The sequence below is a fragment of the Rhizobium sp. 1399 genome, from assembly GCF_031455475.1.
Lineage (GTDB): Bacteria > Pseudomonadota > Alphaproteobacteria > Rhizobiales > Rhizobiaceae > Rhizobium.
Genome location: NZ_JAVDSU010000023.1, coordinates 1 through 56,295, shown reverse-complemented (window position 1 = coordinate 56,295; position 56,295 = coordinate 1). Strand labels below are relative to the sequence as shown.

54 protein-coding genes, 1 tRNA gene and 1 pseudogene (1 of these 56 only partly in view) are annotated in these 56,295 nt (G+C 59.2%); 26 read left to right on the top strand and 30 right to left on the bottom strand.

The window, feature by feature from the left end:
- The 12 genes from J2X71_RS36955 to ccoN form a co-directional block, all read right to left on the bottom strand.
- Positions 1-194 carry the start of a response regulator gene (locus tag J2X71_RS36955; protein WP_310390379.1) on the bottom strand. 535 nt of this gene lie to the left of the window's left edge, so the window shows 194 of its 729 coding nt (coding positions 1-194); the start codon lies at positions 192-194; the stop codon falls past the left edge of the window.
- A gap of 8 nt (positions 195-202) precedes the next feature.
- A complete protein-coding gene (locus tag J2X71_RS36950) occupies positions 203-328 on the bottom strand; it encodes a hypothetical protein (protein ID WP_310390378.1) in 126 nt (41 codons plus the stop codon).
- A 44-nt stretch (positions 329-372) separates the two neighbouring features.
- Positions 373-1,038, bottom strand: a complete 666-nt coding sequence (locus tag J2X71_RS36945; RefSeq protein WP_310390377.1) for a Crp/Fnr family transcriptional regulator — start codon at positions 1,036-1,038, stop codon at positions 373-375.
- A 23-nt stretch (positions 1,039-1,061) separates the two neighbouring features.
- Positions 1,062-1,220 (bottom strand): cbb3-type cytochrome oxidase assembly protein CcoS, encoded by a 159-nt coding sequence (ccoS, locus tag J2X71_RS36940; protein ID WP_007823792.1) that lies wholly within the window; start codon positions 1,218-1,220, stop codon positions 1,062-1,064.
- Positions 1,217-3,499: a cation-translocating P-type ATPase gene (locus tag J2X71_RS36935; protein WP_310390376.1), complete on the bottom strand. Its 2,283-nt coding sequence runs from the start codon at positions 3,497-3,499 to the stop codon at positions 1,217-1,219. Before J2X71_RS36935 ends, ccoS begins: the two co-directional genes overlap by 4 nt.
- Positions 3,496-3,981, bottom strand: a complete 486-nt coding sequence (locus tag J2X71_RS36930; protein ID WP_310390375.1) for a FixH family protein — start codon at positions 3,979-3,981, stop codon at positions 3,496-3,498. Before J2X71_RS36930 ends, J2X71_RS36935 begins: the two co-directional genes overlap by 4 nt.
- Positions 3,978-5,546: a cytochrome c oxidase accessory protein CcoG gene (ccoG, locus tag J2X71_RS36925; protein WP_310390374.1), complete on the bottom strand. Its 1,569-nt coding sequence runs from the start codon at positions 5,544-5,546 to the stop codon at positions 3,978-3,980. Before ccoG ends, J2X71_RS36930 begins: the two co-directional genes overlap by 4 nt.
- A gap of 260 nt (positions 5,547-5,806) precedes the next feature.
- Positions 5,807-5,992, bottom strand: a complete 186-nt coding sequence (locus tag J2X71_RS36920; RefSeq protein ID WP_310390373.1) for a hypothetical protein — start codon at positions 5,990-5,992, stop codon at positions 5,807-5,809.
- A 12-nt stretch (positions 5,993-6,004) separates the two neighbouring features.
- Positions 6,005-6,868 (bottom strand): cytochrome-c oxidase, cbb3-type subunit III, encoded by an 864-nt coding sequence (ccoP, locus tag J2X71_RS36915; protein WP_310390372.1) that lies wholly within the window; start codon positions 6,866-6,868, stop codon positions 6,005-6,007.
- A 1-nt stretch (position 6,869) separates the two neighbouring features.
- On the bottom strand, positions 6,870-7,022 hold the full coding sequence (locus J2X71_RS36910; protein WP_007823787.1) for a CcoQ/FixQ family Cbb3-type cytochrome c oxidase assembly chaperone: 153 nt from the start codon (positions 7,020-7,022) through the stop codon (positions 6,870-6,872).
- An 8-nt stretch (positions 7,023-7,030) separates the two neighbouring features.
- Positions 7,031-7,765 (bottom strand): cytochrome-c oxidase, cbb3-type subunit II, encoded by a 735-nt coding sequence (gene ccoO / locus J2X71_RS36905; protein ID WP_310390371.1) that lies wholly within the window; start codon positions 7,763-7,765, stop codon positions 7,031-7,033.
- A gap of 8 nt (positions 7,766-7,773) precedes the next feature.
- Entirely contained in the window at positions 7,774-9,396 is a 1,623-nt protein-coding gene (gene ccoN, locus J2X71_RS36900) for a cytochrome-c oxidase, cbb3-type subunit I (protein ID WP_310390370.1), read from the bottom strand.
- Positions 9,397-9,629: 233 nt separating this feature from the next.
- Here ccoN and J2X71_RS36895 point away from each other — a divergent pair, with 233 nt between their 5' ends.
- From J2X71_RS36895 to J2X71_RS36885, 3 genes are all read left to right on the top strand, one after another.
- Positions 9,630-10,358, top strand: coding sequence for a helix-turn-helix domain-containing protein (locus J2X71_RS36895; protein WP_310390369.1), 729 nt, complete (start codon positions 9,630-9,632; stop codon positions 10,356-10,358).
- A gap of 17 nt (positions 10,359-10,375) precedes the next feature.
- On the top strand, positions 10,376-12,301 hold the full coding sequence (locus J2X71_RS36890; protein WP_310390368.1) for a PAS domain S-box protein: 1,926 nt from the start codon (positions 10,376-10,378) through the stop codon (positions 12,299-12,301).
- A gap of 294 nt (positions 12,302-12,595) precedes the next feature.
- A complete protein-coding gene (locus J2X71_RS36885) occupies positions 12,596-13,048 on the top strand; it encodes a pseudoazurin (protein ID WP_037109974.1) in 453 nt (150 codons plus the stop codon).
- Positions 13,049-13,364: 316 nt separating this feature from the next.
- Here J2X71_RS36885 and hemN read toward each other — a convergent pair whose 3' ends face one another.
- Positions 13,365-14,717, bottom strand: a complete 1,353-nt coding sequence (hemN, locus tag J2X71_RS36880; RefSeq protein WP_310390367.1) for an oxygen-independent coproporphyrinogen III oxidase — start codon at positions 14,715-14,717, stop codon at positions 13,365-13,367.
- Positions 14,718-14,775: 58 nt separating this feature from the next.
- Here hemN and J2X71_RS36875 point away from each other — a divergent pair, with 58 nt between their 5' ends.
- From J2X71_RS36875 to J2X71_RS36855, 5 genes are all read left to right on the top strand, one after another.
- Complete coding sequence (locus J2X71_RS36875; RefSeq protein ID WP_310390366.1) at positions 14,776-15,021, top strand: hypothetical protein; 246 nt, start codon at positions 14,776-14,778, stop codon at positions 15,019-15,021.
- A 127-nt stretch (positions 15,022-15,148) separates the two neighbouring features.
- Positions 15,149-15,331 (top strand): twin-arginine translocase TatA/TatE family subunit, encoded by a 183-nt coding sequence (locus tag J2X71_RS36870; protein ID WP_310390365.1) that lies wholly within the window; start codon positions 15,149-15,151, stop codon positions 15,329-15,331.
- Entirely contained in the window at positions 15,315-15,779 is a 465-nt protein-coding gene (locus J2X71_RS36865; protein WP_310390364.1) for a hypothetical protein, read from the top strand. Before J2X71_RS36870 ends, J2X71_RS36865 begins: the two co-directional genes overlap by 17 nt.
- A 429-nt stretch (positions 15,780-16,208) precedes the next feature.
- Positions 16,209-16,772 (top strand): threonine transporter RhtB, encoded by a 564-nt coding sequence (locus J2X71_RS36860; RefSeq protein WP_310390363.1) that lies wholly within the window; start codon positions 16,209-16,211, stop codon positions 16,770-16,772.
- A 267-nt stretch (positions 16,773-17,039) separates the two neighbouring features.
- Complete coding sequence (locus tag J2X71_RS36855; RefSeq protein WP_310390362.1) at positions 17,040-17,501, top strand: universal stress protein; 462 nt, start codon at positions 17,040-17,042, stop codon at positions 17,499-17,501.
- 125 nt (positions 17,502-17,626) lie between these two features.
- Here the strand turns inward: J2X71_RS36855 and J2X71_RS36850 are convergent, their stop codons facing one another.
- Genes J2X71_RS36850 through J2X71_RS36840 form a run of 3 tightly spaced genes read right to left on the bottom strand, consistent with a single transcriptional unit; the run spans position 17,627 to position 22,495 of the window.
- Positions 17,627-18,748, bottom strand: coding sequence for an ABC transporter permease (locus J2X71_RS36850; RefSeq protein WP_310390361.1), 1,122 nt, complete (start codon positions 18,746-18,748; stop codon positions 17,627-17,629).
- A gap of 1 nt (position 18,749) precedes the next feature.
- The gene (gene rbbA, locus J2X71_RS36845) at positions 18,750-21,470 is read right to left on the bottom strand and encodes a ribosome-associated ATPase/putative transporter RbbA (protein WP_310390360.1); all 2,721 of its coding nucleotides are present in this window, start codon (positions 21,468-21,470) and stop codon (positions 18,750-18,752) included.
- The gene (locus J2X71_RS36840) at positions 21,467-22,495 is read right to left on the bottom strand and encodes an HlyD family efflux transporter periplasmic adaptor subunit (RefSeq protein ID WP_310390359.1); all 1,029 of its coding nucleotides are present in this window, start codon (positions 22,493-22,495) and stop codon (positions 21,467-21,469) included. Before J2X71_RS36840 ends, rbbA begins: the two co-directional genes overlap by 4 nt.
- Before the next feature lie 305 nt (positions 22,496-22,800).
- On the opposite strand from J2X71_RS36840, the gene adhP reads away from it, so the two are divergent.
- From adhP to J2X71_RS36820, 4 genes and pseudogenes are all read left to right on the top strand, one after another.
- Positions 22,801-23,853 carry an alcohol dehydrogenase AdhP gene (gene adhP, locus J2X71_RS36835; protein WP_310390382.1) on the top strand — a complete coding sequence of 351 codons (1,053 nt, stop codon included), beginning with the start codon at positions 22,801-22,803 and terminating at the stop codon, positions 23,851-23,853.
- 322 nt (positions 23,854-24,175) lie between these two features.
- On the top strand, positions 24,176-25,102 hold the full coding sequence (locus J2X71_RS36830; protein ID WP_310390358.1) for a DnaJ C-terminal domain-containing protein: 927 nt from the start codon (positions 24,176-24,178) through the stop codon (positions 25,100-25,102).
- Between the two features lie 2 nt (positions 25,103-25,104).
- A complete protein-coding gene (locus J2X71_RS36825) occupies positions 25,105-25,434 on the top strand; it encodes a chaperone modulator CbpM (protein ID WP_310390357.1) in 330 nt (109 codons plus the stop codon).
- 356 nt (positions 25,435-25,790) lie between these two features.
- Positions 25,791-26,749 (top strand): annotated as a pseudogene (locus J2X71_RS36820) (ABC transporter ATP-binding protein).
- Between the two features lie 137 nt (positions 26,750-26,886).
- Here the strand turns inward: J2X71_RS36820 and J2X71_RS36815 are convergent.
- From J2X71_RS36815 to J2X71_RS36800, 4 genes are all read right to left on the bottom strand, one after another.
- A complete protein-coding gene (locus J2X71_RS36815) occupies positions 26,887-28,377 on the bottom strand; it encodes an acetyl-CoA hydrolase/transferase family protein (protein WP_310390356.1) in 1,491 nt (496 codons plus the stop codon).
- Between the two features lie 13 nt (positions 28,378-28,390).
- Positions 28,391-29,215 carry a universal stress protein gene (locus J2X71_RS36810; RefSeq protein ID WP_310390355.1) on the bottom strand — a complete coding sequence of 275 codons (825 nt, stop codon included), beginning with the start codon at positions 29,213-29,215 and terminating at the stop codon, positions 28,391-28,393.
- 113 nt (positions 29,216-29,328) lie between these two features.
- Positions 29,329-30,591, bottom strand: coding sequence for a DUF4010 domain-containing protein (locus J2X71_RS36805; RefSeq protein WP_310390354.1), 1,263 nt, complete (start codon positions 30,589-30,591; stop codon positions 29,329-29,331).
- 30 nt (positions 30,592-30,621) lie between these two features.
- On the bottom strand, positions 30,622-30,978 hold the full coding sequence (locus tag J2X71_RS36800; RefSeq protein WP_310390353.1) for an SPW repeat protein: 357 nt from the start codon (positions 30,976-30,978) through the stop codon (positions 30,622-30,624).
- A 188-nt stretch (positions 30,979-31,166) separates the two neighbouring features.
- Between J2X71_RS36800 and J2X71_RS36795 the strand changes: the two genes are divergently transcribed.
- Entirely contained in the window at positions 31,167-32,150 is a 984-nt protein-coding gene (locus J2X71_RS36795) for a zinc-dependent alcohol dehydrogenase family protein (protein ID WP_310390352.1), read from the top strand.
- A gap of 255 nt (positions 32,151-32,405) precedes the next feature.
- On the opposite strand, the gene J2X71_RS36790 is transcribed toward J2X71_RS36795, so the two are convergent.
- Together J2X71_RS36790 and J2X71_RS36785 are read right to left on the bottom strand one after the other, a co-directional pair.
- Entirely contained in the window at positions 32,406-33,788 is a 1,383-nt protein-coding gene (locus tag J2X71_RS36790; protein WP_310390351.1) for an MFS transporter, read from the bottom strand.
- Between the two features lie 229 nt (positions 33,789-34,017).
- Positions 34,018-34,965 (bottom strand): dihydrodipicolinate synthase family protein, encoded by a 948-nt coding sequence (locus J2X71_RS36785; protein WP_310390350.1) that lies wholly within the window; start codon positions 34,963-34,965, stop codon positions 34,018-34,020.
- 165 nt (positions 34,966-35,130) lie between these two features.
- On the opposite strand from J2X71_RS36785, the gene J2X71_RS36780 reads away from it, so the two are divergent.
- The 4 genes from J2X71_RS36780 to J2X71_RS36765 all read left to right on the top strand — a co-directional run bounded on the left by J2X71_RS36780 (position 35,131) and on the right by J2X71_RS36765 (position 39,213).
- Positions 35,131-36,177: a LacI family DNA-binding transcriptional regulator gene (locus J2X71_RS36780; protein ID WP_310390349.1), complete on the top strand. Its 1,047-nt coding sequence runs from the start codon at positions 35,131-35,133 to the stop codon at positions 36,175-36,177.
- A gap of 218 nt (positions 36,178-36,395) precedes the next feature.
- Positions 36,396-37,418 (top strand): ABC transporter substrate-binding protein, encoded by a 1,023-nt coding sequence (locus J2X71_RS36775; RefSeq protein ID WP_310390348.1) that lies wholly within the window; start codon positions 36,396-36,398, stop codon positions 37,416-37,418.
- On the top strand, positions 37,415-38,455 hold the full coding sequence (locus J2X71_RS36770) for an iron ABC transporter permease (protein WP_310390347.1): 1,041 nt from the start codon (positions 37,415-37,417) through the stop codon (positions 38,453-38,455). Before J2X71_RS36775 ends, J2X71_RS36770 begins: the two co-directional genes overlap by 4 nt.
- Complete coding sequence (locus tag J2X71_RS36765) at positions 38,452-39,213, top strand: ABC transporter ATP-binding protein (protein WP_310390346.1); 762 nt, start codon at positions 38,452-38,454, stop codon at positions 39,211-39,213. Before J2X71_RS36770 ends, J2X71_RS36765 begins: the two co-directional genes overlap by 4 nt.
- Positions 39,214-39,283: 70 nt before the next feature.
- Here the strand turns inward: J2X71_RS36765 and J2X71_RS36760 are convergent, their stop codons facing one another.
- Together J2X71_RS36760 and J2X71_RS36755 are read right to left on the bottom strand one after the other, a co-directional pair.
- Positions 39,284-39,862: a hypothetical protein gene (locus J2X71_RS36760; RefSeq protein ID WP_310390345.1), complete on the bottom strand. Its 579-nt coding sequence runs from the start codon at positions 39,860-39,862 to the stop codon at positions 39,284-39,286.
- Positions 39,863-40,176: 314 nt separating this feature from the next.
- Complete coding sequence (locus J2X71_RS36755) at positions 40,177-41,070, bottom strand: DUF3313 domain-containing protein (protein ID WP_310390344.1); 894 nt, start codon at positions 41,068-41,070, stop codon at positions 40,177-40,179.
- Between the two features lie 321 nt (positions 41,071-41,391).
- On the opposite strand from J2X71_RS36755, the gene J2X71_RS36750 reads away from it, so the two are divergent.
- From J2X71_RS36750 to J2X71_RS36735, 4 genes are all read left to right on the top strand, one after another.
- On the top strand, positions 41,392-41,631 hold the full coding sequence (locus tag J2X71_RS36750) for a hypothetical protein (protein ID WP_310390343.1): 240 nt from the start codon (positions 41,392-41,394) through the stop codon (positions 41,629-41,631).
- Positions 41,628-41,750 carry a hypothetical protein gene (locus J2X71_RS36745; protein WP_310390342.1) on the top strand — a complete coding sequence of 41 codons (123 nt, stop codon included), beginning with the start codon at positions 41,628-41,630 and terminating at the stop codon, positions 41,748-41,750. The genes J2X71_RS36750 and J2X71_RS36745 overlap by 4 nt, the downstream gene beginning before the upstream one ends.
- A gap of 73 nt (positions 41,751-41,823) precedes the next feature.
- Positions 41,824-42,408: a hypothetical protein gene (locus tag J2X71_RS36740; RefSeq protein ID WP_310390341.1), complete on the top strand. Its 585-nt coding sequence runs from the start codon at positions 41,824-41,826 to the stop codon at positions 42,406-42,408.
- Between the two features lie 446 nt (positions 42,409-42,854).
- Entirely contained in the window at positions 42,855-43,880 is a 1,026-nt protein-coding gene (locus J2X71_RS36735) for an NAD-dependent epimerase/dehydratase family protein (protein WP_310390340.1), read from the top strand.
- An 11-nt stretch (positions 43,881-43,891) separates the two neighbouring features.
- On the opposite strand, the gene J2X71_RS36730 is transcribed toward J2X71_RS36735, so the two are convergent.
- The gene (locus J2X71_RS36730) at positions 43,892-44,509 is read right to left on the bottom strand and encodes a class I SAM-dependent methyltransferase (RefSeq protein WP_310390339.1); all 618 of its coding nucleotides are present in this window, start codon (positions 44,507-44,509) and stop codon (positions 43,892-43,894) included.
- A 160-nt stretch (positions 44,510-44,669) separates the two neighbouring features.
- Here J2X71_RS36730 and J2X71_RS36725 point away from each other — a divergent pair.
- Both J2X71_RS36725 and J2X71_RS36720 read left to right on the top strand, forming a co-directional pair.
- A tRNA-Val gene (locus tag J2X71_RS36725) sits at positions 44,670-44,745 on the top strand.
- A 66-nt stretch (positions 44,746-44,811) separates the two neighbouring features.
- Complete coding sequence (locus J2X71_RS36720) at positions 44,812-46,476, top strand: site-specific integrase (RefSeq protein WP_310390338.1); 1,665 nt, start codon at positions 44,812-44,814, stop codon at positions 46,474-46,476.
- A gap of 112 nt (positions 46,477-46,588) precedes the next feature.
- Here the strand turns inward: J2X71_RS36720 and J2X71_RS36715 are convergent, their stop codons facing one another.
- The 3 genes from J2X71_RS36715 to J2X71_RS36705 all read right to left on the bottom strand — a co-directional run bounded on the left by J2X71_RS36715 (position 46,589) and on the right by J2X71_RS36705 (position 49,439).
- Entirely contained in the window at positions 46,589-46,813 is a 225-nt protein-coding gene (locus tag J2X71_RS36715; RefSeq protein ID WP_310390337.1) for a hypothetical protein, read from the bottom strand.
- A 20-nt stretch (positions 46,814-46,833) separates the two neighbouring features.
- A complete protein-coding gene (locus J2X71_RS36710; RefSeq protein ID WP_310390336.1) occupies positions 46,834-47,367 on the bottom strand; it encodes a hypothetical protein in 534 nt (177 codons plus the stop codon).
- 1,436 nt (positions 47,368-48,803) lie between these two features.
- The gene (locus tag J2X71_RS36705; protein WP_310390335.1) at positions 48,804-49,439 is read right to left on the bottom strand and encodes a recombinase family protein; all 636 of its coding nucleotides are present in this window, start codon (positions 49,437-49,439) and stop codon (positions 48,804-48,806) included.
- Between the two features lie 439 nt (positions 49,440-49,878).
- Here J2X71_RS36705 and J2X71_RS36700 point away from each other — a divergent pair, with 439 nt between their 5' ends.
- Positions 49,879-51,378 carry an AAA family ATPase gene (locus J2X71_RS36700; RefSeq protein WP_310390334.1) on the top strand — a complete coding sequence of 500 codons (1,500 nt, stop codon included), beginning with the start codon at positions 49,879-49,881 and terminating at the stop codon, positions 51,376-51,378.
- A gap of 96 nt (positions 51,379-51,474) precedes the next feature.
- A complete protein-coding gene (locus tag J2X71_RS36695) occupies positions 51,475-51,948 on the top strand; it encodes a very short patch repair endonuclease (RefSeq protein WP_310390333.1) in 474 nt (157 codons plus the stop codon).
- Here J2X71_RS36695 and J2X71_RS36690 read toward each other — a convergent pair.
- Positions 51,913-52,782, bottom strand: a complete 870-nt coding sequence (locus J2X71_RS36690; protein ID WP_310390332.1) for an HNH endonuclease — start codon at positions 52,780-52,782, stop codon at positions 51,913-51,915. The two genes, J2X71_RS36695 and J2X71_RS36690, sit on opposite strands and share 36 nt — an antisense overlap.
- A 139-nt stretch (positions 52,783-52,921) precedes the next feature.
- Positions 52,922-54,022: a DNA cytosine methyltransferase gene (locus tag J2X71_RS36685; protein WP_310390331.1), complete on the bottom strand. Its 1,101-nt coding sequence runs from the start codon at positions 54,020-54,022 to the stop codon at positions 52,922-52,924.
- A 1,509-nt stretch (positions 54,023-55,531) separates the two neighbouring features.
- Here J2X71_RS36685 and J2X71_RS36680 point away from each other — a divergent pair.
- Positions 55,532-55,762, top strand: coding sequence for a hypothetical protein (locus tag J2X71_RS36680; protein ID WP_310390330.1), 231 nt, complete (start codon positions 55,532-55,534; stop codon positions 55,760-55,762).
- Positions 55,763-56,295 lie beyond the last annotated feature (533 nt).

Sequence of the window (56,295 nt, the reverse complement as noted above, 5' to 3'; positions counted from 1 at the left end):
TCGAGACCATTCTCACCGTTCGGGAGCACCAGATCGAGAAAAATTGCCGCGTAAGAGCCCTTGGCGAGTTCGGAACGCATCGCTGCACCGTTTGCGACCGCGTTCACCTTAAATCCGTTGTCTTCGAAGTAACGCACCAGCATCTGCCTGATCCGCGCGTCATCATCGACCACCAGAATACGGTCCGGTTCCATTGTCCTCGTTAAGCTCGTTTCGACTTGCCAATCAGATAGCGCAGGAATTCCGCCAGCGCCACCGCTCCCGGCGCGGTATGCGACGGTTCCCAAAGAAACTTGGTGATGACTGCCTCGGCTGGCGGCTCTGTCACGATAGTGTCCGACGGAATCGCCTCGAAAGCTGGCGCGATCGTAGCTAACAGACCTGACGGAGCAGGACGACGTTTTCGATACGGACCGTTCGACCCTTCACATCGACGCCGCACTGTGCGAGAGCGGCAAACGCCCGGGACAGGGCCTCCGGTCCAAGCCCGAGTTTTCCAGCCAGAATCTGCTTCTTGTATGGGAGGTGGAATGTCGCCTGGAGAGCTGTTTCCGGGCATTGGCGCAACAGGAAATTCGCCACGCGCTGGGCTGCCATGTGCAAACGATCGCCGGCTATGCAATCGAAGGCTTCAAGAAGATGGCGGGCTGATATCTTCAGCAGGTTGCGCTCGAGTTGAGGGCATTTATCGGCAAGTGTCCGAAGCGCCGCAGCCTCAAAGAGCGCGAGCGCGCTCAAGGCGCCGGCACACGCGCCATGCGCATAATTGCCGCCGAGCGCAATTACATATTCGGCAATGAAATCGCCTGGCTCGCAGACGCGGATATCGGCATCACGCCCGCTCGATTCCGTTCGTGTCAGCCTCACGACGCCGCTTGCGACGTAAACCACGTGGGTGCCGGGCTCGCCTTCCGCGAATATCTCTTCTTCGGGCATGCATACGCGCCGGCGCGCGAGGGTCGCAAGTCGTCTTGCGGTATCGTTGCTCAGCCCGTCAAAGAGGTCCGACTGTAAAAGCTGTTCGCTGTTGAAGAGCATCGGTCTTTTTCCGGCTGACGCGATCACGTAGCGGTCGGATCGGAATCATCGTCGGCAATCACCCGCCAGGAAGCGCCCTCCAGATCGTCATACTGACCGCTTTTCAGGGACCAGAGGAACGCCGCCAGCCCGAGGCCGCCCATGAAAAGTGCGATCGGGATCAGATAGATGAGCATGTTCATGCGGCTTCGACCTCCTGATCGTGGATCGGTCTCTGCAAAGCCGGCAGAAGAGCGCTTCGCGTCGTAAAGGCGTTGAGACGCAGGGCATTGGTGACAACGATGATCGAGGAGGTAGACATCGCCACGGCCGCGATCAGCGGCGTCGCAAAGCCGGCGATCGCAATCGGCACGGCAAGGATGTTGTAGCCGATCGCAAGGGCGAAATTCTGCCGGATGAGCGCGGCCGAGAGCCTGGCGATCCGGATCGCATCGGGTACTGCATCGAGCCTCTCGTTGAAGAACACGAGGTCGGCCGCCTGGCGTCCGATGTCGGAAGCGGTGGACGGCGCCATCGAGACATGGGCTGCGGCTAGCGCAGGCGCGTCATTGATGCCGTCGCCGACCATCAGAACGCGGCGCCCCTCCTCTCGCAGGGCCTCGCAGGCTTCCACTTTCTGCTTCGGGGTCAATGCGCCAAGGGCGCGGTCGACGCCGAGGCTGCGTGCGGTGCTTTCGACGACTGACTGGCGGTCCCCCGAAAAAATCAGCGTCTGGAAACCAGCCGATTCCAGATCGGCGACCGCCTCGCTTGCTCCCGGACGAAGCGTGTCATCGAAGAAGAAGCGTGCCAGCGCCATCCCGTTTGCCGAAAGAACGACTTCGGAAAGCGGACTGTCTGATGTCGCGATCTCGGCCTCGCCGCAGGCGAAGGACGCGTTTCCGAGCCTATAGACGACATTCCCACGCGAGGTTTCGAGACCGCCGCCTGCAACCTCCACCACACGATCGAATTGATCGGCCACGACCGTCTGACGGGAAAGCGACTGTGAGAGCGGATGCCTGGAATGCTGAGCAAGTCCCGCTGCGATCGCGATACTCCCGATATTGTCGGCCTCCGTCCGCACAAGCCTCGGTCGCCCGAGCGTCAGCGTACCGGTCTTGTCGAAGGCAACGGCATCGACCTCGGCGAGCCGCTCGAGCGCCGAACCGTCCTTGACCATGACGCCCCTGCGAAAAAGCTCGCCGGCTGCAACGACTTGCACAACCGGAACGGCCAGTCCGAGGGCGCATGGGCAGGTGATGATGAGCACGGCGACACCGACGAGCATCGCCTGCTTCCAGTCTCCGCCGATGATCCCCCAGCCCAGAAACGACACCAGCGCAAGCAGGTGCACGGCAGGGGAATAGAGTACCGCAGCCCTGTCGGCGATCCGCCGATAGCGCGCCCGTCCGCCTTCTGCAGCCTCCATGAGGCCGATGATCTCGGCAAGCAGCGAGTTGCGCGCGAGCTTGGTTGCACGCACGATGAGCGAGCCTGTCAGGTTCATGGCCCCGGAATGGATTTCCGCGCCGGGTTTGACGGCAACCGGGCTGCTCTCGCCGGTTACGATCGACAGGTCGAGATCGCTCTCGCCGCTGGCGACGATGCCGTCGACCGGGATGCGGTCGCCGGCCGCCACGGCTATCTCGTCGCCGACAGCGATCTCCTCGACCGCCACGTAGCGTCTCGAACCATCGGCGGCCAGCACCAGCGCCCCACGCGGGGCAAGCCGCGCCAGCCCGTTGATCGCTGCGCGCGCCTTCTCGCGCATGACGTGGTCGAGGGTCCGGCCGATCAGCAGGAAGAATAGCAGCGACACGGTCGCATCGAACCAGGCATGCTCGCCATGATGCATCGTCTCCCAGAGCGAAACCGCATAGGAAAGCGTCACGGCAAGTGAGATAGGCACATCCATGTTCGTGCGCCCGCGCTTCAATGCGTTCCAGGCCGATCGAAAGAAGAACCGGCCGGAATAAACGAGTGCAGGAGCTGCGATCATCGCCGATATCCAATGGAACATGTCGCGCGTCGCGGCATCCGCGCCGGACCAGACGGATACCGACAGCAGCATTATGTTTGCCGCGGCAAAACCGGCCTCCCCGACAGCAAGAAGAAGCTGGTTCCGTGTCTTGTCGCTTTCCGGCGCAAGCGGTGCGAAGAGATGGACCCTGTATCCGGTCGCACTGATCGCGGCAGTGATGCCGGTCGGATCAACCGCTTTGTTGTCCATCTCCTCGGCATAGACGCAGCTCACGCGCCTTGAGGAGAGGTTCACCCTGGCTTTTCGCACATAGGGCAGGCCCGACAAAGCCCGCTCGATGGTCGATATGCAGGCGCCGCAATGGACGTCAGGCACGCTGAGATCGAGTTGACGAAGGCCGCCCCCGAGCGCGTGGCTCGCAAGCCCGATCTCCTCAGCGCTGAAGGAGGTCGTGCTCATCGCCAGGACGCCGTCCGCATTCATTGCGCAGCAGGTCATTGGCCGAACTCCGCAGTGTCGATGCGCACGGCCTCGTGCATGACGATCTCGCCGCCACGGCGCGAGGTCAACTCGACGATCCAGTCGCCTGCCGCGATCGCGTGATCCGCCTTAAACCGCCCTTCCGAGAGCTTGGTCAGGGCAACGCGAAAGTCCTCATGATCGCCGACCGGCCGCTTGAAGTTGGCCACGACGTCGTCGACAACAGCCGGCGAGCCGTCCTTGTTGCTGATATCATAATGGATTTCGTCGCTCTTCAGCGACAGCTTGCCCGCGATCCCAGAGGCAGCCATTGCCTTCATGGCGGCCGCCTTCTCATTGAATTCCTGGCTGGCGACATAGGTGTTTTCGACCACGAGCCCGCTCCAGCTCGACGAAGCGTACCAGGCCATCGTAAAGTTGACGGCTATGATCACGCCGAAGAAGGCGCAGGTCGTCAGCAACATATGCGTGCCGGTGAATCCTTGCGTGCGGGTGCTCATCTGACGTCTCCTGGGGCGTTGAATGCGGCGCGATAGGTCGCGCGGTCGGCGTGACCGGCATCCTCGATCGAAAAGAGGAATTCGTTGACGGCGTCGCCAGTCGGCTTGCGGGTGACGAACACCTTGAGCGTCGTCGCTGCGTCGGGGGCGGCATCGATCGTGAACCGACGTCCCTCCTCCTTGCCGAGCTCGGGGATCCGCATCGTCGCACCATCGATGCCCGACAGGGTCAGCTCGATCGTGCGCGGCTTGGGAACCATGTTGAGCACACGCAGCGTGTATCCGTTGCGGATCGATCCGTCGCTTTCCAGCACAAATTGGGGGTTGCGGTCATGGACGACATTGAGCTCCAGCCGTTCGCGCATCGACAGATGCACGAGCATGGCAATGCCGATACAGGTCCATACGCTCGCGTAAAAGACGACGCGTGGCCGAAAGATGATGCGCCAGTTGAAGTGGCGAATGCCGTCGACAAAGGAACCGTCCGGATTTCTGACGCGCCCCGCCTGGACGGGTGTCCTGCCCCCGTCGGTGGCAATGTTCATGTTGCTCGCATATTCGCTGAGCGTCGCATAGGCGATCAGGCCGCGCGGTTTGCCGATCTTGTCCATGACATTGTCGCAGGCGTCGATGCAGAGCGCACAGGTGATGCATTCCATCTGCTGTCCGTCGCGGATATCGATACCCATGGGACAGACGGCAACGCAGGCATTGCAGTCGACACAGTCGCCGACGGCCTGCCCCTCTGCTTCTGCCTTCTTGGCATGGCGCGAGCGTTGCTCCCCGCGCCAGTCATTGTAGGTCACGACCAGCGAGTTCTCGTCGAGCATGGCGCCCTGGATGCGCGGCCAGGGGCACATATAGGTGCAGACCTGTTCGCGCAGCAGCCCGCCGAAGACGTAGGTGGTCGATGTCAGAATGGCGACGGTGGCGTAGGCGACGGCTGGAGCCTGCCCGGTGAAGAGGCCTTTGACGAGGGTTGGCGCGTCGGCGAAATAGAATACCCATGCACCGCCGGTGAGAACGCCGATGACGAGCCAGGTCGCATGCTTGAGCAGGCGCTTGCGAAGTTTGTCGAGCGTCCACGGCGAGGCGTCGAGCTTCATTCTGGCATTGCGGTCGCCTTCGATAGCGCGCTCGACAACGAGAAAGAGGTCGACCCAGACTGTCTGCGGACAGGCATAACCGCACCAGGCGCGGCCGACGGCCGAGGTGACCAGAAAGAGCCCGAACCCGGCCATGACCAGCAATCCGGCGACATAATAGAATTCCTGCGGCCAGATCTCGATGAAGAAGAAAAAGAAGCGGCGCGACGCCAGGTCGATAAGGATCGCCTGGTCGGGCGCGTAAGGCCCGCGATCCCAGCGGATCCAGGGTGCAAGATAATAGATCGCCAGCGTGATCAGCATCACGATCCACTTGAACCGGCGAAAATGCCCTTGGACCCTCTTGGGGAAGACCTTCTTGCGCGCTGCATAAAGTGGCTGACGGTTGCGGCGGGCGTTGACCGGCTCGGCGTTGACACGTTCCACTGATTTGGGATCGGGTGCTGTGTAGAGGTTCATGGGCCTGTTCCGATTTGTGACTGCCCTTCTCCTCCGTTTCCAGCTGACGATCCTTGATTCATATCAAGAACATGGTTTGCACGAAGAAGCCCCTGGCAGGGCAGGATGCAGCCCTGAAGGAGCCGGGCAATCGACAGGCATAGGCAGTTGCGTCGGATCGTTCTTTGCGCTTGATCAAAGAGAAAGGGCCGCGCCCAGAGAGGAAGGCACGGCCTGGAGGACAACGGGGAGAAGCCGCTGGGACGTCCTCGCTTGCAGATTTAGCGGCTGGTCGGGTTGTGATCCTTGAGGCAGATCAAACTTACGATCGAACTGCCGATCTTTGCAGGATCTTCCTGTTCGCAGGCCGGTGGAGCGGACCTTGCGCGCATCGACACACGCGAGCGGATCGCCGCACGCGGAGTGCCATAGAGTGCAAGGAGCGCGTTGTGATCATGGTTCGTCATTCTGTTGGCCTCTCATTGGCCGCCGCCGAGCGAGTGGACGAAGACGGTGAGTTCCTTGATGGTCGTGTCTCCGAGGCGCGCGGACCAGGCCGGCATGACACCATGCTTGGGAACCGCAACCTGGCGCATGATGGCGTCCTCACCTCTACCCTTCAGCCAGATGGCATCAGCAAGGTTCGGCGCGCCCATCTCCGGCTTGCCCTTGGCATCCTCGCCGTGACAGGCCGCGCAATTGTCGAGAAACACCTGCTTGCCGGGTTCAACGAGGGCTTCGTCCGATGGCCTGTTCGTCAGGCTCCAGATATAGGCTGCAACCTGCCGCATCTGATCCTTGTCGAGCATGTCGGCAAAGGCCGGCATTTCGGAGACATGCGTATCTGTGTCGCCGTCGAAGCGGATGCCGTGGGCGATTGTCGTGTGGATGGAATCAAGGTCGCCGCCCCAGAGCCAGTCGTCGTCGTTGAGATTGGGGAAGCCCGGTCCGCCACTCGCGCCGGAACCGTGGCATGGAGCGCAGTTGACCTTGAAGGCGGAGGCCCCGCCGGCGATCGCGAATTCGCGAAGGGCGGGATCGGCGTCAATTTCCTGCACGCTCTTGGCGGCGATCATGTCGTGGAACTTCGTCTGCGACGCCTTGGCCAGATCGAGGTCCTGCTGCAGCTCGGCACGGCTGGAAAAGCCCAAATAGCCTTTCGTAGCCGAGGTGATCATCGGTATGGCCGGATAGGCGATGGCATAGGCGATTGCCCACAGGATCGTCGCGTAGAAGGTCCAGACCCACCACCGGGGCATTGGATTGTTCAGTTCACGAATGCCGTCCCATTCATGGCCGGTCGTCTCGACGCCGCTGACTTCATCGATATGTTTTTCCGACATCTCAATCGTCCTTCAGAGGAATGTTGGCGGCGTCCTTCGCGGCCTGCTTGCCGCCGGGCCGGAGCGTGAAAATGATCGCTCCGATGAAGAAGGCCGTCATAGCCAGGAGGCCCCAACTGTCGGCGAAGTGCCGCATTGCGGTGTAGGTTTCCATGTTTCACCTCATCGGTAGCCGGTGGCGTCGTCATAGGTCGAGAAGTCGACGAGCGTGCCGAGCATCTGCAGATAGGCCACAAGGGCGTCCATCTCGGTGAGCTTCGAAGGGTCGCCGTCGAAGTCGCCGACCTTGGCCTTGGGATATCGCTCAAGAAGCACGGTCGTATCCGCATTCGGATCAGTCTGGCTCTTCATGTCCGCCTCCGCATTGGCGATCATGTCGCCGCTATAGGGCACGCCGACATCCACATTCGCCTTGAGGTCCATGCCGACGTCCTTGACGGTGACTTCATGCTCCCTGAGGAAGGCGTAGCTCGGCATGATTGATTCCGGCACGACGGCTCTGGGGTTCGACAGGTGCTGGACATGCCACTCGTTGGAGTAACGGCCGCCCACGCGCGCGAGATCCGGGCCCGTGCGCTTCGAGCCCCATTGGAAGGGATGGTCATACATGGATTCGGCGGCCAGCGAGTAATGGCCGTAGCGCTCCACCTCGTCTCGGAACGGCCTGATCATCTGGCTATGGCAGAGATAGCAGCCCTCGCGGATGTAGATGTTGCGGCCAGCCAGCTCGAGCGGCGTATAGGGACGCATTCCCTCCACCTTCTCGATCGTGTTCTGCAGGTAAAACAGCGGTGCGATTTCGACGATACCGCCGATGCTGACCACGAGCAGCGAGCCGACCAGAAGAAGGGTCGCGTTTTTCTCGAGGATCTGATGTTTGTCCAGGATTGATGCCATGTGTCACCTCACTCGGCAGCCTGTGCCTGCGGCACAAAGGCGGAAGGAATTTCGACTTCGTCGCGCATATGGCCACGGATGGTCATGAAGACGTTCCAGGCCATCACGATGCCGCCGGCAAGATAGAGACCACCCCCGATCGTGCGCAGTACGTAATAGGGGAACATGGCCGCCACGGTTTCGGCGAAGGAGTAGACGAGGAAGCCCTGGGAATTATATTCGCGCCACATCAGGCCCTGCTGGATGCCGGCGACCCAAAGGACTGCCGCATAGACGACGATGCCGAGCGTTGCGAGCCAGAAGTGCCAGTTGACCATGCGCAGGCTGTAGAGACGTTCGCGGCCCCACAGCTTCGGCGTCATGTAGTAGATCGCACCGAAGGTGATCATGCCGACCCAACCGAGCGCGCCGGAATGTACGTGACCGATGGTCCATTCGGTGTAGTGGCTGAGCGAGTTTACCGTCTTGACCGACATCATCGGGCCTTCGAAGGTCGACATGCCGTAAAAGGCGATGGCGACAATCATCATGCGGATGATGGGATCGGTGCGGATCTTGTCCCAGGCGCCCGACAGCGTCATCAGGCCATTGATCATGCCGCCCCAGGAGGGCATCCAGAGCATGACGGAGAAGACCATGCCGAGGGTCTGCGCCCAGTCCGGAAGCGCGGTATAGTGCAGGTGATGCGGCCCGGCCCAGATATACATGAAGATCAGCGCCCAGAAATGGATGATCGACAGCCGATAGGAATAGACGGGACGGTTAGCCTGCTTGGGCACGAAATAATACATCATCCCGAGGAAGCCGGCGGTCAGGAAGAAACCGACGGCATTGTGGCCGTACCACCACTGCGTCAGGGCGTCCTGAACACCCGAAAACAGCGAGTAGCTCTTCGAGCCGAGGAAGGAGACCGGCACTGCGAGATTGTTGACGACGTGCAGCATCGCGATCGTCACGATGAAGCCAAGATAGAACCAGTTCGCCACATAGATATGCGGCTCCTTGCGCTTCAGGATGGTGCCGAGGAAGACGACCAGGTAGGCAACCCAGACGATCGTCAGCCACAGGTCGACGTACCATTCAGGCTCGGCATATTCGCGCGCCTGGTTGATGCCGAGGACATAGCCGGTCGCCGCCATGATGATGAAGAGCTGATAGCCCCAGAAGACGAACCAGGCGAGGCTGCCGCCGAAGAGGCGCGCATGACAGGTGCGCTGGACGACGTAGAAGGACGTCATGATCAGCGCATTGCCGCCGAAGGCGAAAATCACCGCTGAAGTGTGGACAGGCCGGAGCCTGCCGAAATTCAGATAGGGAGCGAGATTGAGATCCGGGAACGCCAATTGCGCCGCAATGACAACGCCGACGAGGAAGCCGACGACGCCCCAGAATACGGTGGCGATCAAACCGTAGCGGATCACCTCGTCGAAATAGCCAGACGGATCGGCTTTCGGAAGCCGGCCCGCCGGTGAGAAATCCACCTTTCTGACGAGAAGCAGCGTTCCCGCAAAAAGGCAGAAGCTCAATATCCCCATGTGGATTGAAAATAGATGGTCGTGGGCGAAAGCAGCGCCAAGCAATGCCAGGAATGCTCCCACGGCGACCACCATGGTTTCCGTAGTATAGTTCATGATGACGTCCCCAGTGCGCAGACGACCACAGCGCGGTCGCCTTTCTCGTACTTTGAGGAACGACTGTCACGGAGACCCCTCCTGTTCCTTGATCCAGGTCAACGAAGGTGTGGCTTTGGCCGTTGTTACAGACTGTTACAGAACCTTACCCATTGGCACCGTCCGCTCATTCCGCTGTGACCGAACGCCTTTCTATTGGCCTCACATTCAATCAGGGCACGGGGATCATTGAGATGTTGATGCAGGGCCAACAGGCATTCGAGAACGTCGATCTTGGCGCAAAAGCGGTTCAGGACAATTCGTTGTCGTCGCTTTTCCAGATATCGGCAACCGAAACGGTCGGGGCAGGAAAGGCGATCTGTTGGGAGGGGGATGCCGCACGGCATCTGTTCCAGATCACCGAAGGCGTCGTACGTCTTCATCGCATCATCGGCGACGGGCGCCGGGTCATAACCGCCTTTCACTTCGCCGGCGATGTCGTCGGCTCTTTCCTGCAGGGCGATTTCCTGTTTACCGCCGAAGCCGTGACGGATTGCAAGATTCGCCGCCTCTCGCGCAAACAGTTCCAGGAAGAGATTGAGCGTTCCGAATTTCTGCGGCCGGCCTATATCAGCCTGCTCTGCAGGGAAACCGCGTCGGCTCACGACCAGCTCGTGCTCCTGTCCAGGAAAAATGCCGAGGAACGCCTCTGCACCTTTCTCATGAAGCTTGCGACCCGTGACGGCGAATCGCTCCACCAGGGGCTGCTCGAGGTGCCGATGAGCCGGCAGGACATCGCCGATTATCTCGGCCTGACCATCGAGACCGTCTCGCGCTCAATCAGCAAGCTCGCCCAGAGGAAGATCGTTATTCCGGACGGACGGCATAATCTGCGCATCGTCAATCTAGCCCGCCTCGCACAGTTGTCAGGCAACGTGGATGATTTTTCGGACAGAACCTGCCATAGGGGTAGCGTCCACTGACTACGGAACGAATGTCTATGCCCCACCGTCTGATCTCGCCGCGCATCGCATCGCCCCAGGAACTGGACGCGCTCGTGCATGTTCTCGACGGGGCCGACATCATCGTGCACCGGCTCGAAGGCACGATCACCCATTGGTCGATCGGCAGCGAGAACATGTACGGCTGGACCCGTGAAGAAGCCGTGGGCGAGACCGTCTACTCTTTGCTCGATACGCGCTTCCCTGAGCCGATGGACGCCATACGCGCGCATCTGACGACGCGGGGCTTCTGGCAGGGCGAGGTCGTTCAACGTCACAAGAACGGTCGCGACATGTATGTGACGACCCGCTGCGTTCTCGTCAATCTTCCAGACGGCGATCCCGTCGTCATCGAGGCAAACAGCGATGTCAGCGCCCTGCGCAGGGCGGAAGAGGCTGTGCGGACGCGCGAGGCACACCTGTCATCGATCCTCGACACAGTGCCCGACGCGATGGTCGTCATCGACCAGAACGGCAATGTCATGTCGTTCAGCAAGGCGGCCGAGGCGCTCTTCGGCTGCAGCTCCGAGGAAGTTTGCGGCCAGAACGTCAAGAAGCTGATGCCCGAACCTTATCGCGCGGCCCATGACGGATATATCGACCATTACATGCAGACGGGCGAGAAGCGGATCATCGGTTACGGTCGTGTCGTGACCGGCCAGCGCGCTGACGGTAGCCAGTTCCCGATGGAGCTTCATGTCGGCGAGGCAACGGCAAATGGCGAACGAATCTTCACCGGCTTCGTTCGCGATCTGACCAGCAGGTTCAAGATCGAGGAGGACCTTCGCCAGGCCCAGAAGATGGAAGCCGTGGGTCAGTTGACCGGCGGGCTGGCGCACGACTTCAACAATCTGCTGACCGTGATCAGCGGCAATCTGGAGATGATCGAGGACAAGCTCCCGTCAGGCCCGCTGCGCGACATGCTGCAGGAGGCGCAGGATGCCGCGGCCGACGGCGCAAAGCTCACCGGACAGCTGTTGGCATTCGGAAGACGTCAACCGTTGAACCCGAAGCAAGCCGATCTCGGCCGGCTCGTCACCGGCTTTTCGGACCTGTTGCGAAGGACGCTCGGAGAAAACATCAAATTGTCGACGGTCCTTTCAGGATCCGATTTCAACGTGCTGGTCGACAGTTCCCAGCTGCAGAACGCGATCCTCAACATCGCTCTGAACGCGCGCGACGCCATGCCGAAAGGCGGCACTCTGACCACTGAGGTCTCACGTGTGCAGCTCGATGCGGACTACGCGAAAATGTATCCGGAAGTTCGCAGCGGCAACTTCGTCCTCGTCTCCATGAGCGATACCGGTGACGGCATGACCGAAGAGGTCAAGAAGCGTGCGATCGAGCCCTTCTTCACCACCAAGGAAGTGGGATCCGGAACCGGACTGGGCCTCAGCATGGTCTACGGCTTCGTCAAGCAATCCGGCGGCCACCTGCAGATCTATAGCGAGGTCGGTCGCGGCTCGACGATCCGCATCTACCTGCCCGCTCTTTCAAGCGCCAGCGCTAGGGACGAAGCGACGGCGGGCGGCAAGGTCGAAGCAGCACTGCCGGGTGGCGACGAACGCGTTCTTGTGGTTGAGGACGACGCGCGCGTGCGCAGGGTTGCCGTCGCCAGGCTTGCTGGAATGGGATATGCAGTGCTCGAGGCCGACAATGGCCGCCGGGCACTGGAATTGCTCAAGGGTCAGCCCGACGTCGCGCTTTTGTTCACCGACATCGTCATGCCCGGAGGCATGACCGGCGACGAGTTGGCAAGGGCCGCCCGCGTGGAACGGCCTGACCTCGCCGTGCTCTTCACCTCAGGATATTCCGAGCCCGCACTGGCGGCAAACGAGGTCATCGCCGGCGCGCAATGGCTTCGAAAGCCTTACACTGCGCGCGACCTTGCCCTGAAAGTGCGTGAGCTCATCGACGCCCGGTGAGGCGGGGTGCGTAAACCCTATCAAAAAAACCAGCAATCCGATTGTCCGCCGGAGCCTTTGACGGTTCCGCAGGTGCAAACCTGCATCCATGCCTGCCTCGACGTGGATGCTGTCATCACCGTGATTCCGGCGCGCTCTCCCGTTTCCCTGCGTGTCATCGAAACAGGACACAGAGAGCCACCTGTCGCCTGAATTGGCACCACCAATTTGACGGGCGTCAAAGAGTGACACGCTCGCATGTCCTAGAACCGCAGCCGAGGCCAAGATCGGCCCCGAACTATAGGAGAAAATGCAATGCGTCTGAAATTTGGACTGATCGCTGCCGGAGCGGTTCTGATGGCATCGGCAGCGCCGCTCATGGCCGCCGACCATCAGATCCAGATGCTCAACAAGGGCGCTGACGGCGCGATGGTCTTCGAGCCGGGATTTGTCAAGATCGCGCCCGGCGACACCGTTACCTTCGTGCCCACCGACAAGAGCCACAATGCCGAGACCTACAAGGGTCTTATTCCGGATGGGGCTGCCGAGTTCAAATCCAAGCCCAGCGAGCAGTATCAGGCCAAATTCGACGTGCCCGGCGCCTATGTCATCAAGTGCACGCCGCACGCAGGCATGGGCATGGTGGCGCTGATCCAGGTCGGCGACAACCCCGCCAACCTCGAAGTCATCAAGACCGCCAAGCTTCCGAACATGGTGCGCAAGCGCCTCGATGCCGATCTCGCACAGATCGCGCAGGTCACGCAATAACGTTAAGGCACTCACAGGTGGCGGCGCCTTGCGCCCCACCTGCGGACCAGGAGACATGTCATGATCAGACATTTTGCGCTCGCAGTAACAGGCATGTTTTGCATTGTCGGATCGGCGCAGGCCCACAGCACTCTCGAGCAGGCCGAGGGAGGCCTCACCGAGATCCTGTGGCAAGGCGGCTCGCTTTGCCGACGACGAATATGATGAATTTGTGCTTCGCCACGTAGCCAAGGAAATGCTTGTGGCTAGGAGTGACCGGCAGGCGCATCGTCGTTGATCACCTGCCGCTTGTCACAACGTGGCGGTCAGCCGGAGATCATGCCGCCTTGCTGTGCGTCCGGCCGAAGGAGCCGAAATAGGCGTCGAAGGCCGCCGCGACGGCACGGACCATGAAGCGATGCTCCTTCGAGACGGTTATACAGCCATTCTCTAGTGTCACCACACCATCCGATAGGAGACTGTCCAGCCGATCGTTCCGCTCGAGGAGAAAGCCGACATCGTAGCCGGCCTCCGCACCAAGCTTTGCGAGATCGACCTTGAAGTCGCACATCAGCCGTTCGATCACTCTCGCCCGAAACCTGTCTTCATCGGTCAGCCCGTATCCCTTGGCAGTCGCGAGAATTCCCGAAGTGATCCGTTCTGCATAACGACCAAGAGCGACGTGGTTCTGGACGTAGCCGCCCGGCAGCCGCCCAATCGCCGAAGCGCCGAGCCCGATGAGGGTTTCGCATTCGTCTGTCGTGTAGCCCTGGAAGTTGCGCCGCAAGGTTCCCGAGAGGGAGGCGACGGCGAGCTGATCGTCGGGCAATGCGAAATGGTCGAGGCCGACACGAACATATCCGGCGCTCTCCAGCTCATCAGCAATCGCCTCGGCCTGCTCGTTGCGTTGCGCAGCATCGGGCAGCACTGCCTGGTCGATCAGCCGCTGATGCTTCTTGAAGGCCGGCACATGGGCATATCCGAAGACCGCAAAACGCTCCGGGCGCAACTCGACAGCCGTTCTCACCGTTTCGATGCAGGATCGAATGGTCTGATGCGGGAGCCCGTAGATAAGATCGAAATTGATGCTCGTCACGCCGTAGCCTCTGAGCCCCGCCACGGCTGCCTGCGTCTGCTCGAAGCTCTGTATCCGGTTGATCGTTTTTTGAACGACCGGGTCGAAGCTCTGGACGCCGAGACTTGCACGGTCGACGCCGTTTTCGCCGAGAGCGGAAATCATCGCGCTCGACAGCGTTCGCGGATCGATCTCAACCGCAACGCTGCAGTCGCTGGTAAATTGGAACGCGCTCTTGAGCTTGTCCATCAGGCTTGAAAACTCGTCCGGCTTGATGATCGTCGGCGTGCCGCCGCCGAAATGAATGTTTTTGACCGGAACCTCGTTTCGAGCCGCCTGCGATACGAGTTCGATCTCCTGGCTCAAGACGTCGAGATATTCGAGCACGGGCGCATCCTGGCGCGTGACCGTTGTGTGGCAGCCGCAATACCAGCACATCGAGCGACAGAACGGAACGTGCAGGTAGACGGAGACAGGTCCATAGGCTGCGATCTCTGAAAGACCGACGGCATATTGCTCCGGCCCGACGACCGGCGAAAATGCAGGTGCAGTCGGATAGCTGGTGTAACGTGGCAGACGGGCCTCGCCATATTTGGCAACCAAGGCATCGGACATTTCGGCCTCCTTCATGAGAGTGTCACGATGCGCATATGCAGATGAGGGGCTGCCTTCCTTGTCCTGGATCAACAATGACCCGCGTGAGCCTGAAAACAGCACGCCGGGCGCAGGAACCAGCTCGACCCTTGCGCTCGCGCCGATACGACCGACGGCGCCACTTTCAAAGCAGTTTAGCGGGACGACGATGAAGATCGATGGTGCGGTTTTGAAGTCACTGCCGCTTTTTCGAATGCATGCGGATGCCGATCTTGACGCCATGCTCGAGCACGTTACACCGCGCGGCGGGCATCCATATCCGTGAGTCCGCGGCCCCGGCAACCGCGGCCAGCGGTTGACCGCCAGTTTCACCAACATCATTGCATTTGCGCCAGATCAACCACTGCTGAGGCGGAAGGTCTAAGCTCGTCACATTACAAGGAGTGATTGGAATGGGAAGCTTTAGCACCTGGCATTGGCTGATCGTCCTTGCCATCGTCCTCATCCTGTTTGGACGCGGCAAGATCCCTGAACTCATGGGCGACGTCGCACATGGGATTCGGGCCTTCAAGAAGGGCATCGATGACGAGCAGGGCGGCGAAAAGGACAGGGGCGGCGATGCAGATCGGCCCTGATCCGGATCGACGCGTATTCGGTCGTGCTGAACGTCCGGGGGAGCGCAAGATGGAGTATTCGATCATCTCGGCCCTGTTCGACGACGTGGAGAAATGCGGTCGCATCGATCTTCAAGTGGCTGACCAAACCCGGCCACTGATCGTTACCAGGAGATCGCTGCTGAGTGTCGCCTCGCCGCCGCGTGCGAGTGAGGCGCGGCTTTTCCAGTTTCTGCATAACTTTTGCGAGATCGCGCTCGCCTATCGCAAATGCGATCCGAGGCATGCGGAAACCCTGGTCGTCACAGCAACCGATGTAAGACGCTGGCGCCGTGGTCATTCACAGTCAGAACCGCTGTGGACGTTGCAGGATATCGGCAGCACCATCACACCCTTTCCCCGCCCGACTGATCCCTCATCTCGGCTACGTGCTTCGGCAGAAACGCTCGAACGCTTCGAGGGTGCATAGTTTCTGGAGATATTCCTCCTCCTGATGGCACGCGACGTGGCAAAGCACGAGCTTGAGCAGCTCCCATTCGGTGGCGCGGTTGCGATTGAACCACGACGCCTCCGCAATAGGTCATAGATCTGGAGAACGCGCCTGGCGGTGACTGGATCGAGATCTCTCAGGAGCATAGTGAGAGAGGCCGCTTTTCGAACATGGATTTCACATCCCTATGGTGATGCGAGACCTTCGCTCGTCTTCGATGAGGCAGCACAAAAGGGTGCCGATGTTTTCGCGTGACGGACGAATATCGCATGCCGTTGCTATCGCCCCCCCTACTTGTTCGTCCTTGACACATCTCAATCTGGCCGGGGCGGTACTCGAACTGATACAGATCAAAACCGTCCGTCAGAATTCATGAGAAGGGTGGCAGGCGATCAAGGACCGGATTTGATGAACCTGCCGACATTCGTTATCGCCGTCTTCTCGCTGCTGATCCTTCCAGGCCCCACCAACGCGGTTCTGGCCTTGGCGTCGACAACGCTGACCGTCTGGCGGTCCCTGTCGCTCATCGCCGCGGTGGTGCTTGGCTATCTCGCAATCATCGTTCCGGTGTCGAGCATCGCCGCTCCGGTCCTTAATGGCCATCCAGGGATCGCCAGTACCGTCAAGCTGATTTCGGCGATCTGGGTTCTCTATCTTGCGCTCAAGCTATGGGTTCGGGCGCCGACGGGCGGGCAGAACACGCTCGGCGTCGGTCAGCTCTTCATCACCACGCTGCTCAATCCCAAGGCCATCATCATCGGCCTCACCCTCGTGCCCGCTGTCGAAGCGGGGGTACCCGCAGCGACGGCGACATTCGTCTGCTGCGTGACGGTGACGTCGGCGATCTGGCTTGGCCTTGGCAGTCTGCTTGTTGGACGCCAAGCGCAAATGTCACCTGTTGCGCGCCATTGCGGTTGCGCGGTACTGGTTGTCTTCTCCCTGACCCTCGCCATCAGCGCCCTTTTGACCTGAAAGCTACAGCATCGGCCCTGATTCGTAGATTCAAAGAGTTAGAGCGTTCTTTGTGCGTCCGAATGGACGCACGGCGCTCTAAGTGAGTTTTTCAGGGTATCGGTTCGGCTGTTCCCTCGATGGCTTGAAGATAAGGCGCCGCCTTCCGCAGCCGCCCTATCCCGCATCAAATATGATGCGGGACCGTTTCTTGATGTCGGTCAATGTATGATCCATGCAGGAGGCTAAAATTGCACAATCATCTGGCGGATGGGGTAGTGATCCGATATGTACCGAACGATAGTCTGCGCAATAGGCAATGGCCCCCGCGAAACGGCCGAGCGCATCCTGAACAAGGCAGCCGGCCTGCTCGACAAGGATGGCTCGATCTTCGTCATCCACGCCGTCGAAACCATGCCGCGCTACATGACGGCGAGCCTGCCGGAGGACTTCGAGACCGCTGCCATAAAGGATGCCGAGGAAAAGCTCACCTTGCTCTGCCGGCAGATGAAGATGCCTGGTCAGGTCGAGGTCCATACCGGTAGCGCGGCCAGGGTGCTTTTGGCCGCCGCGCGGGAGAAGGAAGCCGACCTCATCATCCTTTCAACCCATGTCGCAGATATTACCGACTATATTTTCGGGGCCGTGGTCGACCGCGTGGTGCGTCATGCCAAATGCTCGGTCCTCGTCGATCGCAAGCAAAGTCCGGGGCAGAAGCTGATCGGCGCGGTTGAGACGGTCGCGCGCTGATAACAGTACGACCTCGGCAATGGCGCGCTGTGTTTTCCGCCTTCGTCCCGACCTACTCCCCACACATGACGCAAAGGTACTGGCAGGTGTGGGCCAGCGCACGCCATCACGGCATTGCCCTATCCCTACCGCGCCTCCGCCAGCGCCCGCCGGAACCGCATGAGCGCGCTGCAAAAGAAGAGCACGCCGATCGCGATCAGCGCCGCCACCTCCTGCCAGACCGCATCGAAGCCAGCGCCGCGGTAGAGGATTGCCTGCGACAGGGAAACAAAATGCGGCGCGGGCGAAACCACCATCGCATATTGCAGCCACAGCGGCATGCTATCCATCGGCGTCGTACTGCCGGAAAGCAGGTTCATGGCCATCAGGATCGGCATCGAGATCAACCCGAATTGCGCCATCGAGCTGGACGCCGTGGCGATCAGAATGCCGAGCGACGTGACGGAGAACTGGTAAAGCACCGCGCAGAAGACGAAGAGCCAGATCGAGCCGGCGATCGGCACCGAAAGAAACCCTTCGACCACGACGACGAGCGACAGCACAGCCGCCACGACGATCACCAGCCCGTTCGCCCAGACCTTCGACATCATGATCTCCGCCGGCGTGACCGGCATGACGAGAAGATGCTCGATCGTGCCGTGCTCCCGCTCTCGGACCAGCGCTGCACCGGTCAGGATGACCGAAAGCATCGTCACATTGTTGATGACCTGCATGACCGCCGTGAACCAGGTCGATTGCAGGTTGGGATTGAATCGTGCGCTGACGACGAGATTGACCGGCGACGCCGCTGCGCTATTCGGCAAGGCCGTCGCCATCTCATGCAGGACGATGCTCTGAATATAGGAGGCTCCGTTGCCGGCCTGCGCCATGGCTGTCGCGTCGATATCGAGCTGCAGCGAAGGCTTGCGGCCGGCAATCGCATCCTCCTCGAATTTGGGCGGGATCTCCAGTACGAAGACGAATCGACCGGCATCCATTGCCGCATCCACCTCATCAGCGCCAATCAACACTGGCTCCTTGAAGAAGGGCTGCAGCATTGCGTCCCGTAGCCGTGTCGAGAGCATCGAACGGTCCTCGTCGACGACGGCGACCGAGGCGTTCTCAACCTCGAGCTTGGCGCCGGTCGAAACCGTATAGACGGCAATGGTGAAAGTATAGACGATGAGAACCATCATCACGGGATCGGCCTTCAGGCTGTAGAGCTCCTTGACGCCGAGGCGGAAGATCCGGTTGAGCTTGCCCCACATGTCAGGCGCTCCGCTTTCTGAGGGCCACAAGTGCGGCACCGACGAACACGACACCGAAACCGGCAAGGGCGATGAGGTTAGGCCAGAGTTCGGCAAGGCCGAGAGCCTTTGTGATGACGCCGACGCTCAGGGGCTGGTACCAGGCCGAGGGAAAAAGCAGCCCCATGAACCGCCCGGCCCCGGAGAGCGACGAGACCGGCACCAGCAGACCGGAAAAATTCACGGCCGGGACGACCGCAATGATCGCCGTTGCGAAGATCGCCGCCACCTGGCTGCGCACGAAGCTCGAAACGAAGAGACCGAAGGCAGTCGTCGCGAGGATATAGAGGACAGAGCCCGCCGCAAGCAGACCGACGGAGCCCTTGATCGGTACGTCGAACACGATGCGCATCATCAGCACCAGCATCAGGAAACTGACGAAGGCGATCGCCACATAGGGAAGCTGCTTGCCAAGCAGGAATTCGATACGCGTGACCGGCGTCGCCTGGAAATTGGCAATCGAGCCGGTCTCCTTCTCCTTGACGATGCCGAGCGCGGTCATGATCGCCGGGATCAATACGAGCATCAGCATGATGACGCTCGGCACGATCGCATTGGCGCTTTTGAAATCCTGATTATAGCGGAAGCGGCTTTCGATATTGACGGGATAGGGTTGTTCGAAGCGGCCTGAGTGCCGCGCCGAGACATCAGCGAGATAGGAGGAGACGAGACCGGAAACATAGCCGCGCGCCGTCTCGGCACGGAACGGCATCGCGCCGTCGAGCCATACGGAGACCTCCGGCGCCTCCTGCCGCAGCAGGTCGCGGCCGAAATCGGGCGGGACCTCGATGGCCACCATCAGCTCACCATCCTGCAGCCGATGCTGCAGCTCCTCGGTCGAGGCAATCGGCGGCTGCTCCTGGAAATAACGCGAGCTCTGCAGGCTCTCCACCAGCTGTCGGCTTTCTGAAGATTGATCCTGATCGTAGACGGCGAAAGGCAGATGCTCGACATCGAAGGAGATGCCGTATCCGAAAGTGAGCATCAGCAGGACCGGCCCGAGCAGCGCGAAGACGAGCCGCGCCCGGTCGCGCAGGATTTCGATCGTCTCCCGCCGCGCGTAGGCAAAGAGCCGGCGGGGGTCGAAGAGACGCATGGGCTTGGCGGCGGCACCGGCGAGCTCAATGCCCCCGGCATCGGCGTCAACACCCTCTCCCATACCCGCCTCGCTCAGCACCTCGATGAAGGTTTCCTCCAGCGTCGCATTGCCCCGCTCGGCGCGGAGTTCGGCAGGGGTGCCGACCGCCAGCACCTTGCCGGCATGCATCAGCGAGATGCGGTCACAGCGCTCGGCCTCATTCATGAAATGCGTCGACAGGAAAATCGTGACGCCGTCGCGCCGCGACAGCGTTATCAGGGATCGCCAGAAGGCGTCGCGAGCCACCGGATCGACGCCGGACGTAGGCTCGTCGAGGATCAGAATTTCCGGCTTGTGGATGAGGGCGGCTGCAAGCTGGAGACGCTGGCGAATGCCGAGCGGCAAGTCCTCTGGCCGCTGGTCGGCGAAGTCGTCGAGATCATATTCGGCGAGCATCTCGCCGACGCGCCCGTCGATATCTGCAGCCGGCAAACCGAAAAGACGCGCATGCAGCCTGAGGTTCTGGCGAACGGTCAGCTCGCCATAGAGGGAGAACGCCTGCGACATGTAGCCGACGCGCTTGCGGGTCTCGATGTCGCCGGCTTTCAGCGGCTGGCCAAAGAGCTTTGCGACACCCTCGCTCGACGGCAATAGCCCCGTCAGCATTTTCATCGTCGTGCTCTTGCCGCTGCCGTTCGAACCGAGGAAGCCGAAAATCTCGCCCTTCGCAATACGGAAGCTGACATGATCGACCGCGACGAAATCGCCGAAGCGGCACGTCAGGTCTTCCGCCTCGATTGCCGGCGGTCCGTCGACGATCGCACGCGGCGTGACGATCAGCGGGCCGCGATCCAGCTTGCCGGTATTCGGCATCAGAGCCGTGAAGGCCGCCTCCAGGGTCTGCTGCCGAGCCTGCCGCATGATATCGCCGGGGCTGCCGGTCGCGATCAGCCTGCCTGCGTGCAATGCGGCAAGCCAGTCGAAGCGTTCGGCCTCCTCCATATAGGCGGTGGCGACGATCACGCTCATCTGCGGCCGCCGCGCACGAATGTGATCGACGAGCTCCCAGAACTGCCGCCGCGAGAGCGGATCAATGCCGGTCGTCGGTTCGTCGAGGATCAGCAGATCGGGATCATGCAGGAGCGAGGCACAGATGCCGAGCTTCTGCCTCATGCCACCCGAAAGCTTGCCGGCCGGCCGGTCGCGAAAAGGCAGCAAGCCGGTCATTCGCAGTAGCTCGTCCATGCGCGCCAGGCGCTGCCGACCGTCCTGGCCGAAAAGACGGCCGAAGAAATCGAGGTTTTCTGCCACGCTCAGCGTCGGATAGAGATTGCGTCCGAGGCCCTGCGGCATGAAGGCAAGGCGGGTACGGGTGTCACGACGATGGCGCCAATCGGCCATGTCGCCGCCAAGCACCTCGACATGCCCGTGCTGGATGCGGGTAATACCCGCCGCAAGACCGAGCAGCGTCGATTTGCCGACGCCATCGGGGCCGATCAGTCCGGCCATGCAGCCGGCGGGAACGGCGAGCTCGACACCATCGAGCGCGGCAATTTGGCCGTAACGATGCGTCACGGCCGTAAGGCGAACGGCCGGTTCGCTCATTGCGGCAGCTTCACTTGCAGCTCGGCCGGCCAGCCCGACTTGGGGTCGGTGCGGACATAGCCGATGCCCCTCACACCGGTCTTGACGCGCGATTCATAATCCTTGAGCAGATCGGGAGCGATCTTCAACTTCACGCGGAAGACCAGCTTCTCGCGCTCGTCTTGCGTCTCTACGGTCTTCGGCGTGAACTGGGCCTGCGAAGAGACGAAGGAGACCGTCGCCGGCACGACATATTGCGGCGCCGGATCGAGAATAATGCGCGCCTCATCGCCGATCGCCAAGGTGCCGGCTGCACGGGCCGGCAGGAAGATCGTCATCGACACGTCGGAGAGATCGAGCAGCGTGGCAACCGGCGCACCGGCGGCAACGACCTCGCCAGTCTGCGCGAGCTTGTATTCGACACGGCCCCGGCGCGGCGCCTTCAGCACAGCATCGTCGAGCAAAGTTTGAATGCGCACCACTTCCGCCTGCGCCGCTTCTGTTGCCGCTTCCGCCTCGTCGCGGCTTGCGAGCGCTGCCCTTTGTGCAGCCTCGGCAACGCTCAGCTGGCTGCGGCGCAATTCGAGCTGCTGCATCGTTCCACTGCCTGTGTTGCTCATCGATCGCGCGCGTTCGAATTCCTGCCTGGCCAGTGCAAGCTCGCTTTGGCGCTGGGCAATTGAGGCCTCGGCTTCGACCTGGCTCGTCTCGCTGCGGCGAACCTGGGCCTTGGCGCCAGCAAGCTGGGCATCGAGATCGGCCGTATCGATCCGGGCGATCGGCGCGCCGGCCTCGACGATCTGGCCTTCATCGACGAGTACATCGGCAAGCCGGCCAGCGAATTTCGCCGAAATCAGCACCTGCTGGGCCTCGATGCGGCCATTGGACATGGAGACATTTTCGGGAAGTCCTCGGCCTGTCATCTTGTTCCAGAGGGCCTCGAAGCGAGCCGACAAGACCGAGGAGCGATCCTGGGCAAGAACCGGCTGGCCAAGGCCAAGGAGAAAAGCGGCGGAAACCAGGACACAAAGCTGATGCTTTCTCAATTGCGGAGCCTCCAATCGAACCTGCGGACATTGCCGATGTTCGTCCTTCTATTGGCAATCCCGTCCGCCCTCCTTGACATATGTCATGAAGGAGACGGCAGGCATCTGTCGCGGTGGTGCCTGATCGCGGAGGGTCCGCAGACGTATCGTCGGTTCGGGAGCGATATAGAGGCCCTTCAGGCAGCATCCGGACGGGCGCGCCCCGACCTGCGACACCGGACGCGTCTGTCTTGCGATGGATCAATGCGCCGGTGGGCGTCCCCTTCATCATCACGCCGGACAATCATCGCGAAAGGATGAAGATCATGACGGGCAAGATGATGAAGGCGGCGGTGGTGCGTGAATTCGGCAAGCCGCTTGTAATCGAATGCGTGCCGGTGCCAGTTCCCGGACCGGGCGAAATACTGGTGAAGGTGGTCGCCTGTGGCGTCTGCCATACCGACCTGCATGCAGCCGACGGCGACTGGCCCGTCAAGCCGACGCCGCCCTTCATTCCAGGCCACGAAGCGGCAGGCATCGTTGCCGCTCTCGGCCCCGGCGTCACTGAATTCAAGGAAGGCGATGCCGTCGGCGTCGCCTGGCTGCACGACGCCTGCCTGCGTTGCGAATATTGCGAGACCGGCTGGGAAACGCTTTGCGAACATCAGCACAATTCCGGCTACAGCTGCGATGGCGGCTTTGCCGAATATGTCATCGCCTCTGCAGCCTTTGCCGCACGCCTTCCCGATGACGTGAATTTCGCCGAGATCGCACCGATCCTCTGCGCCGGTGTTACGACATACAAAGGTCTCAAGGAAACCGAAGCCCGGCCCGGCGAATGGGTAGCGATCTCGGGCGTCGGCGGCCTTGGCCATGTTGCGATCCAATATGCCAAGGCGATGGGCCTCAAGGTGGTCGCCCTCGATATCGCCGCCGCCAAGCTCGACCTCGCTCGTGAGGTTGGCGCCGATCTTGCGCTCAACGCGCACTCTGAAGACGTGATAGAGAAGGTGTTGAAGGCGACAAGCGGCGGCGCACATGGCGTGCTTGTCACCGCCGTCTCCCCGCCGGCTTTCTCGCAGGCGCTTTCCATAGTGCGCCGGAAGGGTACCGTCAGCCTTGTCGGACTGCCGCCTGGCAGCTTCCCGACGCCGATCTTCGACGTCGTGCTGAAGCGCATTACCGTGCGCGGCTCGATCGTCGGTACGCGCCGCGATCTCGACGAAGCGCTCGCCTTCGCCGCCGATGGCCGCGTCCGGGCCGAGATCACCAGGGCGCCGCTTGACGATATCAATAATATCTTTGCCGGCCTGAAAGCGGGAACGATCGAAGGCCGGATGGTGCTGGATATCGCCGGAGAGACACCGGCGGCGGCATGAGAAACAGCCGCGGATACGTCAATTTTGACTTTGATCTGGGCACATGGCTTGCCGGGTCCTGGCTCCTTTGCTTTGGGGCATGCCACACTCGGCCTTGGGCACGGTTGCCTGCGCGGTACTGCTCCTCGTGCCTTCCGCCTGGACTGCCAGCGAAGAGGGGAACGGCCGGGCGGCGCTTCCTGCCCACCGTAGGAGCTCCGGCCCTTCCAGCCAAGCCGAATGACAGGACGCTGCCCTCCTCCCCTCCCCGACATCGGAGCGGCAACCTATATCAAGGCGGATTGCAGTCCGCAGTATTCGCTGCCCTTACACGGAGACATGTATGAGCCAAGATCCATACGAGCTTCTGGGCGTGAAACGGGATGCCACCCAGAAAGAAATTCAGGGGGCATTCCGCAAGCTTGCCAAGAAGCTACACCCCGACCTGAACCCCGGCGACAAGAAGGCGGAGGCGAAGTTCAAGGAGATTTCTGCCGCCTATGAAATCCTGAGCGACGAAGAGAAGCGCGGCCGCTTCGATCGTGGCGAGATTGACGTCACGGGATCCGAACAGGCGCCCCGCAACTATTATCGAGACTATGCCTCCTCGGGCGGCCCGGGCGACGCCTATCACAACGGCGCCGGCTTTGCCGATTTTGGAGACGCCGACGATCTCTTCGCAAGCTTCTTCTCGCGCCGCGCTGGCGGCGGCAGCCGCGGTGCCCAGTTCCGCGCAAAGGGCGAGGACCGGCGCTTCTCGATGGAGGTGGATTTCCTCGATGCCGTGAACGGCGCCCAGAGCCAGGTGCGGCTGCCGGACGGGCCGGCACTCGACGTCAAGATCCCGCCCGGCACGCGTGACGGCCAGACGCTGCGCCTGCGCGGCAAGGGAGAACCCGGCTTCGGCGGCGGGCCGGCCGGCGATGCGCTGATCGACGTCCACGTGCGCCCGCACCGTTTCTTCACCCGCGACGGCGACGACATCCGCCTCGATCTGCCCGTCACCTTGAGAGAAGCGGTACTCGGCGGAAAGGTGCGCGTGCCGACGCCTTCGGGGCCGGTCAACCTGACGCTGCCGGCGAATTCCAGCAGCGGCAAGGTGCTGCGCCTCAAGGGCAAGGGTGTTGCCAAGCGCGGCGGCGACGCCGGTGACGTCTATGTGACGCTGAAGATCATGCTGCCCGAACAGCCCGACGAACAGCTGACCGCCTTCGCCAAGGACTGGGCGGCAGCCGACACACAGGATCCGAGAAAGAACATGGAGGCCTGACCATGGACGATCGCGAATTCCGTCTCTACCTCAAAATTGACGTGACCGAGCTCGATCTGTGGGTCGAGCAGGGCTGGCTCGCCCCCGATATTTCCGAGGGCCGGCGCCGGTTCCGGGATGCCGATCTTGCCCGCGCCCGCCTGATCCTCGACCTCACACGCCAAATGGGCGTCAACGAGGCCGGCGTCGACGTCGTCATGGAGCTCGTCGACCAGCTCCACGGCATGCGCGGCGCGATGCGCAGGCTTGTCGTCGCCATCAACCGGCAGGAGGCCGAGATCCAGAAACGCCTGCTCGACGCGCTCGAGGAGCTCGACGATAGCGCCCGCTGATAGCTTCGTTCCGGACTTTGACGACGATCAAGGTCAGGCTTTGCGCGGCATGGAAAATGGCGGGGCGCGCAAGCTGCCCGCCTGTTCTGCCGGAGCAGCCTCTCCGCCCTGCCGGGAAACGTCGTTGCGCAGACTTCTGTTGATCATCCTCCTTCTCATGATCGCCAGCGTATTCAGCATCCTCTGGATCAAGCCGCAGGCCGACGGCACGCGCCCTTCCACCCTCAGAACTCGGTGATCCAGTAGCGATCCATTCCTCAATTTTGACGCCGATCATGGCGCAAGGCTTTAAACCGCGCAACGACGACCATGCGGCGATATTCTATTCCATCAACACAGCAGAGGACGAAGGGAAGATGCCGAGAAACCTGTTCGGTTTCGTACTCCTCATGGGCCGTAGCCACCAGACTGCGATCGCGGGCGTTGTGATCCTCCTCTTTCTCGCCGGCACAGCACCGCTGGAGGTCCAGAGGCGCATCATCAATGCCATGACGCAGGGCGCGCCCTATCCCGCCATCCTCCTCCTCGTCCTTGCCTATCTCGGCCTCGTGCTGCTGGAGAGCTTGACCAAGCTATTGCTCAACCTTTATCGCAGCTGGATCGGCGAAGTCGCGATCCGCTGGCTGCGCATGTCGGTGCTCGCTGTCTCGGAACGCTCGCGAGAGGCGCCGCTCGATGCGCTTGCCGAAGGCGTACAGCTCTCGATCATGCTCGCCGAAGCCGAACCCGTCGGCGGCTTCGTCGGCACCAGCATCTCCGAGCCGCTGCTGCAGGCCGGCATCCTCGTTGCCGTCGGCGGCTACATGATCTTCCTGCAGCCGCTGATGGCGTTTGCCGTCGCCATCGTCTTTTTTCCCCAGGTGGGCTTCGTTCCCATGATGCAATCGGCCATTAATCGCCGGGTGGCGAGCAAGATCACCGTCATGCGCCATGTCAGCGAAGGCATGGTCGAGCACGTGGTTACCAGCGAGACGTTGAATGCTCAGAGCGACCGCATCCAGACGCTCTTTTCGACCAATATGAGCATCTACAGGATCAAGTTCACGATGAACTTCCTGATGAACCTGATGACGCAGCTGGGATATGCGGGCATCTTCGCGCTCGGCGGGTCGTCACCGGCAAGACCGAGATCGGCACCGTCGTCGCCTTCATCTCCGGCCTTTCCAAGATAACCGACCCGTGGGGCGCACTGGTCGACTGGTACCGTGACTTGAAGGTCACGCAGGTCAAATACGCCATGATCCGCGATGCGAGCATCGATGCCGCTGCCTTGCAGGACGCTGGCCCGCCGCACATGGTAGAGCCGGGACCGTGAGGAATTGAGCTCGTGGCCACCTGTCCGCCCGAACAGGTCATCGCGCGTCATTTCCGTGTTCAGGTTCGCAGCGAGCGTGGCCAGCACCGGACGGCTGATGCCACCCCTGGCGAATTTCATCAGGTCGCAACGGGTGGCTACGCAAGCATCTTGCCTGTCCGGCGCAGATTGTCGTGCCAGCCGAGCGCTTCCTCAATCAGATGCGGCGTTTGCCCGCCGCGCAGCAGCGCCCGCTTGTAATAATCCGCCAGTGCCTCGCGATAATTCGGATGCGCACAGTTGGCGATGATGACTTCCGCCCGCTCCCGCGGCGCCAGGCCGCGCAGATCGGCAAGGCCGATCTCCGTCACGAGGATATCGACATCGTGCTCAGTATGGTCGACATGGCTGACCATTGGCACGACGCGTGAAATCGCACCGTCCCTGGCGAGCGACTTCGTCACGAAGATCGACATATAGGCGTTGCGGGCGAAATCGCCGGAGCCGCCGATACCGTTCATCATGTGCGTGCCGCCGACATGGGTCGAATTGACATTGCCATAGATGTCGAGTTCCAGGGCCGTGTTGATGGCGATGATGCCGAGGCGGCGGATGACCTCAGGATGGTTGCTGATCTCCTGTGGGCGCAAGATCAGCCGCTGCTTGTAGCGCTCGATCGCGGAAAATACCCGCAAATGCTTCTCCGTCGACAGTGTCATCGAGGACCCCGAGGCGAAATTCAGCTTGCCGGCATCCATGAGATCGAAGGTCGAATCCTGCAGCACCTCAGAATACATGGTGAGATCGTGGAAGGGTGTCTCGGTGAACCCCTGGAGAACCGCGTTGGCGATCGTGCCAATGCCTGCCTGAAGTGGCAACAGGCGCTCCGTCAGCCTGGCATGGCGCACTTCGTTGAGCAGGAATTCGGTGAGATGACCGGCAATCGCATTCGTCTGCGCATCCGGCGCTTCCACCGTGGACGCGCTGTCGCTGCTTTGCGTAAGGACGATAGCCGCGATCTTTTCCGGCGGGATTGGAATGAAGGGCACGCCGATGCGGCTGTCGGGTGCCACGACCGGGATCGCCTCGCGACTTGGCCGCCTGGTCGGGATATAGATATCATGGAGCCCTTCGAGCGCTTCCGGCTGCGACAGGTTGATCTCGACGATCACCTTCGGCGCCAGGATGGCGAAACTCGCCGAATTGCCGACGGAGGTGGTCGGCACGATGCCGCCGTCTTCGGTGATCGCGGTCGCCTCGATGACGGCGATGTCGACGGGTGCCAACTGGCCGCTGCGCAGGAACTCGACCGTTTCCGACAGGTGCTGGTCGATGAACATCACCTCGCCGGCGTTGATCGCCTTGCGCATGACGGCATCGGACTGGAAAGGCATGCGGCGGGCAATGGCGTGGGCTTCGACAAGCGTCCTGTCGAGATTGTTACCGAGCGATGCGCCGGTCATCAGCGTAATCTTCAGCGGATCACGCTTTGCCTTTTCCGCCAATGCCAGCGGCACGGCCTTGGCCTCGCCGGCGCGCGTGAAGCCGCTCATGCCGACGGTCATGCCGTCGGTAATCAGCTTGGCGGCCTCGTCGGCATTGACGATGCGACCCCAGAGCGACTTGCTGCGAAGACGATCCTTGAACATGGTCGGTCAGTCCTTAATGCGACAACAGGATGGGCAGCGTGATATTGGTCAGCACGGCGTCGGTTGCGCCGCCGAGCACGAATTCACGCAGACGCGAATGGCCGAAGCCGCCCATGACGAGCAGATCGGCACGCCACTCGAAGGCTTTGGTCTGCAAGACTTCGCCAATCGGCTCGCTGCCTGCATGCGCCCGCACCGTCTCCGCCATCACCCCGCTCTTGAGCAGATTTTCGACAAGATGGTCGCCCGTATCGAATTTGACCGGCTTCTCGTCGATGACGGAGAGCAGGCAGACCTTGGATGCCCGCTCCAGGAAGGGCGAGGCGTCATGGGCAGCGCGCGCGGCGGCCCTGCTGCCGTCCCAGGCGATAGCGACGTGAGCCAGCCTCCCGCCGAACGGTGCGGCGGGATAAAGGATGAGCGGCCTGCCGGAGGCAAACAGGACTGCCTCAACGATCGGGCGGGAGACACCCGCCAATTCCAGAAGCACGAGATCATAGGCACGCGATGTTTCCGCAAGCGCTTCAGCGACGAAAGGCTCACCCGCCTTGATCTCGCGCAGACGCACATCGACGGAAGCGGCCTTCGCCTGATCGAGCGCCTTTTGGGTCAGGACCGAGGCGCGCTTACGGCTGAGAGCCTCGGCATCCCGCGCCATCTTCGCGGCGTCGATGATCAGCGACGATAGCGCATTGGAAACATCGGGAATCGTGATCTCCACCGCACAGACGGTGAGTGTCGCCTGCATGTGGTGAGCAAGTGCGACCGCATTGGCGATCATGAACTCGGAAGTCATATCCGGATAGGTGAGGAGTGGAAGAAAGAGGTGTTGTTTCATTGGGAGACCCCCGAACGGAAAACGATGAGACCAGATCCTCAACACTCTCGCATCCCTTCGAAGCCTCGCATTGACATGTCTCAATTCTCGGAGGCAGTCGTCACGGCGAGCACTCATGTCAGAAGAAAGCCCGCAAGTCCGGCAAGAGCCGCCGCTGCGGTTGCGATCGCCAGACGAACCGCGTAGGCGAGGCTCCCCATGACTGCTGCAAGAACAGCTTTTGCGAGAAGATTGGCGAAAGCCGCGACCGCTATGGCGCGGGCGGCCGCATCCGCGGAGAGCTGGATCGACGTCAGTTTCGCAACCGAAAGCGTTATCGCGTCGAGATCGCCCAATCCTGTCACGAAGGCGAGGACCGGCAGCGATCTTGTTCCAAAGACGACCAGGGTCGCCCGCGTCAGGATTGTCACGACGGCAAGAACAAGAGCAAAACGCAGCGCCACCATAACCTCGAGCGGGTTTCGCGGCGAGAAGTTGGAACTGTCTTCCGGACGCCGTAGCGCCCCGGCGAGGCCGCCACCGATAGCAAAGACTGCCGCCGCTGGAGCGAGCAATGGCGCAAGCTCCCACAGAACCGCTGGCGCAATCACGCCGCAGATCAGAAGCGCCCGGGTGAGGGATACCGCTCCAGCCAGCATCGCCCCTGCAGAAAGCAGGGACGAGAGCGCAGGTACCTGGATCGACTGGCGAGCAAAGGAAAGTGTCAACGCCGTCGAGGAAACGATGCCGCCGCTTGCGCCGGTCATCAGGATTCCGGCGCGTGCGCCGCTGATCTTGATCAGGATGTAACCAAAAAAAGAGACGGCGCCCACGAGGATCGTCATCATCCAGAGCTCGAAGGGATTGATCGCCTGCCAGGGATCGATCGGCTTGTCGGGCAGGATGGGCAAGATGACGACCGTCATCGTCAGCAGGATCAAGGCGGCCCTGAGTTCGAGCCAGGTCAGCCGCCGAAGAAACCCATGCAACGGTTCGCGTGCCGCCAGAAGCACCGTTATTGCAACGGCACTCGCCGCAGTCGTCGTCATGTCGGCAACTACGGCGCTGAAACCAAGCACGAAAACCGATATCGCGGCAATGGCAGCGGTCGCGCTGTAATCCTCGTCGCGCGCCGCCTGCATGGAGCTGAAAACGAGAATTGTGATGCAAAAGAACACAAAGACCGTCGTCGGCAGGATCGGTCCTGTTGCGGGCTGAAGGAAGCCGCATAGGCCACCAAGGAAACTTGAAAGGCCATAGGTGCGAATGCCTGCGACCCTTCCGCCCGGTGCCGCCTCTCGCTCCTGCCAGCCGCGCTCGATACCGACCAGGATGCCGATCGCAAGCGCCAGGCTGAGGCGCTGGAATGCTTCCGTTGTCATCAGCAATGTCATCATTGGCTGGTCCAGTCCTCGCCGGCCTGTTCTTCAGCGACGCTCGGACGGTTTCGTGCCGTAAAGTGCCGATATGCCGAGGACGACGAGAAGAATGCCGCAGATCAATGCATTCCAAACAAAGGGCCGCTTTTCGACGTCATGGAGCATCCATGGCGAAGCGATAAGCCAGATACCGATCAGGAGGTTAACCCATTCCTCCCATAAGCGGTAGGATGCGAGTGCCGTCGCGCAAAGGATGGCGACGGCAACTCCACAGACAAGGAAATTCCACGCCGCCGCACCGAGAGGAACGGAATCCGGGCTGAAGCTTCCGAGTGCCCAGGGGGCGGCGATGAGCCATATCCCGACGATAAAGGCGGCGTGGTCTTGCCAGCGACGACGATCCATTTCTAGGTCTCCCTGCTCCTGCAAAGCCAATCACGACACGCAGCTCGGCTCATTGAGCTGGATCAACATCTCCCGTGAAGGGAACTCTCCATAAGAGCGAGGAACGGGCGCGAGCCGTCTTTGACAACCGTCAATGCCGGTTTGCCGCGATTTCAGGATCATGGCATCATGAAGATGAGGAACGGTTGATGAAAGCTATGATCCTTGAGGCAATCGGGATGCCCCTGCGTCCGGTCGACCGGCCGGATCCCGTGCCCGCAAAAGGACAATTGATGCTGAGGGTCGAAGCCTGCGCGGTGTGCAGGACCGATCTTCATGTCTGCGACGGCGATCTTGCGAACCCGAAGCTGCCGCTCGTTCCCGGCCATGAGATCGTCGGCATCGTCGAGACTGTCGGGGAAGGAATAGCGCCGTCGCGCGTGGGGCAAAGGGTCGGCGTGCCCTGGCTTGGTCATACATGCGGCTGCTGCTCGTTTTGCCGGAGCGGAGAGGAAAATCTTTGCGATGAGCCGCAATTTACCGGCTATACCCGCGACGGAGGCTTTGCCACCCATGTCGTTGCGGATGCCGATTATGCCTTTGTGCTCGACAGCCAGGCCGATCCTGTCGCACTTGCCCCGCTCCTCTGTGCCGGCCTGATCGGCTGGCGTTCGCTGAAGAAGGCCGGCGACGGCAAGAGGATCGGGCTCTACGGCTTCGGCGCGGCCGCGCATATCATCGCGCAGATCTGTCGCTGGCAGGGTCGCGACGTCTATGCGTTCTCGCGCCCCGGCGATGTGGCGGCACAACGCTTCGCACGCGGTCTCGGCGCCGTCTGGGCGGGAGGCTCGGACGGGCGCCCGCCCGTCGCGCTCGATGCGGCGATCATCTTTGCACCGGTTGGCGAACTCGTGCCGGCGGCGTTGAAGGTGGTGCGAAAGGGAGGCCGGGTCGTCTGCGGCGGTATCCACATGAGTGATCTGCCCGCAATGCCCTATGCGCTGATCTGGGGCGAGCGAAGCGTGGTTTCGGTCGCCAATCTGACGCGCAAAGACGCCGAGGAATTCTTTCCCGTCGCCCGCCAGGCGGATGTGCGCACCCACACGAAAACCTATCGGCTTGCAGATGCCAATGCGGCGCTTGACGATCTGCGTGCCGGCCGCCTGAGTGGAGCGGCTGTCCTTGTACCTTGAAGGGCACGGCTATCGCGAAGCGGCAATCGCGGCATAATCCGAATTCGCTCGATGCTGTACGACCCGAAACGGGCAAGGAACTGCACCGAAGAGAAGTCTCGTCGCGCCTTTGACGAGTTTGGCCGTTACCTTGAGCGGGATCGAACCCCGGATCAATCAACCGAATCCACCAAACGGATGCAGGATTTTGCCTGAGAAGGCTTGGTGCTTACCCGCCAAGCCTTCTCGGGTCCTTTCGAATGCGGACGGTAGATATTACGGCGACAATTCCTCCAGGACGCGCCCCTTGGTTTCGACCGCGAAGAGGGCCGTTACCAGGGCGCCGACCAGCAGGATTGCTGCGAAGGCGCCGAAAACGTACTGGATGCCCATCGATGACATGACCCATCCTACCGCGATAGGACCGGCAGAGGACCCGAGACGCAGCCAGGCGCTGCCTGTGCCCGTGCCAATGGCACGAAGACGGGTCGGGTAGATCTCCGCCGAATAGAGGTAGAGCGAGAACGTTACGGTCTGGACGATGGCGTAGGCGAGACCGGCGAGGATGAGAACCTGGATCGCCGACGTCGCACCCAGCCAGGCAAGGATGACGAGCGGGATCGGTGCGATCAAAAGGGCGCCTGTATACCAGCGCTTACGGCCGACCTTGTCGATGAGCAGTGCGCAGATAACGGCCGCAATCACGCCACCGACCGAGGTGACGAAGCCGTAGAAAATACTGGTTTCAAGCGGCAGGTTGAACGTCTGGCGATAGAGGGTCGGAAGCCAGGTGATCGTGCCATTGGCGACCATATAGGCGCAGAACCACATGGCCCAGATCGACAGCGTGCGCTTCAGGTAAATGCCCTGGAAAAGTTCGCGCCAGTCGGATCTGCGGCGGGCAGGAGCGGCCACGACTTTCGGCTCCGGCAGTTCCTTGCCGCCGGCACGGGCGCTGTTCTCCAACTTGGTGACAATACGGTCGGCTTCTTCATAGCGGCCGTTGGCGACCAGCCAGCGGGGAGATTCATGGAGGAACCAGCGCAGGGGGATCATGAGGATTGCAGGGACCAGGCCGACGACAAACATCGCCTTCCAGCCGTAGACTGGGACCATGAAGTAGCCGATCAGGCCCGCGCCGACGAGGCCGAGAAGGAACATGACCTCAAACAGCAGGAAAAAGCGGCCGCGCCCCTTCGAGCCGATCAGTTCGTTGATATAGGCACTGGCGACCGGAACTTCGCCGCCGGTTCCGATGCCTTGGACGAAGCGGAATGCCATCATCATGCCGGCGCCGGCCGCAAAGAGGCATGCGATGTCCATGCTGACGAATAGCAGGATCGTAAATAGCAGCACTTTCAGGCGGCCGATCCGCTCAGCGAGCCAGCCAAAGCAGACCGCGCCGATCAATTGCCCGAGGTAACCCATCGACAGGATCATTCCCGTCTGTCCTGGCGTCAAACCCCATTCGCGGACAAGAACCGGCATCGCATAGGCGATGGCGATCACGGTGTAACCGTCAAAGAATGTCGCGGCGCCGACGATGTTTCGGGCCCAGAACACCTCCCGGGTCACTGGCAACCGTTCAAGGCGTGCTCTGATTTCTGCTTGTGGATCGACAACCGGTGACGGCGCGGTTATGCGCTGTTCCATATTCATGTTTTCCTCCCTGTGCCCGGCCCTCTCCCGGCCTGGCTTCGAACCTACACGTTGGATGGCTCACTTCGGGATCCTTTTGGGTGCGGCTGTGGATCCGGAAGCTCTCTCGTCGGCGAGGTATGCATGTCGTAACAGACCGTGCGACTGCGGCGGCGCGTCACTCCCGATGCGACCGCAATTTTCCTCCCCTAAGAAGACGCCCCCGTTCGAACGACGGGGGCTTTCTCAGTCACTCCGCTGCGATCAACTGCTCGACCCGGCCGATGCCCGCGGCCTCGAAGGCGGCGAAGATTTCGGCTTCTGCCTTTTCGCCCAGATTCTTCAGCGGCTCGCGAATGGTGGCATGGTCAAGCACACCACGATGGACGAGCCCGAGCTTCAGGGCCACGGTTCCTTCCATATGGGAGCCACGGTGATAGACAGCACGGGTGACCGGAAGGAGACGTTCGAAGATCTGGCGGGCTTGCGGATAGTTTTGCGCCTTTCCTGCCTTGATCAGGTCGATCAGTAGCTCCGGTGCAATATTGCCGTAGCCGACAAGCAGGCCGTCAACGTCGAACATGGTCGGCAGCAGCCATTCGTCATGGCAGCTCAGGATCTGCAGGTTCGGGTTGGCCTTCTTGAGTTGCGGAATCTCGACGTACCAGCGCTTCATGTTGCGGACGCCGTTCTTGGTGGCAACGACCCCGTCCTGGGTCGCAATCGCAAGCTGCGTGTCGATATCGTAGGAGGCCTTTGTGGCATCCGGATACTGGAACAGGATGCACTGCAGGCCTGATTCTTGCCAAATCGCCTTGTAGCGATCCTGCGGCGCGCCTTTTTGAAACCCGAAACGCAGCCAGCCGTGGTTCGGGTAGACCAGCGCGCCGGTCGCGCCCGCAGCCTTGCACTTCTTGGCTTCTTCCGCCGCAACCTTTGTGCCCTCACCGGTGATACCTGCAATGATGGGAAGTTGACCATTGACCGCTTCAACATAGGTGCGGATGAGCTTCAGGCGCTCTTCCTCGGTCAGGAACGTACCTTCGCCGGCATGGCCAAGAATGACGAGGCTCTTCACGCCGTCCATGCCGGCAAGCCACTTGGCGATGCGGGCATTGGCCGCGTAGTCGACCTCTCCGTCGCGCGTGAATGCGGTGACGGGTGCCGGGCTCAGGCCTCTCAAATCCATTGCTTGCATCGGGGTATCTCCTCCTAGATAGCCACTGTCCGCCTATGCGATCAGCGACGGGATCGTTAATGGGAACGTTCCCACTATCGTTTCCGATTTTACTGGAGTCAACAATTTTTTTAATGCATGCTTGAGGCCTCAATCGCGAGAACGCTGCAGATGGGAAAAAGTGAAATGGATTCAAAGGCCGAAGAAGGCAACCGCCAGACACGCGTCACCATCCTGGATGTTGCGTCGGCGGCCGGCGTTTCCAAATCCACGGTATCACGCATCCTCGACGAGCGGCTTCCCCGGTCCGACAACGAAACGTCGCGCCGCGTTCGCAAAATCGCCGAAGACATGGGTTATGTCCGAGACGTCTCAGCTGCGAGCCTGAGACGCGGCAACACGATGACGGTCGGCGTGATTGTCCCCCGGCTAACCGATACGGTCATGGCGATGCTCTACGAGGCCCTGGCGAAGGCGTGCAGCAAAAGCGGTCGCTTTGCCATTGTCGCGACGACCGATGACAAGCCCAAAGCCGATCGACTTGCCGCCGAGTCACTTCTAAAGCGTGGCGTTGACGGATTGATCCTGTCGACCGCGCGCGAGGACGATGACTTCCCTGATGAGCTGGTGGCCCGGGGCGTGCCTCTTGTCCTGGCTCTGCGCACCGACGGACGGAGCCTTTCTTCGATTGGCGACGACCGGCTGGGTGGTTATCTGGCGACGCGCCACCTCCTGGACCTTGGTCACCGTCGTATCGGCGTGATCGCCGGTCCGTCATACGCCTCCAGCGCGCTCGGACGCGTCGAAGGCTACAGGCAGGCACTGGAAGAGGCAGGGGTATTGAACCGTCCGGACTGCATTGTTCCGTCGACCTTCGGAATCGATACGGGCGCAGATGCGGCCGAGCAGCTCATGCGCTTGGACGATCGTCCTACGGCGATTTTTGCCGTGAACGACAATACCGCGATCGGCGCTCTTTCCGGTCTTTCGCGCCTTGGGATTTCCGTGCCCAACGATGTATCGGTCGTCGGATATAACGATATCCCGATCGTCAGCCATCTTCCAACCCCGCTGACCACACTGCGCGTCCCCTTTGAGCAGATTGCATCAAACGCGTTGGATCTGCTCACAAGCGGTGCCGTTTCGGCAGAGGACCGGATCCGCGTTTCGGCGCCGACCCTCATACCGCGAAAGTCCTCCGCCAAGCCCCCCGCCTCCATTGCAACGCGATGAAGTCGCTGATCGGCCGGCAGTTCCAGTAGTCAATTTGGAGCCGCCCCGATCGAGCCTATTCCTCGTTTTCTCAAGCAGCTCGGCCGTTGGGGAACGGGAACCAGCATCTGCCATTGCCAAAGATGACTGCATTACTCTTGTTTTTCCTCGGGAAAGCGGGTTATACCGCCCGCGCCCTTAGAATCCCCATGCTGGGGCTCGAAGAACAGGAAGTTTTCATGAAAGTTTTCAAGTCCCTTACGGTTCCCGGACTGCTCACCGTACTCGGCCTGATCGCGACGCCGGCATTGTCCGCGCCGACCACGTATCCGCTGACGCTCGACAATTGCGGCGCGAAGGTCACCATCGCCAGGGCTCCGGAGCGAGCCATCGGACTTGGCCAGAACAGCGCGGAGATCATGCTGCTTCTCGGTCTGGAAGACAAAATGGCCGGCACCGCATTCTGGCCGAGCAAGGTTCTGCCGCAGCTCGCCGAAGCCAATGAGAAGGTCAAGCTTCTGTCTGTCGAGTTTCCGACCTTCGAGTCGATTCTGGCGCAGAACCCGGATTTTGTGGCAGCGGCCTTGCCAAGCCTGATCGGACCGACGAGCAAGGTCGCCAAGCGCGAGGACTTCGACAAGGTCGGCATACCAAGCTACATTTCGCCCAGTACCTGCCTCAGCACCGAAAAGGTCAAGAACGAGTACGGCAGCCGCGACCAGCTCTGGAACATGGATCTGCTGTACAAGGAGATCGACGAGCTTTCGCAGATTTTTGACGTCGCCGATCGTGGTCAGGCGCTGATCGCCGACTTCAAGAAGCGTGAGGCGGCATTGCGCGCCAGCGTGCCCAAGGATGGCAAGCAGCTTTCCTACGTCTTTTGGTTCTCCAGCCAGTCTCCTTCCGCGGACGCCTATCTCGGGGGCAAGAACGCCGCATCCGGCTTCATCGCCGATCTCCTCGGCGGCAAGAATGCCGTCACCGCAGAAGCCGAATGGCCGACGCTCGGGTGGGAAAGCATCATAGCCGCCAATCCGGATGTCATCGTCGTGGCCAATCTCGACCGCAACCGCTGGGAACTCGACAAGCCGGAGGCCAAGATCAAGTTCCTGAACAGCGATCCGGCCGTCAGCCAGATGCCGGCGGTGAAAAACAAGGCAATCGTCGTCATGGACGGCCAGGCCATGAACCCGACGATCCGCACCATCTACGGCGCCGAACAGGTGGCCGAACAACTGAAAGCGCTCGGCCTGATCAAGTGACCGCCCCGAACCGCTCCCTCCAGCAGGCTGCCCCCTTCGGTGTCCTCCTGTTGGCCTCCCTTGTGGCGGTCGGCCTGGTCGTCGGCATCAGTGTCGGGATCGGCGACCTGCCGATCCCGCTTACCACGACCTTTGCCGCCGTCACGAACAGGCTGGGATGGACGGCGGTGGAACTCAACCGCATCCACGAGACCGTGATCTGGGATTATCGCCTCAGCCGCGCGCTCGTGGCCGCTTTCTGCGGCGTGGGGCTGGCTCTGTCGGGTGCGATCATGCAATCGCTGCTTCGCAACCCGCTGGCCGAGCCCTATGTGCTCGGTATCTCCGCCGGCGCGTCCACCGGCGCAGTCGCCATCGTCATTCTCGGCGTTGGTGCAGGTGCGGTTTCGCTGTCGGCCGGGGCTTTTGCCGGCGCATTTGCGGCCTTTTTTTTCGTGGCGCTGCTGTCCAACGGTACGCGTGGCGGCGCTGACCGGACAATTCTTGCAGGTGTTGCCGCTTCGCAGCTCTTCAACGCTGCCACATCCTACGTGGTCACGACTTCAGGCAATGCGCAGCAGGCTCGCGACGTCATGTTCTGGCTGCTCGGCAGCTTCGGCGGCGTGCGCTGGCCGGAGTTCATGCTGGTTTCTGCTATCGTCGGCTTCGGGCTTGTCGTCTGCCTGTTCTATGCCAGGGTTCTGGATGCTTTTGCCTTCGGTGATGAAGCAGCCGCATCTCTCGGTGTCAACGTCGGAAGGGTCCGCATCGTGCTGTTTGCGCTTACCGCAATGATGACGGCCACGATCGTCAGCATGGTCGGCTCGATCGGCTTCGTCGGTCTGGTCGTGCCGCATGCGGCGCGCTTCGTCGTCGGTCCGCTTCATATCCGGCTTCTCCCAGCCTGCGCCATTGTCGGCGCAATCTTCATGGTGCTTGCCGACATTGCCTCGCGCGCGCTCATCCCGCAGCAGGTCCTACCGATCGGGGTCGTCACGGCGCTGGTTGGCGTTCCCTTCTTCTCCGTCATTCTCTACCGGTTCCAGCGCGCATCATGAGCATCAAAGCCGAAAACCTCGTCTGGAAAATTGGCAGGAAGACCATAATTGATGGCGTCTCCTTCGAAGCGCCACCGGGAAAGATGCTCGGCCTTCTTGGCCCGAACGGCTCCGGAAAGACGTCACTGCTGCGGCTTCTGGCCGGCCTGAAGCGCCCCAATTCCGGGCGCATCTCGCTCGATTTGAAGGACATAGGGACAATCGGACGCCGCACGATCGCGCAGCGCGTCGCCTTCGTTGAACAGAATTCGACAACAAACGCCGATCTCAGGGTCGTGGATGTCGTCAAGCTCGGACGCTTTCCGCACCGTTCGATGTTTTCCGGCTGGACGCTCGCAGACGATCAGGCGGTTGAGGAAGCGTTGAAGCGGGCCGGCATGACCGGCAAGCGCCATGATCGCTGGCAGAGCCTGTCCGGTGGGGAGAAGCAGCGCGCCCATATCGCAAGAGCTCTGGCGCAGTCGCCAAAAGAACTGATCCTCGACGAACCGACCAACCATCTCGATATCCAGCACCAGATCAGCCTCATGCGGCTCGTCTCCGGTCTGCCGGTCACCAGCATCATTGCCCTGCACGACCTCAACCATGCGGCCATGTTTTGTGACGAGCTGATCGTCATGCAAAGCGGGAAGATCGTTGCGTCCGGCACACCGGCCGAAGTCTTGACCGAAGAGGTCCTCAGGGATGTTTTCTCGGTGGATGCGCGCGTCGAAGCCTCGCCCTATCACGCCCGGCCGCTCATCCACTATCTCCGTTGACGACGCCGCGTGAGGCACGGAGCTGCCGGCTTGCAGACCGATCGCCTCGTTTCACATATCCCCTTCGATTTCAGCTCGCGCAGAGCTTCTTCAACGCACTCTCCACGCCCTTGCGAAGGGCGGCCGAAATCTCGGGTTCGAACGTCGTGACAACGTCACCAAACTCTCCCTCTGCCTCGATGATATCGATCGAACTTGCGTTCGTTATGCAGGTGGCGAGATTTGCCTGCAGGTGAATTCGAGCCTTTGCTGAAAAGCCGCCCTTGAGAGGGGCATCGTCCGACGTTTTGCATGCGAGCGTGCCGAGTGCGCTTGCCTCGGCCAAATCCCCGTTCACTCTGATCTCGATCGTGTCGATTTTGACGAAGTCGAGCTCGTCGATGCCCAGTTCGACCTTGACGCCCAAAACCTGCTGCCTGACCTTCAAAGGCTTGCAGGGCTGAGCGGCCTCGATCGCTCGTTCGAGAACATTGGCGGCGGACGCCGGCGAGCTCAAAGACGATGCGGCAACAATGATCACACCGAGCGCCATGCACCTCAGATGGTGCCGACCGTTCCGGCATGTCATGACCTGGCGCTTCAGGTCGCCGGGCGAGCCGGCCAGGCCAGATCCTGTCTTCGAACGAATTTTAGAATGGTCGACACGCATACTCTTTCCTCAAGTCGAAGTGTGTCTGCGACATCAGAATACAATGTCTCTATGCAAAGGAAAGAATGTTGCATCGGGTCGTCCCCTGCGACGTCTTCCTGGATGGATCGAGCACTTGTCAATGGGGCAAGTCGCCATTCGGCGAGATCGTCAGGATCTGACGCTCGCTGCAGGTAAAGTGCAGGCGGGGAGAGTAATGCCGCGGGGTTCCGGCACTGTCTCCGCCCGTCCTCGACCAGCGAGGCTGGTCGATTCCTTGGAGCCTCTTCCAAACCTTCGCGGAGCGGCTGGATGGCCGCTCGGTTGGCCCTCCGTCAATGCGTTGTGGCGGGCTCTGGCTTCCTTTCCGTCCACTGCGGCGGAGCACCGTACTTCGAGGCGAGCGCGCCAAGCACTCCGGGTGCGCGGCCGAACGCATCGCAGGCAGCATATTTCGGCTTTCCGCCGAGCCAGGAGCGGGCGCGCTGCCTCGACGGAAGCGAAAGGTTCAGTCCCTTCGGTTCCTTTCCGGCGATCAGCACCCGTGAGAAGTCGCCGGCGAATTTCGCTGCGAGACCATAGGCGTCCCCGACCTCGGAAACGCGGGGATTGTCCTGAATGGAGTTTGCGCCACGCGCCCATAGCATTGCGGCATTTTGCATTCCCGTGGCGTCGACGGCTTCGGCTTCGATCGCCAGGCCGCCAAGGCCGAAGGGGAGGCGCGGTACGCTCACAGGCAGGGCAAAGCCCGAACCGACGCTGACGACGGTCGCGACCCCGGCAACTGCCTTGTTGGTCGGAACGATGTCGGCGACAACCGAGCGAACGGTCAGATCTGCCGGCTGACCGGCCGGGACCATCTGGTATTTGTCACTCAGTGCCGCGCACAGGGCCCGGTCGAGAGCATTGGAAACCAGGGACCGGTCGGTCTCGGACTTGATTTTGGACGCAGCACTGAAAGAGAAGACCGTCGGGACGATGGCGACCGTCTTTACCCGTGCCAGCTGCTGCCCGTCGACATAGAGCCGTTTCTTGGCGAGCGTCCCCTTCGACGGACCAAGGTTCTTGTAGGAGGCAAGCGTTCCTGCTTCCTTGAGCGGCACGGCAGCGCAGCCGGAAACGGCTGCCGTTATCAGCAAGGCAATAAACCCCAGGAACGATGCCCTGGATGGCTGGTTGAAAAGGGGCTGGTTGAAAAATCGACGGTGTGAATGCGAATTGATGGGCATGTTGCTCGCTGGCCTCCGGTCATGACGATGACCGGACATTCGAAGCGAACAATTGCCACACAATTACATGGCCCCCCACTTGCAGCATGTTAGAGCTGGATCGATAGTTTTGTTCCCGACGGACCGCTTTCGATGCCGACTTTTCCGACAGGGTTTTCGGCGATCTGCTTGACGAGGCTAAGCCCCAGACCCCGCCTCGCATTACACGCAAAAAAGCAAATCCAGTCATGTTTCCGCAATTGTCGGAGCCCAAATGGAAAAGCGTTCACCTGGAAACGGCAGGGCATGACCTCATCCGACCTCAACTTTTGGAACAGGGCTATGACTTCGAAACGGACGGCAAGAGCAGCTGCGGCGCTGGTAGTTATCGGATCCAAGCACATTGCCTTCGTGATACTCGAGGCGGCATGCGGCACGCCCGACGCCGGGCAAAGGCTGATCATCCTCATCTTCAGATGGGACGAAAGGATCGTCGATGTCTGGACAGGCAAGGTGCGGATGGCCGAGATGAAACTGGGGCCTGTCCTTTTTGACCCTGCAAGGATCGGCATGCAGCCATGACGCGCAAGACCATGCTTCACCTGCTCGCAAACCTGTTCTTCGCGACGATCCTGTTCGGAGCCCTTCTCGGCGGTCCGATCGTGATGCTCATTTTGATTTCGGAACGACTTGCGATGTGACGATGGCGAAACGCCAGGTAGGATATGCCGGTACGCAGCGCTTGTACCACTTGCGCTGCCGCAAACATGCGCCATGATCCCACAGCGTGACGGCTATGCGGAGACATACGGCCCGGCGCGCTTAACAAATCAAAATATATCTCGTGATGACTTTGCCGAGCGCGTTGGAGAATATCGCGACAACATCACCACCGGCGAAAGGGCATGGCCACGTTCCGCTCGCTCAATTTTATCCCTCGATCACGACCTGCCATCAGAGGGTCATACTCGCGCAAAGGAACACGTAATGCCCACTGCTCGCTTGCCAGGCGACGTCTCTTCTTGCCAATTTTTCATGCCATTGCTTGTCCTTGCTATTTTCGCCGGCGCACCGGCGCGAGCCGAAGAACCGCTTTCCAGCGTCATCGCCGATGGCAAGCCGTGGGAGATGGTCGTCGTCAAACGAAAAGCCTCAAACATCCTCGTGTTTCGTCCGGACGGCGGTGGAACCATCAGCGACAGCCTGGTGAGTATAAGTCCGACGTGGAGGGCCGCTCCGGACGGGATTTGCATAAGGCCGCGGCCGGGGGATGACGAAAAATGCCTTCGACTGACCCGGACCAAAGCCGGCATCGAAGCGTCGCAGAACGGCAAGACCGTTTGGGTGCTCAAGCGATGAAGCGCATTCAAGCAATTAGGTTTTCGGTGTCGGCAGCAGGTGGGAGCATATAGCCATTGATGCTCCGTTCTCTGAATCCGACCTCGTCCTGTTGTGGGAGGGCTGAGCGGACTCTGCGCCATCGCGGCGGCGATCCCACAAACATCGGTCACATCACTCCGCGAGGAAACGACTTATCAGAGGCTCCTCCGGCGAAGGTGGCAAGATATCGCAATAGAAATAGATATATGTGTTCGAGCCGATTGCTCACGCGACGATCTCAAGATTGCCACGGACATCAGCTCCGGTAATCGAAGCGGAACCCATTGCGCGCTCATCTTGGAGCGCTTAAAAGCCCCGAAAATCCAGGTGATTGTTGATCTCTGGAGCATCTATCCGATAAGTGAAGCGATCAAATACGGATTCGGTTACTTGCCATCGGCAGGAGATCCGAGAAAAAGGTAGAAATGCGCTACTTCATTACGGGAACGGCAGGCTTCATTGGCTTTCATCTCGCCCGCCGGCTGTTGCAGGACGGGCATGAGGTAACAGGCTTCGACGGACTGACACCCTATTACAATGTCAGGCTGAAGGAGATGCGTCATGCCGCACTGATGCAATATCCTGCCTTCCGTCCAGTCGTTGCCATGCTCGAAGACAAGGCAGCGCTGGAGGCCGCCGTTTCGGCAGCAAAGCCGGATGTTCTCATTCATCTGGCCGCGCAAGCCGGTGTGCGCTACAGCATCGAAAATCCGCAAGCCTATCTGCGTTCGAACATCGAGGGTTCCTGGAACATTCTGGAGTTGGCGAGCCGTATCGAACTTCGCCATCTCATGCTCGCCTCGACCTCCTCGATCTATGGCGCCAATAAGACCGTCCCCTTCCGCGAGACCGACCGCGCCGACGAGCCCCTGAGCTTCTATGCCGCCAGCAAGAAGTCGATGGAGCTGATGGCGCACAGCTATTCGCATCTCTACAAGATTCCGACCACGGCCTTCCGCTTCTTCACCGTCTACGGCCCATGGGGCCGGCCCGACATGGCGCTCTTCAAGTTCGTCAAGAACATGATCGAGGACAAGCCCATCGAGATATACGGCAAGGGCAATATGAGCCGCGATTTCACCTATATTGACGATCTGGTCGAAGCCGTGGTCAGGTTGTCGGACGTAATTCCGTCAGAAACCAGCCGCGTCACTGACGCAGGAATTGAAACCCTTTCGCATCAGGCCCCCTTCCGCATCGTCAATATCGGCGGCGGGCAGCCGGTCAGCCTCATGGACTTCATCGAGAAGGTCGAGAATGCGATGGGGCGGGAAGCAAAGCACGTCATGCTTCCCATGCAGAAGGGCGATGTGCCCCGCACCTTTGCAAGCCCCGACCTTCTCCTGGCCCTGACGGGCTACCAGCCGAACACACCTTTAGAAATAGGCGCCAAGGCTTTCGTCGAGTGGTATCTGGAAGCCAGGCAGGAGCTTGGCACGATCGATATGTAAGGGACTGACGGCTATCGCGATGCGCGGATGCGCTTGAGGCAATAGGAAAAGTGAGCATCCGGCTCGAGCGTCAGAAATTCGAAGCGCCAGCCGTACTCCACGCAGAACTTGTTGACCGCCTCGACGACCCCGTAAACGACGGGTTTGACCGTGTTACCCGTGCAGAAATCATGACCGGCGATTCTGCCATCCGGCTTCACTTTGCGATCCGCCAGCAGGAGCTCCTGCCATGTCAGCGCGAAGGAGTGATCGGTGTCGATATAGAGCCAATCGAACGTGCTGTCGTCGAACTGGGACAGCATATCGAGCGACGTACCCTGGCGAATGACAACGCTGCCCTCGGCGATCTCCTGTCCGAATTTGCCATTGATGATTAGAAGACCTTCTGAGTATCGGTCCATATTCCAGGGATCGATGAGGTAAAGCCGCTGCGGCTGGTTGCGCGCAACGATCTCCTCGCTAAAAGCGCCCTCTGCAACTCCCAACTCAGCAACGATCCCGCCTTTCGGCAGATTGTCGAGAAGCTTGCCGCGATCGGGAAGCAATCTTGCTTCTTCCGTGTGGGCATAATCCAGAAATGTCCTGGGGGTGCTCTGCCGAAGGGCCAGCCGCTTCTCTCGCGTCGTCATTTTCGCTCCGAATTTTTTCAACCGCACCTCTACAGAGAATGCCCGCTATGGGGAAGAGCGGCGCCCACAAGCAAATTGCACAGAAACTCAAAAAAGAGGCTTGCGGTTCTTTCTCAATATCGTTAGAGACGCTGCACCGAACGATGACACAGAGCATCGAGGGCGATTAGCTCAGTTGGTAGAGCGCCTCGTTTACACCGAGGATGTCGGGAGTTCGAGTCTCTCATCGCCCACCATTCCACTTTAGATCAAAGCCTTAAGTCTTGAATTTGGTCAGTGAGCCATTCGAGTGAGACATTGGCTTGCACAATCCCACTTATATTCTGAAGTCGCGCAACGGCGTATTCTATCTGCGCTGGCCCCTTCCCCGTGAAATTCATCCACAGAAACTACCATCTGACATCAAGCTGTCGCTACAGACCCGCGACCCACGAAAAGCATTGCGCTTGTCCCGGCTGATGATCCACATAGGCGAACAATATAATAATGTCGGAATTGCCTATCGCATGGATTACCAGGATCTGCGTACAGCCCTCCAGAACCACTTTCGGGCACTGAGGGACGCAACTAAGAAAGAGATAGATGCTACGGGCGGCTTGAGCGCATTCGACCGTGACATCTACCGGACCGACCTGAAGGTTGTCGAACAGGCAATCCAAAGAGGAACACCACTCTCCCTGACCAAACCCGATGATGAATTGCTGGCTCGCTTCATTGAAAAGTACGGCCTCGATATCTCCAAGGGCACGGACCAGTACGAGCAGCTTGAACGGGATGTGAAACGAGGCCGCCGACGCTTTCTTCAAGACGTGCTCGCATATGATGCGGAGGCTGCGGACTTCGACCTTGATCCACCAGAACAGCATATCAGCGGGCCGGCACAGATAGCAGGCCGAGCCGTCACAAAGAATGGTATGTCTCTTGCCGATACCATTACGGGCTACGTTGACGAAAAACGGGACGGGAAAAACTGGGCCTACAAGACCGAAAGCGAAAAGCTCAGCCATCTCGAACTACTGAAGGAGATGTTGGGCGCCGATACAGACGTTAAAACCCTTGGCGCTATGGATGCCAAGAAGGTCAAGGACACGCTCAGGGCTTACCCTAAGAACCGAGAGAAGATGAAAGAGACCAGCGGTCGCCCCCTGTCTGAAATCCTCGGCTTGCCCGGCGTACCAACGCTGCATACCACGTCAGTCAACAAGTACCTCCAGAGCTATGGCGACCTGTTCAACTGGGCCAAGCAGAACGGGCACGTTGACCAGAACGTTTTTGCCGGGTTGACCATCAAGCAGAACAAGGCGCGCAATCAGGACAGCCGCGCAGCCTTCACGCCCGACCAGATACAGCTGATAATCACCGCCGTGTTGACCAACAAGAGCGGCCTTGCCAATAAAGACTACCAAAAATGGGGTCCACTTATTGGCATCTACACGGGTGCCCGCCTCAACGAGATAGCACAGCTTCACCTAAAGGATATTCAGCAGGTTGACGGGATCTGGTGCTTTGACTTCAATGACGAGGGCGACCGCAAGAGCCTGAAAACAGAAGCCTCCCGCCGACTTGTCCCGATGCACCCGCGCTTGGTCCAGTTGGGTTTGCCGAATTATGTCGCCGACAAGCAACGCCTCGGACAACAGAAGCTATTCCCCACCTTTACGTACGATCCCAAAAACGGCTGGGGTCGACGTCTCGGGCATCACTTCAATACCCGCCTGCTACCGGAACTTGGTATCAAAAGCAGAGAATTGGTTTTCCACAGCCTACGACATACCGTCGTGACCCAGCTTATGCGGACCGGGGTTGATCTTGCCGTTGTACAGGCGCTTGTCGGACATACGCGGCAAGGAGTGACGCACCAGAACTATTTCAAGCAGGGCTATACGCTTCAACAGTTGAACGAAGCTATACAGAAGCTGGAGTACAGCGTTCCGGCACAGAAACTCGAACCTGCCCTTCAGGACTGACGACAAAAAGCACGAATGCAAGAAGCAGACCCCGGAGCCGGACGCGCCGCCCTGGGAAGAAGCAGGACGCTAGTGACCGGTAACGTTGGCTCCGAACTTGAAACCTGTTACGTCAGGTGTAGCCATGCTTCTTCTTGAACCTCTCCAACTCGTCGTCTAGCTCCTCTTCTCGTAACTGTTCTGGAGACTTGTAGACCTGCGATGGTGGCGCATCCTGTGGTACGAGCCGAATGAATGCCCCATTGATAAGGATTTCAGCCACGAACCCGGCTTGCGCTGCACCAAGGCATAGTGCTTTCACTTGACGCTGTGTTAGCGCCATCGCCTTGTTTGTCATTATTGGTTCTCCCGTTGCAGTTATGTGTTCGCCGTCGCTGGCACTGATCTCCCCGTGCGCCGGAAAGCTGCCCTCAGCGGAATGCAGAGTGCGGCGACAATGACTAGTAGCAGTGCGACGTCTGGCAGGGCTGCGATTGCTCTAGCGGTTAACTGTGCCGCCGCACCCATTCGCTGAATACGCTTCTCAGCGGCCTTGCGTTCGGTTACGTCTACCAGAAGTGCGAGAGCTTCGGCGTCCGATCCTGTACCTGCAAACGAGGATAGGTGCTGTAGTTCGATCTGGTATTTTTCCGGGTTGTCATCAAGCCACCGAAGCGGGTCGAAATCTGGATCGACGGGATTATCGTACGCCCGCCTGTATGAGGCGAGAAGATTGAGGGCAATGCTGCCGCCCGCTTTGAAGCTATCAGCTACGCCTTGGTACAGGGTTTCAGTATTGGTGTCTGTGGCGAAACCTAGCGTCTGATACCAAAGTTGGCGGGCTTGTTGTTCGTGGCATTCCCGTACTGCCCGCGTGCTTGCTGCTTCTCCACCGATGACAGGTCGGCCCATTATCTTCGTCGCGCTTTCCGACAGGTCATATGGGCGGTACTGTTCGGGTATCCCCTCAAACCCGCAGGCTGCATAGAGGCCGGTAGGTGTGGCTAGTAAGCCAGCGGCGAGAATGCACGCTCGCAATGTTGTCCGCATAAACGAAACTGAGCAAGTTCGCTGATGCAGTTGCCTGCGCGCAGTTGCCCTTACAGATGATGTGTTCGATCGCATGGGAAATAGTCCCCCGTATGGAAGGACGTTAGGCGCGGTGCGTCCCCGCGAATGCCCTTCGATCTCTGGTGATCGGGGAGTTAGTAACCGCATGACACGGCCCTACGGCCTTTAGTTCGGAGAACCTGTTGCATACGCCGCAGGCTCCCCGACCATAGGTCGAAGAGTGGTGCCATTTCAGTGGCACGTTCCTAGTCATGAGGGGTTACTACGCCCCTGAACCGCACGTACGGCTCAACCGATATTTCCCGTATTCAGAAAAGGGTGTCAATCCTGAATGGCATGCCTCAGTTCGGATGCTCGTGAACTAAAGTGGTGCTTCTGTCCAGCTTCACTGAAAATCCGAAGCGCTTATAAAGTACAGTAGTATCACTGGCTTGCATGAATTTTAGCCCGCGCCGAAATTCCCATATTTGATCATGGGCGAGCCGTAAGGGGCATTTGGCGCCACTTATCGTCCGGCAGAGTATTTGCCCACTGACGGGCCTCTCCGTTCGAATGAACCCCGACCTAGAAACAATCTGCCTGCCCGGACTCCGACTGACGATCTTACGTTCTGTTTTGCTTCGCTGGCGCATTAAAAATGCTGGTCATCCCGCATATCAGTCCGGTACCTCAAACCTGTAATCTTATCCGCTATCCGGTGACGGTATAGACGCTCGCAATCGCACCTATTGCATCAAAGCATACCACGCCTTCAGTTATGTTCGTGTGCCGCATGCACGAACCAGATAGCCTATAGTTATATCTATGCTTACATCTGTAGATAGTCTTGTTTCCGTGGGTCGTTGCCGGTGGCTGCTTGTTCAATACAACATCCCAGCATTGCCGTATATTATACACATGCATGTTATAAATCAACATTATCAATTATTTATAGAATATGTAACTGTACTAGTTCATGCCATGGTAGGCATTTATCGTGTCGGTGATCGTACAGAAATCATAGATGAATTGTTTATTTTTATGATTGTGATTGCCGACATGATTTCCGGTACATTACTAGTACATTAATTGTACAATAACTGTTCATATTACCATACGGTAATCTGCTTATACTGATACAGCAGTAGCTATTCCTAAAAGGGTCCGGAACGCTAAGGCATTGTATTCACGAGCTAGTTTTTGATTTATACCAAAGGCAGTGTCCAGCAGATGCAGGCCGGATGACGCAGGCAGCGCCACCCTTTACCCCATCAAAGCATCCGGTCCAGACTGCCGCCTCATAAGCCCCATTTCGCCAAAGCAGTTTCCATCGCAGTCGGATCGCCCTTAATCCTGAGTACCGCCTGTCTGGACAAGCCCGTGACCTTGGCAATCTCGGAAGCACCATTGCCGATTGCCAGCATGTTCACCACCTGCTCATACGCCTCCCGACTGTAACTCGGCTTCTTGCCCCGGTACTTTTTCGGGTCGTCTTTCTTTGCTGCTATCCCGGCCCGCTGAGCGGCTTTCGTCGCTTCGGCCTGCGCCTGCGCCGTCGCGGCCATGAACGCGATCAGCGCGTCCCTGACGGCCTGCTGTATCGGGTCTGCCGTCGCCCCATCGAACGTCATGGCATTGATCACGGTTTTGATGACGACCCCCTCCCGCATGAAGTGCCGGATGGCGTCTGTTACATCCTCGTAGTTACGCCCCAGCCTATCGACCCAGCGGACTACTAGCACATCGCCACGACGGAGCCTGTCATAGAGCCGCTTACCTTCCGCTCTGTCCCGAAGTCTGGTGCTGACGCCTGATACGGCATGGTCCGCAAATACCTCGTCAATGACGAAGCCTGCTTGCTCGGCTTGCGTTCGCTGGTGGTCTAGCGTCTGGTCGATAGTCGATACGCGGGCATACAGCACTGTCTTGGACACGGACAAATCCTCGCTCGTTAGGGTGGTGTCCGCTAAAATGCATGTCCGCTGAATGAAATCAACCCTTACGGTCGCATTTTTGTGCGCAGTGCTGGTTGTACGTTACGGTATACCCCTACGGACGCAGCCCCCCTGCCCGGCTCTTATGTCCTTCGCCTGAAACAACTGTGGATTCAAAAGATCGTAAGCACTACCCCGACGGTGCTTTAGTACAGTCAGGCCAAAGGCACCCAATGGGGGAAACGGCCGCACGAATGAACGTAAATACCCTCTCGTATAAAAATATAGTTTTCAGCATTTCTAAAGAGCTTGCAGTCACACTTCCGAAGTCGATGCGGGGAAGACCGGTGTCCTGCACGACTTGGATGATCCATACGTAAATGCATCTGCGATACGACTTGGCGTGTAGAAGCGAAGTCCCTCATCTCTAGGAGCACGGATGTACGACGGCCCCGCTTTTGTACGCGAACTTTCAATTGAAAACTTCCGCTGTTTCTCTGCGAAGACAATCAAATTGGCGGTTCCGAACGGTAGCCTTGGTAGCGGCCTAACCTTGTTTGTCGGGAACAATGGAACAGGGAAAACGTCGGTTCTTGAGGCATTAGACTACCTGTTCAGCGGGCGATACAAAGCCGAGAACAAACTGAGCATCAGAGACTTCAACGACTTCGTGAAGCCGATTTCAATAGCGGGCACAACCGACAGATTTAGCGTCAAATCAGAATTGGAGTTCTACAAGGGGAAGTACTTCAACTGTACCGGACTGAAGTTCTTTGCGGAGCCAAGGGACAGGAAGCAAGCCGGAAAACTCCTGTCATCGCCAATTTCAGCAAAAAGCCATTACTCATTGGACGAAAACGCCTACTACAACGAAAGCGATGGCCAACCGCACGTCCAAAGCAAGTCAGGCGACACAAAGTCCGTGGACCCGCGAGAACTAACGCTTGATACCGACAAGCTAGGGCCGAATGGCATCAACGTCTTCTACTTTGACAAGAACCGCGCTCGCCATCTCGTAAGCGGTACGTACCGTACGACCTTCGATGCGATCTGCGATGATCTGAATTGGCGATACCAGAAGAAGCTGCGCGAGGAAGGGACGAGTGCGGACTACGCTTCCAAGGTTACAAAGGAGCTTTTCATTTGGGCGCTGGACACGGCACAGAAGGGAGTAGGTGCCAAGTTAGGCGAGCAATTCAGCGACTTCTTCGACAATGCCCATTTCAAGAACCTAAGACTGGAATTGCTGTCCTTATTGGAGCCGTTTTCATCGGCGTTTCTTGCTGTCCGTGCTGAAAACGAAGTTCAACAAATCACAACCCGAAACCTTGGTTCGGGGGTCGAACTCGTATTAGCTTTGCTGCTTCAGCGACTACTTTCTGACCCCGCGAAGGGTGACAAAATACTACTAATAGACGAACCTGAAATGCACTTGCATCCAACTGCCCAAAAGAAGCTCGCTGACCTCCTGATTGAAGAAGCCAAGAACTGCCAAATTGTCGTCAGCAGCCATTCCCCTTACTTGCTCCAAAAGCTGGTAAAGTTCGGGACAACGAACGTGTTTTCGTCCTCAGCAACGAGCACGATAGAAGTCGAGCAACAAGCGGCGGGCGCAGGCCTGTTTCCGTGGAGCCCGTCGTTCGGCGAGGTCAATTTCAAAGCCTTTGCCATGCCGACGGCTGAGTTCCACAATGAGTTGTACGGCTACCTCCAATCAAAGCACAATTTCGAAAAGTTTTCAGACGTTGACAGTTTCTTGTCGAGCAAGGGCATTCCGAGTGATCATACATGGGTACATGCCGTGTCGGGAAAATCGCATACGGTTTCAGAATGCACATATGTGCGCCATTGCATTCACCATCCCGAAAACACAATCAATCCGACCTATGCTGAGGCGAAGCTAGACGCTTCTATCAAAAAACTGATTAGCGCCCTGTGAACTGGCTATTCTGGGCTTCCCGCCCGGGCATGTTCCGAGGCTGCTTCGTTCGCTGGATACGCAGTTCCCTTTTTTTTCACCGTCAGTGGTTGGAGTATGTCACTGTCCCTTTTAGAGCATTCATCATACGCCCCCCGGCGATTCACGCGGAGAAAGACCTTGGACCACCTCACTCCCGCTGCTCGCTCCGCGAACATGGCTAAAATACGAGCGACTGAGACCTCTCCTGAAAAACTGGTGCGGTCAAAGTTGTTCAACCAAGGTTTTCGCTTCCGAAAGAATGATAGTCGCCTTCCTGGTAGGCCAGATATCGTTCTTCCAAAATATAAGGTCGCCGTATTCGTGAACGGATGCTTTTGGCATGGTCACGATTGCCGCCGCGCATCACTTCCCAAGACGAACTCAAGTACTTGGCAGCAGAAAATCGAGAAAAACAAGCTCAGAGACCAGAAGAATATTAGCGATCTCCGATCTCAAGGATGGTCAGTCCACGTCATTTGGACATGCAGTCTAGCTGCGGGCATGAACGAAATTTCAGATGTGCTGTGCGGTTTGCGCAAGAATCTTTAGCATAATTTCTTCAACGCGTTTTTCGGCCGCAGGGTCACTATGGACTTCATCATGGTGCGTATTACAAAGGGTTATAAGGTTTTCCTCGATGTTCTGGCCGCCCTTTGCGTGATGCAATAGGTGATGAAGTTCAAGGAAATTTCGAGGATCGCCGGGTTTCTTCTGGCTGTAGTCCCAGCCACAAACTTGACACTTATGGTTGTCTCGGTTTAGCACGTTGACACGCACGGCGTCGTTAATCTTCCGATCATTCGGACGCGCCTGTCGGTCATGTTCCAGAACATAAACTCCTACAGCAAGATCAGGTCGCCCGCTCATCCGAGATGCAACCGCCCATCCGTACTCTGTCCGCAGTTCTCGAACTCGCCGGGCCCATTCCGTTGTGCGAGGAGAGAGATAGCGAAGTTCCTCTCCTGAAACTGGCCTCTCTACATTCAACTTAAGGTATTCAAGTACCTTGTCGCGAACGCTACCGCCCGATTTGCGGATTTTATTCAATTGGCGCCACCGATAGGCGGCGTCGCGATCTTGCGTATCTGAAGCAAGAATGTATTGGTCAGGCCGCATCGAAAATGGATCTAAACCAAGATCGCGCTTCAGCTGCTCCACAAGCTCGGCGGTCTCGTTCTCCTCCAAGTCTAACGCCAATTCTCGATAGGTAGTGCCGGTGTTGATCAACCAGCCATCCTCAACACGCAACTCCCGTACCCGTCGAGCCCACTCGCCGATGCCGGAAATAACCATCAATTCATCACCGTCCAAAACGGTCTGCGGATACTTCTGGAAATAAGCTAAAACTCGATCTCTAGCCGCGTCGTCTGCTTTCTCGGGCATGAGTGAGACCCCGAGCTTTCGAATGGCTTCGAACGATGGAACCAGAGCCCGTACCCGTTCTCTCAGATCAGACCTCTGAAGTTCACTGGCGAAGTCAGTTAAGAGAGCTTGGAGTTCGGCTAGATGGGCATTCGAATCCTTAGGCGGCTTTATTTGATTTACCACGTTCTGCGCTTTTCATTCTGTCTAGGGCAGCTTTGACGACCGAAGAAATGGCACCGGCGAATGGGGGTGGGACTGCATTGCCAATTTGACGCGCAACCTCCACCTTTGATCCGGTGAAGCTAAAGTCGTCGGGAAAGCCCATTAAGCGGGCAGCTTCACGATGAGTAATCGGGCGGTGCTCGGATGGATGCAGATATCGCCCCTTTTCCGGCTTAAAGAACTCCGTTCTTATAGTAACCGATGGCCTGTCCCACCAAAGACGCCCAAAAAGGTCAGTGCCCCCAGATTTCTTGTTCAGCCAGCAATCAGGCGTGATTTCAGGAGCGTTCCTCTGGAGATCGAAACGGTTCCCACCCGGTGGGACAGCTTTGTAACGCTGCAAGCTCTTCGCTGTCGGCATCCGACCAAAATGGAGGTCGAGCGGGAAGGCGTCCCCAATTTCAGTGCCTACGGCCTCTCCGGGCAAGTCACTAATAACGTCTCGAACAGTTCTCCAAACAGGGAGATTACTGCCATCCCGCGCATTAGGATCTACATGGGTAACGAGCGGGAGTTCAACTCCATCCGGAAGAATGGCAGTGTCCCACCCTATGACAATTGTCCTCTTACGCGTCTGAGGGACACCATAGTTGGCGGTATTTAAGATAGTTGCGACGGTTTCAAAACCCATCTCGCGAGCGCGTGCTCTGATCTCATCTAGCTCAGGAGAACGGTATAGCTCAGCGACATTCTCCATAACAAAGATTTTGGCCGAACTAGCCTTTACAATTTCAAGGTATGGTTCCCAAAGCGCACGTCTTTCGTCTCCGGTACGTGCCTTGTTGAGAAGGCTAAAACCCTGACAAGGCGGGCCGCCAACAACAACGTCAACCTCAGGTACACGAGCAGTTTTGAACCACTCCTCGATGTTCGCGTGTACGGAATCGCCCCCAAAATTTTCGGCATGCGTCCGGATTGCCGCTCCATCATTATCGAGCGCCACAACAGGCCGAAATCCACCGCCAAAGCGCTTGTCAACGAAGCCCAAGGTCATGCCGCCCGCGCCGCAAAACAAGTCCGCAATTCGGTAGACCATAGAGTTTTCTCTCCGCTCAAATATTTACTCCGCCAACCTCGCAGATTGACAGAGAGAATAAAGCCCTAAGCGAGGATATCGACAGATTTGACTGGACAGTACCCCTGCCTTGACACCCAGGCTCGGCCGATGGCCGGGGCAGCAAATCATTTACTTCCCGAATGTTCGGACTTTGTTCTGATTTGCGATAAAAAATCAACCCCCTGTCGCGGGTTTGTTGCGCATGGAACGGGCATGGCCGTGCTTCGGACCTCCCTTGCATGCCTGCGCGAGGCTACTCGTACGTCTTGCATGCTGTCCAGTCCTGTGCAATGCAGAGACGCAAAAGGGGGACATTGTGTCCCCCTAGCCATCCAAGAAAGCCCGGCTTCTAAGGCTTTTGAGCGATGGTGGGCGCTCCCTCCTGCCCCACCGCTTGTATCTCCAATTCGTAGCAAATCTGATCGTCGGACTTTGCGCCTGCGACAACGAGCGCTCGTGCCTGTTGCATGCTTCCCAATCCTGTGTAATGCAGAGACACAGAAGTGAGACATCGTGTCTCACTTGCCGCTGGCCTGTATCAAGAAAATCAAGGCTTTAAGCGGATGGTGGACGCTCTCTCATCGCCCACCAGATTTTCTCTCGAAATACCGTGATTTCATCCGCGATTACAATGGCTTGCAGACGTTCTGCGTATGAGAGCTCTCGCCCTCGAACCAGCCCTTGATTTTAAAGGCAAACCTGAAACACTCCCCCACCTTCCGCGATGCCCTCAATGGTCCGACCGGCGCTACGACAGTCTATGTTGATTCGGCAAGACACCAACTTGGACGGCGTCTGTAACCCTTGCCTGCCAAACGATCGACTATTGCTTGGCATGAAGGGCATTATCAGCGAGTTCGAGCTTGGAGTCATCCGTGCGCGCATGCTGGGTGCTGCTCGCGCGAAGGCCAGGCGGGCGAGCTGAGGATGAGCGTTCTTATCGGTTATGTCTGGCATCGCAGCTGCGGTCTGGGTTTTGATCCTCATCTACGCCTTCAGCAAGCAATCAACTCGACGATTCCATATAGTTGGCAGCGCACACCAGATACATTCTGTCGCTGGCCGGGGAACGCATGTTCTTTCCCCGACCACTGATGGCAACACCTGACGTTCGAGAATGGCGGCCCCTCGCTATCGCAATGTGATCGGCCGGCTAAAGATCCCATTCCATACGGGGCCGATGTACGGCAATAGCGAGAAGCGCGTCACTCTCGCGAGGACCGATTGGACTTAGAGCTGTCGAAGTCCCATGGAAGGATCTGCTTCCTGTCGCTAGAAAATGCATGCCGTGAACACATTTCAGCACATTTATAGAGACTTCTGCGCACAAAAATCCCCAGCACAAAATTACATTCAGCGATAACTGACCGGCTAAACTATGTCGCGACCTTTCGGATTCGCTTGCCACGCTTTAAGCTTTTGTTTTCGCATGTCGTTATCGCAACCCCCTGCACACTTTTGCGCGACACGCTTAGGCAAATCGCGGCGATGACGAGAGCGATCCATATGGCGGCGGTGCGTAGCGGAACTTTTTCGCGGCTGTGTTGTTGCAAGCCTATGAGCGACACCGAACAAAAAGCCAGCAAAGGCATGATCAAATTCGTGCTGACCATCCTTGTCATCGCGATGCTGCTGTCGGCGGGTTATCTGACGTTCATTACGCTTGGTAGCGAGGTTGAACCTAATACCATACCACCCGTTGGCGACGGCGACCAGTAACCGATGGCGGCCGTGGGAATTGTCTCGTTGACCGGTCTTGCCAGCATGGGCCCAACGCATTGCTCGTGGCGTGAAGCCTACAGCGCTGCAGCGCTGCCAAGTTATCGTAGGACTTCCGAGACTGCAGCCTTGATGCCGTCGTGTGTCAGAGACGATCGCCATCCAGCTTACGCAGATGCGGATTGGTCGATCGATTACAGCGGATTAAGCTGCTTGGCATCCCGGTCGAGTGATCCCCACAGAAGACTCGGTCAAGTGGCACGCCCCAGACGTTGACGACAAGGCCCTATAAAGGTAGTCCAACCCTGCGGTCAGCACGGACTAGTGGCAGCGGGAAGGTGGTCAGCACGAGGGATCGAGGCTCTGCCTGTCGAGACAACAACCTGTTGGACGGCGCTCCAGCATATCCGCCTATGGTTCGTTGAGGAACGCATCACACCGCCGATTATGCTAGAAGGGTGCAATATTCTCTATGGTAGCGAGCGAAGAGCCGATTGCCACGCCCTCCCGCCTCAAGCCCGTCCTCGTCATCC

What these genes read in the sequence shown, in the direction of transcription:
- J2X71_RS36825 (WP_310390357.1), top strand. Translation starts at nt 25,105, where the DNA reads ATGGACGATCGCGAATTCCGTCTCTACCTCAAAATTGACGTGACCGAG.
- ccoO (WP_310390371.1), bottom strand. Translation starts at nt 7,765, where the DNA reads ATGGCATCAATCCTGGACAAACATCAGATCCTCGAGAAAAACGCGACC.
- J2X71_RS36855 (WP_310390362.1), top strand. Translation starts at nt 17,040, where the DNA reads ATGTACCGAACGATAGTCTGCGCAATAGGCAATGGCCCCCGCGAAACG.
- J2X71_RS36760 (WP_310390345.1), bottom strand. Translation starts at nt 39,862, where the DNA reads ATGCGTGTCGACCATTCTAAAATTCGTTCGAAGACAGGATCTGGCCTG.
- J2X71_RS36680 (WP_310390330.1), top strand. Translation starts at nt 55,532, where the DNA reads ATGACGAGAGCGATCCATATGGCGGCGGTGCGTAGCGGAACTTTTTCG.
- J2X71_RS36775 (WP_310390348.1), top strand. Translation starts at nt 36,396, where the DNA reads ATGAAAGTTTTCAAGTCCCTTACGGTTCCCGGACTGCTCACCGTACTC.
- J2X71_RS36740 (WP_310390341.1), top strand. Translation starts at nt 41,824, where the DNA reads ATGATCCCACAGCGTGACGGCTATGCGGAGACATACGGCCCGGCGCGC.
- J2X71_RS36930 (WP_310390375.1), bottom strand. Translation starts at nt 3,981, where the DNA reads ATGAGCACCCGCACGCAAGGATTCACCGGCACGCATATGTTGCTGACG.
- rbbA (WP_310390360.1), bottom strand. Translation starts at nt 21,470, where the DNA reads ATGAGCGAACCGGCCGTTCGCCTTACGGCCGTGACGCATCGTTACGGC.
- hemN (WP_310390367.1), bottom strand. Translation starts at nt 14,717, where the DNA reads ATGTCCGATGCCTTGGTTGCCAAATATGGCGAGGCCCGTCTGCCACGT.
- ccoN (WP_310390370.1), bottom strand. Translation starts at nt 9,396, where the DNA reads ATGAACTATACTACGGAAACCATGGTGGTCGCCGTGGGAGCATTCCTG.
- J2X71_RS36685 (WP_310390331.1), bottom strand. Translation starts at nt 54,022, where the DNA reads ATGGTCTACCGAATTGCGGACTTGTTTTGCGGCGCGGGCGGCATGACC.
- J2X71_RS36755 (WP_310390344.1), bottom strand. Translation starts at nt 41,070, where the DNA reads ATGCCCATCAATTCGCATTCACACCGTCGATTTTTCAACCAGCCCCTT.
- J2X71_RS36795 (WP_310390352.1), top strand. Translation starts at nt 31,167, where the DNA reads ATGAAAGCTATGATCCTTGAGGCAATCGGGATGCCCCTGCGTCCGGTC.
- J2X71_RS36745 (WP_310390342.1), top strand. Translation starts at nt 41,628, where the DNA reads ATGACGCGCAAGACCATGCTTCACCTGCTCGCAAACCTGTTCTTCGCG.
- J2X71_RS36695 (WP_310390333.1), top strand. Translation starts at nt 51,475, where the DNA reads ATGTCACTGTCCCTTTTAGAGCATTCATCATACGCCCCCCGGCGATTC.
- J2X71_RS36805 (WP_310390354.1), bottom strand. Translation starts at nt 30,591, where the DNA reads ATGATGACATTGCTGATGACAACGGAAGCATTCCAGCGCCTCAGCCTG.
- J2X71_RS36790 (WP_310390351.1), bottom strand. Translation starts at nt 33,788, where the DNA reads ATGAATATGGAACAGCGCATAACCGCGCCGTCACCGGTTGTCGATCCA.
- J2X71_RS36945 (WP_310390377.1), bottom strand. Translation starts at nt 1,038, where the DNA reads ATGCTCTTCAACAGCGAACAGCTTTTACAGTCGGACCTCTTTGACGGG.
- J2X71_RS36815 (WP_310390356.1), bottom strand. Translation starts at nt 28,377, where the DNA reads ATGTTCAAGGATCGTCTTCGCAGCAAGTCGCTCTGGGGTCGCATCGTC.
- J2X71_RS36860 (WP_310390363.1), top strand. Translation starts at nt 16,209, where the DNA reads ATGAACCTGCCGACATTCGTTATCGCCGTCTTCTCGCTGCTGATCCTT.
- J2X71_RS36750 (WP_310390343.1), top strand. Translation starts at nt 41,392, where the DNA reads ATGACTTCGAAACGGACGGCAAGAGCAGCTGCGGCGCTGGTAGTTATC.
- J2X71_RS36830 (WP_310390358.1), top strand. Translation starts at nt 24,176, where the DNA reads ATGAGCCAAGATCCATACGAGCTTCTGGGCGTGAAACGGGATGCCACC.
- J2X71_RS36910 (WP_007823787.1), bottom strand. Translation starts at nt 7,022, where the DNA reads ATGGAAACCTACACCGCAATGCGGCACTTCGCCGACAGTTGGGGCCTC.
- J2X71_RS36850 (WP_310390361.1), bottom strand. Translation starts at nt 18,748, where the DNA reads ATGTGGGGCAAGCTCAACCGGATCTTCCGCCTCGGCGTCAAGGAGCTC.
- J2X71_RS36895 (WP_310390369.1), top strand. Translation starts at nt 9,630, where the DNA reads ATGTTGATGCAGGGCCAACAGGCATTCGAGAACGTCGATCTTGGCGCA.
- J2X71_RS36890 (WP_310390368.1), top strand. Translation starts at nt 10,376, where the DNA reads ATGCCCCACCGTCTGATCTCGCCGCGCATCGCATCGCCCCAGGAACTG.
- J2X71_RS36885 (WP_037109974.1), top strand. Translation starts at nt 12,596, where the DNA reads ATGCGTCTGAAATTTGGACTGATCGCTGCCGGAGCGGTTCTGATGGCA.
- J2X71_RS36730 (WP_310390339.1), bottom strand. Translation starts at nt 44,509, where the DNA reads ATGACGACGCGAGAGAAGCGGCTGGCCCTTCGGCAGAGCACCCCCAGG.
- J2X71_RS36870 (WP_310390365.1), top strand. Translation starts at nt 15,149, where the DNA reads ATGGGAAGCTTTAGCACCTGGCATTGGCTGATCGTCCTTGCCATCGTC.
- J2X71_RS36800 (WP_310390353.1), bottom strand. Translation starts at nt 30,978, where the DNA reads ATGGATCGTCGTCGCTGGCAAGACCACGCCGCCTTTATCGTCGGGATA.
- J2X71_RS36785 (WP_310390350.1), bottom strand. Translation starts at nt 34,965, where the DNA reads ATGCAAGCAATGGATTTGAGAGGCCTGAGCCCGGCACCCGTCACCGCA.
- ccoG (WP_310390374.1), bottom strand. Translation starts at nt 5,546, where the DNA reads ATGAACCTCTACACAGCACCCGATCCCAAATCAGTGGAACGTGTCAAC.
- ccoS (WP_007823792.1), bottom strand. Translation starts at nt 1,220, where the DNA reads ATGAACATGCTCATCTATCTGATCCCGATCGCACTTTTCATGGGCGGC.
- adhP (WP_310390382.1), top strand. Translation starts at nt 22,801, where the DNA reads ATGACGGGCAAGATGATGAAGGCGGCGGTGGTGCGTGAATTCGGCAAG.
- ccoP (WP_310390372.1), bottom strand. Translation starts at nt 6,868, where the DNA reads ATGTCGGAAAAACATATCGATGAAGTCAGCGGCGTCGAGACGACCGGC.
- J2X71_RS36810 (WP_310390355.1), bottom strand. Translation starts at nt 29,215, where the DNA reads ATGAAACAACACCTCTTTCTTCCACTCCTCACCTATCCGGATATGACT.
- J2X71_RS36700 (WP_310390334.1), top strand. Translation starts at nt 49,879, where the DNA reads ATGTACGACGGCCCCGCTTTTGTACGCGAACTTTCAATTGAAAACTTC.
- J2X71_RS36735 (WP_310390340.1), top strand. Translation starts at nt 42,855, where the DNA reads ATGCGCTACTTCATTACGGGAACGGCAGGCTTCATTGGCTTTCATCTC.
- J2X71_RS36765 (WP_310390346.1), top strand. Translation starts at nt 38,452, where the DNA reads ATGAGCATCAAAGCCGAAAACCTCGTCTGGAAAATTGGCAGGAAGACC.
- J2X71_RS36920 (WP_310390373.1), bottom strand. Translation starts at nt 5,992, where the DNA reads ATGACGAACCATGATCACAACGCGCTCCTTGCACTCTATGGCACTCCG.
- J2X71_RS36935 (WP_310390376.1), bottom strand. Translation starts at nt 3,499, where the DNA reads ATGACCTGCTGCGCAATGAATGCGGACGGCGTCCTGGCGATGAGCACG.
- J2X71_RS36710 (WP_310390336.1), bottom strand. Translation starts at nt 47,367, where the DNA reads ATGGGCCGACCTGTCATCGGTGGAGAAGCAGCAAGCACGCGGGCAGTA.
- J2X71_RS36715 (WP_310390337.1), bottom strand. Translation starts at nt 46,813, where the DNA reads ATGACAAACAAGGCGATGGCGCTAACACAGCGTCAAGTGAAAGCACTA.
- J2X71_RS36690 (WP_310390332.1), bottom strand. Translation starts at nt 52,782, where the DNA reads ATGCCCGAGAAAGCAGACGACGCGGCTAGAGATCGAGTTTTAGCTTAT.
- J2X71_RS36780 (WP_310390349.1), top strand. Translation starts at nt 35,131, where the DNA reads ATGGATTCAAAGGCCGAAGAAGGCAACCGCCAGACACGCGTCACCATC.
- J2X71_RS36865 (WP_310390364.1), top strand. Translation starts at nt 15,315, where the DNA reads ATGCAGATCGGCCCTGATCCGGATCGACGCGTATTCGGTCGTGCTGAA.